A 56,137-nucleotide genomic window follows, 5' to 3' on the forward strand; every position below is an offset into this window, starting at 1 on the left:
AATCCTTGTGGGGAAACACACATAAGACGTAAGGGTAACGCACTGGGGGGCAAGGAGGCCAGCCTGTACAAAAAACCGGCAAAGGTATAAAGCTTTTTGTATCGAGGCCGATACAAGGACGTGTTTTTACGAGCAGGAGCTCAGCCCATGATTGTTTTCGCGGTCAATAACCCCCAGCTCCGCGTGCCGACGGTGCCGGACGCGCAGCCGACCGCTGCGGTCGAGGATAAGGACACCGCCGCGTTGCCAGCGGCCGAAGGCGTCAAGGTGACGATTTCCTCGGATGCATTCAAGGCGGCTGCGGCAAAAAGCCCCGATTCGGACATCGACGACAGCGGCCTGGACGATAACGTCAAACAGATCCTGAAGATGATCCGCCAGATCAAGCAGCAGCTCGAGGAAAAGATGGCCGAGCTGCAAGCCATCGCCATGGACCAAAGCCTGACGGCAGAGGAACGGCAGATGAAGACCGCCAACCTGCAAACCGCCATCAGCTCCTTGCAGGCCGGGCTCGTCACCGCCCAGGTGTCCCTGGCCAAGGCGATGAAAGGCATGAGCTCGGAAGACGTCGGAAAAGTCCTCGCGTTGTCGAGTTGATCAGATCACCCGGGAGAACCGCTGCCGGTTCTGGTGCTCCAGGTACGCATCGAACACCATGCACACCGACCGCACCAACAACCGCCCGGCTGGCAACACCCGGATGCCCTGGGCGTCGAGTTCGATCAGGCCGTCTGCCGCCATGGCTTCGAGTTGCGGCCAGATCTCGTCGAAATAGCCGCGAAAATCGATATTGAAGGCCTGTTCGACCTTGTCGAATGCCAGGCTGAAATTGCAGATCAACTGCTGGATCACTTCCCGCCGCAAACGATCGTCCGTGGTGCACACCAAGCCACGGCTGGTGGCCAGTTGCGCGCCGGCCAGGGTGTTCTGGTAGGCGTTGAGGTCGCTGCTGTTCTGGCAATACAGGTCGCCGATCTGGCTGATGGCCGACACGCCCAGGCCGATCAGGTCGCAATGGCCGTGGGTGGTGTAGCCCTGGAAGTTGCGTTGCAGGGTGCCTTCTTCCTGGGCGATGGCCAATTCGTCATCCGGCAGGGCGAAGTGGTCCATGCCGATGTAGCGATAGCCGGCCTGGGTCAGTTGCTCGATGGTGGTTTGCAGCATCAGCAGTTTTTCCGCCGGGGAGGGCAGGTCGTCGGTGTTGATCCGCCGCTGCGGCATGAAGCGTTCCGGCAAGTGGGCGTAGTTGAACACCGACAGGCGATCGGGTTGCAGCTTGATCACTTCTTCCACGGTACGCGCGAAGTTGATCGGCGTTTGCTTGGGCAGGCCGTAGATCAGGTCGATATTGATCGAGCGAAATTGCAGGGTGCGCGCGGCATCGATGACTGCGCGGGTTTCTTCCAGGCTTTGCAGGCGATTGACCGCGCGCTGCACCTCGGGGTCGAGGTCTTGCAGGCCGATGCTCACACGGTTGAAGCCCAGCTCACGAAGCAGGCCCATGGTGGCCCAGTCGGCTTCGCGTGGGTCGATCTCGATGCCGTAGTCGCCGGAATCGTCGTCGAGCAAATTGAAGTGGCGGCGCAGGCTGGCCATGACCTGGCGCAGTTCATCGTGGCTGAGAAACGTCGGGGTGCCGCCGCCGAAGTGCAGTTGCTCCACTGGCTGTTTCGGGTCGAGATGGCAGGCCATCAACTGGATCTCTTGCTCCAGACGCTGCAAGTAGCCTTGGGCGCGCCCGCGATCCTTGGTGATGACCTTGTTGCAGGCGCAGTAGTAGCAAATGTTCGCGCAGAATGGCACGTGCACGTACAGCGACAGCGGTCGCGCGGCCTTGCGGCTGTCGCGCAGGGCGTGGAGCAGGTCGAAGGTGCCGACCTGGCTGTCGAATTGTACGGCGGTGGGGTAGGACGTGTAGCGCGGCCCCGCCAAGTCGTAGCGATGAATCAGATCAGTGTCCCAACGAATGGCGTCGAGCATGCGGGCGTTCCCCCGGATAGGCTAATGGGCCGAGTCTAGGGGCGTTGCGGGGAGGGCACCTTGATTTGCATCAACAGGCAGCGGCGCTATGCCACAGAGCGATTCAGTGGCCCATCAACAGGTGCTGATGCGGGCCGGGCAGCGTCCAGATCCCGAAGAGCATGACCAGCACGCCACCCGCCATGCGCACGCTGCGCTTGCGCAATAACGCGGTCACCCGCTCCGCCGCGAGCCCGGTGGCCAGCAGCACCGGCCAGGTGCCCAGGCCAAACGCGAGCATCAGCACTGCGCTGTCGAGCGCATTGCCCTGGCTCGCCGCCCACAGCAAGGTGCTGTAGACCAACCCGCACGGCAACCAGCCCCACAGCGCGCCCAACAGCAACGCACGTGGCAGGCTGGACACCGGCAGCAAACGGTTGGCAATCGGCTGGATATGCCGCCACAGGCCGCGCCCGAGGCTCTCGATGCGGGTCAGGCCGCTCCACCAACCGGCCAGGTACAGACCCATGCAGATCAGCAGCAGCCCGGCGAGCACGCGCATGAACATTGCCGCCGGGCTGTTGGCCACGGCCCAGCCCGCCAGGCCAATCAACAAACCGGCGGTGGCATAGCTGAGGATGCGCCCCAGGTTGTACGCCAGCAGCAGGCGAAACCGGCGGCTGCGTTGTTCCTTGGGGATCGCCAGGGTCAACGCGCCCATCAGCCCGCCGCACATGCCCAGGCAATGGCCGCCGCCCAGCAGGCCGAGGATCAGCGCGGAGACCAGCAATGGCGCCAGTTCAAGCATGGGGCGGGTCTTTCGGTGGTTGTTCGGGGTGGTTGGCTTCGTCGACGGCGGCCAGGTGGTTGGGGTCCTGATCGTCGAACAGTACGCTGTGGGCCGGGCCGTCGAGGTCGTCGTACTGGCCGCTGTCCACCGCCCAGAAGAAGATGTAGATGGCCACGCCTACCAACAGCAGCGCCGCCGGAATCATCACGTAGAGAGCTGGCATGTGTACTCCATGTTCGCGCGGCTCACGCCGGCAGCGGACGGGTGACTAAAGGGGCGTTGGCGGCCGGCGCGCTCGGTTGACGAGTCAGGCGCAGGGCGTTGAGCACCACGGTCAATGAACTGAGGGACATGCCGACCGCTGCCCAAATCGGTGTGATCCAACCCAGAGCGGCAAACGGCAGCATAAGGCCATTGTACAAGCCCGCCCACAACAGGTTTTCAATGATGACCCGACGGGTGCGCCGCGCCAAGCTAAAGGCGTGCACCAGCGCGTCCAGGCGGTTGGACAGCAACACTGCATCGGCGCTGGTTTTCGCCAGGTCGGTGGCTGAACCCATGGCCACGCTGATGTCGGCGGCGGCGAGCACGGGTACATCGTTGACTCCGTCGCCGAGCATCAGCACCTTGCGGCCCTGCTGGTGCAACTGTTGCAGCATGTGCAGCTTGTCGTCGGGGCGCAGGCCGCCGTGGGCTTCGTCGATGCCCAGCTCGGCGGCGACGCTGGCGACCATCGGCGAGCTGTCCCCCGACAGCAGCAGCGTACGCCAGCCGCGGGCCTTGCACGCCGCCAAAAGCGCCGGGGCGTCGCTGCGCAAACGGTCATCGAGGACGAACCAGGCGAGGGCACCCTGGGTGTCGCCCAACAGCAGCCATTGGCCGGCTTCATCGGGGGGCGTCGGGATCGCACAGCCGCTCAGTGCACACACAAAAGCCGGCTGGCCGATGCGCAACTGGCGCTCGCCCACGTGGCCTTCCAGGCCAAGGCCGGGGGAGCTGAGCACTTCGTCGGCGGCCAGCGGTGCGCGGCCAAAGGCGCGGGCGATAGGGTGTTCGGAGCGGTTTTCGAGGGCGGCGGCGAGGCTCAGGCAGTCGTCGCTGTTCAGTGCGCTCAACGGGCGGATCGCGCGCAGTGCCAGGCGCCCTTCGGTGAGGGTGCCGGTCTTGTCGAAAATCACCGTGTCGATCTGGTTCAGGCCTTCCAACACATGGCCGCGGGTCAGCAGCAGCCCGAGTTTGTGCAGGGTGCCGGTGGCGGCGGTAAGGGCGGTCGGCGTGGCCAGCGACAAGGCGCACGGGCAGGTGGCGACCAGCATCGCCAGCACGATCCAGAACGCCCGCGACGAATCCAGTTGCCACCACACCAGGCCGATCACGCCAGCGGCAATCAGCGAGCACAGCAGGAACCACTGCGCGGCGCGGTCGGCGATTTCGGCCAGGCGCGGCTTCTCGGCCTGGGCCCGTTCCAGCAGACGCACGATGGCGGACAGGCGGGTGTCGTGGCCCAGGGCGCGCACTTCGACGCTCAGCGCGCCTTCGACATTCAGCGTACCGGCGGTGACCGCATCGCCGACCTGGCGTGGTTGTGGCAGGTATTCGCCGGTGAGCAGGGACTCGTCGATGCTCGATTGACCGTCGAGGATCACCCCATCCGCCGGCAACACCGCGCCGGGATGCACCAGCACGCGGTCACCCACGGCCAATTCACGCAGCAGGATGCGTTCGCTCTGGCCATCGGCCTTGAGGCGCAGGCACGAGGCGGGCAACAGGTTGACCAACTGCGCGGTGGCCGCCGCCGTGCGTTCCCGCGCGCGCCGCTCCAGGTAACGGCCGGCCAGCAGGAACAGGGCAAACATGCCCACGGCATCGAAGTAGAGCTCGCCGACGCCGGTGATCGCGGTCCAGATCCCCGCCAGATAGGCCCCGCCAATTGCCAGGGACACCGACACATCCATGGTCAGGTGGCGGGTGCGCAAGTCGCGCAGGGCGCCCTTGAAGAATGGCGCGCAGCTGTAGAACACGATGGGGGTTGTCAGAAACATCGCCACCCAGCGCAGGATAACGTGCAGCTCCGCGCTCAGGTCGATATTGAATTCCGGCCAGGTGGCCATGGTTGCCATCATCGCCTGGAACCACAGCAATCCGGCGACGCCGAGCTGACGCAGGGCCAGGCGGTTTTCGTTGGCCAGTTGCTCGGCGGCACGGTCGGCCTGATAGGGGTGGGCGGCGTAACCGATATGGCGCAACTCGCTGAGCAATTGGCTCAACGGCAATTGCCCATCGGCCCAGCGCACGTGCAGGCGATGGTTGGACAGGTTCAGGCGCGCCTCGGCCACGGCGGGCAGGTTGCGCAGGTGTTTTTCGATCAGCCAGCCGCAGGCGGCGCAGCTGATGCCTTCCATCAACAGGGTGGTTTCGGCGAGCTCGCCACTGTGGTGGACGAAGGGTTTTTGCACGTCGGCGCGGTCATACAGCGCCAGTTCGTCCACCAGTTGCACCGGCAGCGCCTCGGGGTTGGCCGAGGCTTCGCTGCGGTGCTGGTAGTAGCTTTCCAGGCCGCCGGCGACGATGGCTTCGGCCACCGCCTGGCAACCCGGGCAGCAGAGTTCGCGGCGTTCGCCGAGGATTTCGGCGGTGAACCGGCTGCCGGAGGGGACGGGCAGGGCGCAGTGGTAGCAAGGGGTGGTCATGGTTTGGAATCTGTAGTGGCTGGGAGGGCCGCATCGCGGGCAAGCCCGCTCCCACAGGTAGATCGCGGTCCCCTGTGGGAGCGGGCTTGCCCGCGATGCGCGAAGCGCCGGTTGTTACTTTTTCAGGTCTTCGGCACCTTGCAGCGGTTCATCCCCCAACAGCAAATCCTTGTCGTGGCTGACCTGCTCCTCTTCGAACATGCGCCAGGTGCGGTCGCCTTCCACCCCAAGCAGTTCGACGAAACGGCGGCCTTCGACCTTGTCGGTGACCTGGCCGATATAGCGGCCGGGTTCGCTGGCGCTGCGGGCCAGGTTGATCTTGCGGTCCTTCTCCGGTTGGGTCGGGGAAATCAGGTTGAGTTCCAGGTTGGCCGGGTTGCTGTTGCCGGTCAGGTGCACGTCGACTTCGCCGGTCAGCTCATCCAGGTGCACCTTGGCGCGCATTTGCAGGGTCTGGGCCAGCAGTTCGCGGTCGAGGGAACGGTTGATGCCTTTGCCTGCCTCGTAGTAGTTGTCGTTGACCAGGTTATCCGGGTTGTTCACCGCGATGGTTACCATGGACAAGGTCAAAGTCACCGAGCAGGCCAGGATGGCAATGATGATCCAGGGCCAGAGGTGCTTGTACCAAGGGCTTGTGGCAGTCGCTACGGGCATTGTTCTGCTCTCTATTTAACTTAACGGACTTGTGGGCCAATGAATCGGCTCTTGGCTTCAATACGCACGTCGGGGTCGTCGGCATCGGTGAGGATGAATTTGACCTCGTTGGTGCTGGACGGCAATTGCTCCGGCGCACTCGACAGCTCTACCGGCATGCTGATGATGTCGCCCGCAGCCACCTTGATCTCGCGGCGGCCTTGCAGCTTCAGGTCCGGCAGGCCGGCGGCGTCGAGCACGTAGGTGTGGTCGCGCTGGTCCTTGTTCATGATCTTCAGGCTGTAGACGTTTTCGATGCGGCCTTCGGCGTTTTCGCGGTACAGCACACGGTCCTTGCTCACGTCGAAACCGACCAGCGAACGCATGAAGAAGGCGGCGACCAGCAGGCCGATCATTGCCAGCAATACCAGCGCGTAGCCGATCAGGCGGGGGCGCAGTTTGTGGGTCTTCTGCCCGGACAGATTGTGCTCGGTGGTGTAGCTGATCAGGCCGCGCGGGTAGTCCATCTTGTCCATGATGTTGTCGCAGGCGTCGATGCACGCCGCGCAACCGATGCATTCGATCTGCAGGCCGTCGCGGATGTCGATCCCGGTCGGGCACACCTGCACGCACATCGTGCAATCGATGCAATCGCCCAGGCCCTGGGCTTTGTAGTCGCTGCCTTTTTTACGTGGGCCGCGTAGTTCGCCACGGCGCGGGTCGTAGGAAACGATCAGGGTGTCTTTATCGAACATCACGCTCTGGAAGCGCGCGTACGGACACATGTAGATGCACACCTGCTCGCGCAGCCAGCCGGCGTTGCCGTAGGTGGCGAGGGTGAAAAAGCCAACCCAGAAATACGACCAGCCATCGGCCTGGCCGGTGAAGAAGTCGATCACCAGCTCGCGGATCGGCGAGAAGTAGCCGACAAAGGTCATGCCGGTGACAAAGCCGATCAGCAGCCACAGCGTGTGCTTGCTGAATTTGCGCAGGAACTTGTTGGCGCCCATCGGTGCCTTGTCGAGCTTGATGCGCTGGTTGCGGTCGCCTTCGGTGACCTTTTCGCACCACATGAAAATCCACGTCCACACGCTTTGCGGGCAGGTATACCCGCACCACACGCGCCCGGCGTAGACGGTGATAAAGAACAGGCCAAAGGCCGCAACGATCAGAATGCCCGAAAGCAGGATGAAGTCCTGGGGCCAGAAGGTGGCGCCAAAAATAAAGAATTTACGTTCCGGCAGGTTCCACCACACAGCCTGGTGGCCACCCCAGTTCAGCCACACGGTGCCGAAGTAGAGCAGGAACAATCCGGCGCCGCCGAGCATGCGCAGATTGCGGAACAGGCCAGTGAAGGCGCGGGTGTAGATTTTCTCTCGCGAGGCGTAGAGATCGACGGTTTTGGCAGGGGGGGTAACGTCATGTACCGGTATCTGGTCGCTCATCATTGCATCCCACGGCGGTGGAGATTTGCCTCGGTCAGTACGTGCCGGCCGGGGTCAAATTAAGGGTGTTGCAGTGGCCTAATGATACGCCCCCGATGGTGCGCAAAGGGTGCGACCTTTGGTCGCGTTGGGGGAAATCAATTGATGGTGTACGTGATCTGGATCAATTGACTTGGCAAGTATGGTCGGTTTTGGCGGGCTCGGCCTTCAAAAACCAGCGATCTGATGTGATGAAGCTGATGTGGGAGCGGGCTTGCCCGCGAATGCGGTGTACCAGTCGACACCTCTGTGCCTGGACTATCGCATTCGCGGGCAAGCCCGCTCCCACACCGGTTTTTCAGGGTTTTCAAAGGTGGTGAGCGGCGTTACTGCTCCTCAGCCTTCTTGTCTCCATGGGACAGGCTGTAAACATACGCCGCCAGCAAGTGCACCTTGTCGTTGCCTTGCAGTTGTTCCTGCGCAGGCATCTGGCCCTGACGGCCGTAACGGATGGTCTGTTGCAGTTGGGCGAAGCTCGAACCGTAGATGAACGCGCCAGGGTGAGTCAGGTCCGGCGCGCCCATGGCTGGGGTGCCTTTACCGGCCGGGCCGTGGCAGGCGACGCAGTTGGTGGCGAAGAGTTTCTCGCCGTTGGCCACGTCGGCCTTGGCGCCTTCCGGCAGTTTGCGGCCATCGAGGTTGGTCAGTACAAAACCGGCCACGTCGGCCACGCCTTGCTCGCCAATCACTTCGGCCCAGGCCGGCATGATCGCGTGGCGGCCTTTCATGATGGTTTCCTTGATCGTTGCCGGCTCGCCGCCCCAGCGCCAGTCGGCGTCGGTCAGGTTGGGGAAGCCATAGGCGCCCTTGGCATCGGAACCGTGGCACACCGAGCAGTTGGAGGCGAACAAGCGGCCGCCCATCTTCAGGGCTTGCGGGTCCTTGGCCACTTCTTCAATCGGCATCGACGCGAATTTGGCGAAGATCGGCCCGAACTTGGCGTCCGACTTGGCCATTTCCTTTTCCCATTCGTGCACGCCGGTCCAGCCGGCCTGGCCGTTGGCGAAGGGGGTTTGCTTGTCGTTGTCGAGGTAGGCGTAGCCCGGCAGCAGGCCTTTCCAGTTGCCCAGGCCGGGGTACAGTGCCAGGTAACCGAGGGCGAAGATGATGGTGCCGACGAACAGCATGAACCACCATTTCGGCAGTGGGTTGTCGTATTCCTCGATGCCGTCGAACGAGTGGCCGACGGTCTCGTCGGTTTGTTCGGCGCGCTGCCCCCTGCGGGTCGACAGCAACAGCCAGGTCAGGGCGAAGATGGTTCCCAGGCTGAGGACTGTGACGTACAGACTCCAGAACGTAGTCATTCTTTGTTACTCCTAGAAGCTTGCTCGACGTGCTTGATGGCTTCGGGATCATCCGCAAAGGGCAGCATGGTCGCGTCGTCAAACTCCGACTTGCGGCGGGGGCTGAACACCCACAGCGCCAGGCCGATAAAGGCCACCATCACCACGACGGTGCCCAGGCCTCGAATCATCCCGATATCCATGAAGGTCACCGTTTGCTTTTGATGATGGTGCCAAGGCCTTGCAGGTAGGCCACCAATGCGTCCATTTCGGTCTTGCCCTTCACGGCTGCGGCTGCACCGGCGATGTCTTCGTCGGTGTAGGGCACGCCCAGGGTGCGCAAGACTTCCATTTTCTTCGCGGTGTCCTTGCCGTCGAGCTTGTTTTCCACGAGGAACGGGTACGCCGGCATTTTCGATTCAGGCACCACGTTGCGCGGGTTGTACAAGTGCGCACGCTGCCAGTCATCGGAGTAACGCCCGCCGACACGCGCCAGGTCCGGCCCGGTGCGCTTGGAGCCCCACAGGAACGGGTGGTCCCACACGCTTTCGCCGGCGACCGAGTAGTGGCCGTAGCGTTCGGTTTCGGCGCGGAACGGGCGGATCATCTGCGAGTGGCAGCCCACGCAACCGTTGGCGATATAGACGTCGCGGCCTTCCAGTTCAAGAGCGGTACGCGGCTTCATGCCTTCGACCGGCTTGTTGGTGACGTCCTGGAAAAACAGCGGAACGATCTGGGTCAGGCCGCCGATGCTCACGGCGATGACCATGAAGAAGGCCAGCAGGCCGATATTCTTCTCGACTACTTCGTGCTTCATCAGTGAGCTCCCACAACGGCGATCTTGGCGGCGGCTTCGGCTTGCGCCGGGTCGGAGGCACGCACGGTGCGCCAGACGTTGTAGGCCATGAGCAACATGCCGCAGGCAAAGAATGCACCGCCCAGGGCGCGCACGATGAACCCCGGATGGCTGGCTTGCAGCGCTTCGACGAAGGAGTAGGTGAGGGTGCCGTCATCGTTGATCGCACGCCACATCAGGCCTTGGGTGATGCCGTTGACCCACATCGAGGCGATGTAGAGCACGGTGCCGATGGTGGCAAGCCAGAAGTGCGCGTTGATCAGCCCGACGCTGTGCATCTGCGCACGGCCGAACAGTTTCGGGATCATGTGGTACAGCGCGCCGATGGAAATCATCGCCACCCAGCCGAGGGCACCGGCGTGCACGTGGCCGATGGTCCAGTCGGTGTAGTGGGACAGCGAGTTGACGGTCTTGATCGCCATCATCGGGCCTTCGAAGGTCGACATGCCGTAGAACGCCAGCGACACCACGAGGAAACGCAGGATCGGGTCGGTGCGCAATTTATGCCAGGCGCCCGACAGGGTCATCATGCCGTTGATCATGCCGCCCCAGCTGGGTGCCAGCAGGATGATCGACATCGCCATGCCCAGGGACTGCGCCCAATCCGGCAGCGCGGTGTAGTGCAAGTGGTGAGGACCGGCCCAGATGTACAGGGTGATCAGCGCCCAGAAGTGCACGATGGACAGGCGGTACGAGTAAATAGGACGTTCGGCCTGTTTCGGCACGAAGTAGTACATCATCCCCAGGAAACCGGTGGTCAGGAAAAAACCGACCGCGTTGTGCCCGTACCACCACTGGATCATCGCGTCCGTCGCCCCGGCGTAGGCCGAGTAGGACTTGAACAGGGTGACCGGCAAGGAGGCGTGGTTGACGATGTGCAGCATCGCCGTGACCAGGATGAAGGCGCCGTAGAACCAGTTGCCCACATAGATGTGCTTGGTCTTGCGCTTGACGATGGTGCCGAAGAACACCACGGCATACGTCACCCACACGATGGCGAGCAAGATCGCGATCGGCCATTCCAGCTCGGCGTATTCCTTGGTGGTGGTGTAGCCCAGTGGCAGGGTGACGATGGCGCCGAGGATCACGGCTTGCCAGCCCCAGAAGGTGAAGGCGGCGAGGCCATCGGAGATCAGTCGCGTCTGGCAGGTTCGCTGCACGACATAGTAGGAGGTGGCAAACAATGCACATCCACCGAAGGCGAAGATCACCAGGTTGGTGTGCAGCGGGCGCAGGCGACCGAAGGTCGTCCAGGGCAAGCCGAAGTTCAATTCCGGCCAGACCAGTTGCGAGGCGATGAAGACCCCGAGCCCCATGCCAAGGATCCCCCAGACCACCGTCATGATGGCGAACTGGCGGACTACCTTATAGTTATAAGCAGTCGGACTGATTGCTGTGCTCATTCTAAGGTTCCACGGTTTAGGTTTTTTTATAGGTAAAAATCGGCCGCAAGTATGTAGAAAGCGAGAGGCCAATGCAACGCAACGCTGACCTGGGTCAAGGCGTTCCACGCCAGATTCTGCGCCCTTTCCCTGTTTTGCGTAAGGACAAAATCGGAATTCAAAAGCTGATCAAGTGGACAGGAATTTTTTCGGCTCGCGACGGGAGTCGTCGCGTACGCCAGAACCGGTCCGCTGTGGGGAAGCGTAGACCCGAATGGCAGGAGGGGAAAGTTGTGCTTTGGAGGGGGTGTGACAAAAGGTCGCGAGGACGCGGCGAGTGAACGCCCGATTATTCGTCCCAGGGGTTGATCACCGTCACGCCACTGGATTTGAAGTCACTGACATTGCGCGTGACAACGGTGAGCCCATGTACCAGCGCGGTCGCCGCGATCAGTGCATCACTCTCGTTGACCTGGTCGGGTACGTGCAAGTGGGCACAACGCAGCGCGACGGCGGCGTCCACCGGCAGGATCCGCGCATCGAACGCCGGCATCACGTGGCGCTTGAGCCAGGTGCGCAACACCTTGCCCTGCGCCGGATCGCGCCGCTCCATGCGCAACACCCCGGTTTCCAGCTCCTTTAGCGTAATCGCAGAGATAAACATGCGGGGTGCGATGACGCTCCTGGCCCAGGCGACGACGTTCGCGTCAGCCTGGGGTTTACGCAGTTCGGAAATGACATTGGTGTCGAGTAGATACATCAAGAAAGGTCCACAGGGCGATGAGTGATCACGGCGCGTTCGGTTTCGAAGTCGATATCGGCGGCGTCCGGCATCACCAGCAAGTCAACGATGTCGGCATTCAGACCAGTCAATTTCTGGTAGTCCTCAATGCTTAGCAGCACATGGGCGGGTTTGCCGCGGTCGGTGATGAAAACCGGGCCTTGGCGCGTGGCTTTTTTGGCACCGCTTGTGTCTTGATTGAATTCGCGGCTGGAAATAGTGGTGATGGTCATGGGGTGACTTCCCTGGCTAGGGTGAATGTAGGTACGTTACTACTTTGCCAGTGCGAGCAGCAAGCCAGCCCCACAAAAAAGCCCCGTCCGGTTTACACCGGGCGGGGCTTCAAGGGTTTACGAAGTCTGCTTACTGCGCAGCCTTCTGCTCCCCATGGGACAAGCTGTAAACATACGCCGCCAACAAGTGCACCTTATCGTTGCCTTGCAGCACATCCTGCGCCGGCATCTGGCCTTGGCGGCCGTGACGGATGGTCTGCTGCAACTGTGCCAGGCTGGTGCCGTAGATGAAACCGGCAGGCTCGGTCAGGTTCGGCGCACCCATGGCTTCCATGCCGTGGCCTTGCGGGCCGTGGCAGGCCACGCAGGTGGTGTTGAACGCGGCTTGGCCGGCGGCCAGGTCGGCGGTGCTGTCGGCCGGCAATGGCAGTTTGGCCAGGTCGTGACGGACATAGGCGGCCACGTTTTTCACACCGTCTTCGCCGAGGATTTCACCCCAGGCCGGCATCGCCGCGTGGCGACCGTTGAGGATGGTGGTCTTGATCGCCTCGGCCGAACCGCCCCAGCGCCAGATGTTGTCCGCCAGGTTCGGGAAACCGTACGCGCCCTTGGCGTCCGAGCCGTGGCACACTGCGCAGTTGGAGGCAAACAGGCGGCCGCCCATTTTCAACGCTTGCGGGTCTTTGGCGACTTCTTCCACGGGCATGGCTGCGAATTTGGCGAAGATCGGCCCGAACTTGGCGTCGGCCTTGGCCATTTCCTTGTCCCATTCCTTGTTCTGGGTCCAGCCGTCCTCGTAGCCTGGCAATACGCCTTTCCAGTTGCCCAGGCCCGGGTAGAGGATCAGGTAGCCGACCGCAAACACCAGGGTGCCGGCGAACAACATGAACCACCACTGGGGCAGCGGGTTGTCGTATTCCTCGATCCCGTCGAAGGCGTGGCCCATGGTCTGGTCGACGCTGCCCTTGGTCTCGCCCTTGCGGGTGCCGATCAACAGCCAGGTCAGGCCGATCAGGCTACCCAGGGTCAGTACGCAGATCCATGTACTCCAAAATAGGGTCATGGCCGGGTGCTCCTTATTGCAGGCTCTTCTTGAGCGTCGGATGGAGAGGGTTCATCGGCGAACGGCAGCAGGCGCGCCTGCTCGAATTCCGCATTGCGCCGGTTGTTGAACACCCACAGCGACAGGCCGATAAAGGCGATGGCGACGACCAGCGTGCCAAGGCCGCGGATGGTGCCCGCATCGAATTCAAATCCCATGGCTCACCTCTTGCTCTTGATGGCAGTGCCGAGCACTTGCAGGTACGAAACCAGCGCGTCCATCTCGGTCTTGCCCTTGAGGCTGGCGACTGCGCCGCTGATGTCGTCGTCGGTGTACGGCACGCCGAGGGTGCGCATCACGCTCAACTTTTTCTCGGTGTGGCTGCTGTCGACCGGGGCTGTGACCAACCACGGGTAGGCCGGCATTTTCGACTCAGGCACCACGTTGCGCGGGTTGTACAAGTGCGCGCGATGCCAGTCGTCCGAGTAGCGCGCGCCGACACGTGCCAGGTCCGGCCCGGTACGTTTGGAGCCCCACAGGAACGGGTGGTCCCACACGCTTTCGCCAGCGACCGAGTAGTGGCCGTAGCGTTCGGTTTCGGCGCGGAACGGACGGATCATCTGCGAGTGGCACTGTACGCAGCCTTCACGGATGTAGATGTCACGGCCTTCCAGTTGCAGCGCGGTGTAGGGCTTCATACCCTCCACCGGCTTGTTGGTGACGTCCTGGAAGAACAGCGGGACGATCTGGGTCAGGCCGCCGATACTCACGGCCAGCACCATCAGCAGCATCAGGATGCCGACGTTCTTTTCAATCGTTTCGTGTTTCATCACAGACTCCTCAGGCCAGCTGCGCAGTGGTGGCGGCTTCGACAGGCTGTGGCGAACGCACGGTGCGCCACGTGTTGTAAGCCATCAGCAACATGCCGGTGAGGAATACTGCACCGCCCACCAACCGCACGATGAAGCCTGGGTGGCTGGCCACCAGGGTTTCGACGAAGGAGTAGGTCAAGGTGCCGTCTTCGTTGACCGCACGCCACATCAGGCCCTGGGCGATGCCGTTGACCCACATCGAGGCGATGTAGAGCACGGTGCCGATGGTGGCCAGCCAGAAGTGCGCGTTGATCAGGCCGAGGCTGTACATCTGCTCGCGGCCGAAGATTTTCGGGATCATGTGGTACAGCGCGCCGATGGAGATCATCGCTACCCAGCCGAGGGCACCCGCGTGTACGTGGCCGATGGTCCAGTCGGTGTAGTGGGAGAGGGCGTTCACGGTCTTGATCGCCATCATCGGGCCTTCAAACGTCGACATGCCGTAGAACGCCAGCGATACCACCAGGAAGCGCAGGATCGGGTCGCTGCGCAACTTATGCCAGGCGCCCGACAAGGTCATCATGCCGTTGATCATGCCGCCCCAGCTCGGAGCCAGCAGCACCAGCGACATCACCATGCCCAGGGACTGTGCCCAGTCCGGCAGCGCGGTGTAGTGCAAGTGGTGAGGACCGGCCCAGATGTACAGGGTGATCAGTGCCCAGAAGTGCACGATGGACAAGCGATAGGAATACACCGGACGCTCGGCCTGTTTCGGCACGAAGTAGTACATCATCCCCAGGAAACCGGCGGTGAGGAAGAAGCCTACCGCGTTGTGCCCGTACCACCACTGCACCATGGCATCCGTCGCACCACCGTAGAGGGAGTAGGACTTGGTCAGGCTGACCGGGATTTCCAGGTTGTTGACGATATGCAGGATCGCCACGGTGATGATGAACGCACCGAAGAACCAGTTACCGACATAGATATGCTTGGTGTTGCGCTTCATCACCGTGCCGAAGAACACGATGGCGTAGGCCACCCAGACGATGGTGATGAGAATGTCGATCGGCCATTCCAGCTCGGCGTATTCCTTGGAGCTGGTGTAGCCCAGCGGCAAGGTGATTGCGGCCAGCAGGATGACCAACTGCCAGCCCCAGAAGCAGAACGCGGCGATTTTCGGCGCGAACAGCTGGGTCTGGCAGGTGCGTTGCACCGAGTAGAAGGAGCTGGCGAACAGCGCGCAGCCACCGAACGCGAAGATCACCGCGTTGGTGTGCAGCGGGCGCAGGCGGCCGAAGCTGGTCCACGGCAGATCGAAGTTCAGAGCAGGCCAGACCAATTGGGCGGCGAGAAAAACCCCGAGCCCCATGCCGACGATGCCCCACACCACCGTCATAATGGCGAATTGGCGGACCACCTTGTAGTTATAGGCGGTACTTAAAGTAGTGTTCATGGTTCCCCATCCACGGTTCAACCCAAGCAAATGCAGCACTTGGGCTGGAGTTATAGGCAGACTAAATAGCGAGGCAAGCATGGGCAAAGAGCACAAGGCCAGTATTGACGGGGATCAATGGGCGCAGTGTGTGCGGGAACGCGGATGGCTGTGGGATGTCGCGTCGAACGTTGCAGGACATACGCCTGTGACGTTGATCCTGGCCCACGGCGCCGGTGCGCCGATGGACTCATCCTTCATGGGTGACATGGCTGCACGCCTTGCTGGGCACGGTGTGAACGTGTTGCGCTTCGAGTTCCCCTACATGGCCCAGCGCCGTGTGGACGGCGGTAAACGCCCACCGAACCCGGCGCCGAAACTGCTGGACGCCTGGCGGGAGGTGTATGCCGAGGTGCGACGTCATGTCGCTGGGAAGCTGGCGGTGGGCGGCAAGTCCATGGGCGGGCGCATGGCCAGTCTGTTGGCGGATGAACTGGGCGCTGATGGGCTGGTGTGCCTGGGTTATCCGTTCTATGCGGTGGGCAAGCCGGAGAAACCTCGGGTCGAGCATCTGGCGGGGTTGAAGACGCCGACATTGATCGTGCAGGGCGAGCGCGATGCCCTGGGGAATCGGGCGGCGGTGGAAGGCTATGTGCTGTCGCCGAACATCGAGGTGATGTGGCTGGTGGCGGGGGATCATGACTTGAAGCCGTTGAAGGCTTCGGGGTTCAGTCATGAGCAGCATCTGGCCGCTGCGGCGCTGAAAGTGGCTGGGTTTCTCGGCGGCTGTTAGGGCCTCTTCGCGAGCAAGCCCGCTCCCACATTCGACCGCATTCCAAGGGATGTACACGGTTAAATGTGGGAGCGGGCTTGCTCGCGAAAGCGATTTACCGGTTGAAACGCTCCACCAGCGAATACTGGGTATTCGCCGTATGCGTCAGCTCTTCACTCAATTGCGCAGAATTCAACGCCTGCTCCGACGTCTGATCCGCCAACAGCGCGATCGTGCTGATATTGCGGCTGATCTCTTCCGCCACCGAGCTTTGCTCCTCGGTCGCCGCCGCGATCTGGGTGGTCATATCGGTGATATGCGCCACCGCCTCACTGATGCCCACCAACGCCTGATCCGCTTCCATTACCCGTGCCACGCCTTCTTCGGCCTGGCGATGCCCGGCGTCCATGGTCTGGACGGCGGCGGCGGCAGTCTGCTGCAACTTGGCGATCAAGGTATGGATCTGCCCGGTGGACTCGGCCGTACGCTGGGCCAGTTGGCGCACCTCGTCGGCGACCACCGCAAAACCACGGCCCATCTCACCGGCACGTGCCGCTTCGATGGCGGCGTTGAGCGCCAGCAGGTTGGTCTGGTCGGCGATGCCTTTGATCACGTCGACCACGCCGCCGATTTCATCGCTGTCCTTGGCCAGTTGGGTGACGGTCACGCCGGTCTCGCCAACGGCCACCGACAGGCGCTGAATCGCCTCGCGGGTTTCCCCGGCGATGTCGCGGCCACGACCGGTCAGGCGATTGGCCTCCTGGGTCGCATCGGCGGTGCGCTGCACGTGGCTGGCGACTTCCTGGGTGGTTGCCGCCATCTGGTTGACCGCGGTGGCCACCTGTTCGGTCTCCACGCGCTGGCGCTCCAGGCCGCTGGAGCTGTTGTGCGCCAGGGTGTTGGACTGCGCTGCCTGGTCGTTGAGGTGCTCGGCGGTGTCCTGCAAGCGTGTCAGGCACGTCTTCAGACGGGCTTCCTGGCTGAGGATCGACATCTCCAATCGCGCCTGTGCGCCACGGCTGTCGGTGTACATCTGCGCGATCAACGGGTCGGAGGTGGTCTGTTCGGCCAAGCGCAGCAAACGCTTGAGGCCGCGCTGCTGCCAGCTCAAGCCCAGCAGGCCGAGCGGCACCGACAAGCCCGCCGCCAGGGCAAAGCCCCAGTGGGAGTTGAGCGACGCACCGATCATGAAGCTCAGTTGGCTGACCAGGATAAACGGCACCCAGTCCTGCAACACCGGCAGCCACTTGTCCCGCTGGGGAACGGCCGACTTGCCCTGGTTGATGCGTTGATAGAGCGCTTCGGCCCGGCGGATCTGCTCGGCGGTGGGCTTGATGCGCACCGATTCGTAGCCGACCACCTGGTTGCCGTCGAAGACTGGCGTCACGTAGGCGTTAACCCAGTAGTGATCCCCGGTCTTGCAGCGGTTCTTGACAATGCCCATCCATGGCAAGCCTTGTTTGAGCGTGGACCACATATGCGCGAACACAGCCGCCGGTACATCCGGGTGACGCACCAGGTTGTGCGGTGCGCGCAGCAGTTCGTCCCGGGTGAACCCACTGATTTCGACAAATGCGTCGTTGCAGTAGGTGATCACACCCTTGGCGTCTGTGGTGGAGATCAACCGTTGCTGAGCGGGGAAGGTACGTTCGCGCTGGGTAACGGGTTGGTTATTACGCATGATTGTTCAATCCGCAAGGCTTTCAATGGGTATCGGCACGGGCAGGGGTTTATTTAACTTATTTTTGCAACAATCAACCGGCCAGCATCGGGTACGTAAACAAACCGAAGTGAAGCAGGTTCAAGCCAAAGTGCGTCGCTACCGCTGCGCCCAACCCGCCAAAGCGATACGCCAGGCCATAACCGGCCCCGGCAATGCTGGCCAGCAGCACCCATTGCCAGCCCGCGCCCAGGTGCACCAGGCCGAACAACAGCGAGGCCAGCAGCAGTGCGAGGTTGTCGCCGTAGGGCAGCTGTTTGAAGCGCTGGCTCAAGCCGCCCTGGATGTAGCCACGGAACAGCGCTTCTTCGACCAGCGTGACCAGCAGCAGGTTGTTCAACACCCACAGCCACGCCTGCTCCGGCCATTTTGGCGCCCAGCTGATCATGCCCAGCAACGCCGCGCCACCCAGCGCGGCAACGGCCGTGAGGGTCAGGGCCAGTGCTGTGACGCAGATCGACAGGCGCAACGAACGACGCGCCACGATCCACGGGCAGGCCAGCAGCAGCCAGAAGCCGATCAGCGGTTTGTCCTGGTTCAGGTACATCGAGAAGGGCACTGCATCCGGGGTCAACCGCTGCGGGTCAATGCCGCGGCCGTTGTAGAAGCCCGGCAACCAGTGCAGCGCCAGGCTCAAGGCCAGCACGATAAACAAGCCGTGGCCCAGGTAGCGTGCCCATGGCGTGCGTTGCTGGCGTACCGCGTAGCCGGCCAGCAACAACAGGGCCACCGACACCCCGGCCAGCACGCCCAATTGCCCGTAGATCAGGGCCAGGCCATAGCCAATGGAAAGAAGTGCCAGGTACAGCCAGGGCAATGTGAGCATGGGGAATCCTTGGAAAAATCTGGGCGGCATTATAGCGGCCGTCCTACAGGTCCCAGATGAAAACTCCTCCACGCCCCGGCCTTCCCCGACAACCTGTAGTGAGCGGGCTTGCCCGCGCTGGGGGGCGCAGCCGCCCTAAACCCAGGCACCTCGGTGTATCTGTAAGACGCAGGCGGTTGGATTTGGGGCGGCTGCGCCCCCCAGCGCGGGGCAAGCCCGCTCACTACAGGTTTGGTCGGCGTAGGACGAGCCATAGCGCTCCGGCAATCAACACTGCGCCATACACATGGGCCATCGACAACGGCTCGCCCAACAACAGCGCGCCCCACAACACCCCAAATGGCGGGATCAGAAAGGTCGTGGTCATCGACTTCACCGGCCCGATGGCCGTCAGCAAGCGGAAGTACAGGACGTAGGCCAGCGCCGTACACACCAGCCCCAACCCCAGCAACGACCCCCACACCGGCCAGCCACCCCAGCTCGCGGGCGGATGGTTGATGGCGCTGTAGGCAAACAGCGGCAGCAGAAACAGGGTGGCGCCGAGCATACTGCCCAGGGCCGACAGGCGACTGTCCAGCCCGCCGCGTTGATCCAGCCAGCGCCGTGCGAGGAACCCGGCAAAGCCATAACAGGTGGTGGCCACCAGGCAGGCCAGCGCGCCCATCAACAATTCCAGGTCAAACGCCACCGGCCCCGCGCGGGTCAGTACGCCGACGCCCAGCAGGCCCAGGCTGACCCCGGCGAGTTTCGACGGCGTCAGGCGTTCACTGAAAAACAACCCGCCGATCAACACGCCCATCAACGGCGTGGTGGCGTTGAAGATTGCCGAGTAACCCGCCGGCAGCACCTGGGCCGCCACAGAATACATGGTCGCCGGGATGCCCGAGTTGATGACCCCCAGCAGCAGGACGGTCTTGAACTTGCCCTGGAAATCCCACTTCACGCGCATTACCGCGAGCATCGCCAGCAGGCCGGCGGCGGCAATCGACACACGGAAAAACGCGGTCGGCACTGCCCCAAGTTCCGGTGCGATGATGCGCATAAACAGGAAACTCGCGCCCCAAATGGCAGCGAGCCCCAGCAGGTACACGGTGTCGACAGGTCTCACAGAACACTCCTACATCAATCAGGCGGCGAGTGTTGCACGAGCCCTGCGCGGATCACAGGACAAACCGCGTGACCAACCCATTGAGGTCCACCGCCAGGCGCGACAGTTCCTGGCTGGCGGCCGAAGTCTGGGTCGCTCCGGCAGCGGTCTGGGTGGACAGGTCGCGAATGTTCACCAGGCTGCGGTCGACTTCGCGGGCCACCAGTGCCTGCTGTTCGGCGGCGCTGGCGATCACCAGGTTGCGCTGGCTGATCTGCGAAATGGCCGCGGTGATCTTTTCCAGGGCGCTCCCGGCGCTGTTGGCCCGCTGCAAGGTCTGGCCGGCGTGCTCCGCGCTGCTGTTCAGCGCGCCGACGGTGTCCTGGGTGCCTTGCTGGATACCGTTGATCATCTGCTCGATTTCTTCGGTGGAGTCCTGGGTGCGTTGCGCCAGCGAGCGCACCTCGTCGGCGACCACTGCAAAACCACGGCCGGCCTCGCCCGCGCGGGCGGCTTCAATCGCCGCGTTGAGGGCCAGCAGGTTGGTTTGCCCGGCGATGCCACGGATCACTTCCAGCACCTTGCTGATGTCCTGGGCCTGCACCGCCAGGCCTTCGGCCTTGTTCGAGGCGCCGAGCACTTCGTCCACCAGGTTCTGGATCGAACTGATGGTTTCGCTGATCTGGTAGTGGCCGTGCTTGCTGTCTTCGTCGGACGCCTTCGACGCCTCGGCGCTGGACACCGCATTGCCCGCCACTTCGTCCACCGCCGCGCTCATCTGGGTGACGGCGGTGGCGGCCTGTTCGATTTCATCGTTCTGCGCTTGCAGGCCACGGGTGCTCTGTTCCATCACCGAGCTCATCTCTTCCGCGGCGGAGGCCAGTTGTTGCGCCGATTCGCTGATGCCCCGGATGGTGGCCTGCAACTCGGCCTGCATGCCGGCCAGGGCGCCGAGCAATTGCGCCGGTTCGTCATGGCCTTGCACAGTGATCGGCTGGCTCAAGTCTCCGGCGGCGATGGTGCGCGCCACCGTCAGTGCCTGGCTGATGGGGGCGGTGATGCTGCGTGTCAGCAGCCAGGCCAGCGCCAAGGTCGCGATCAACGCAAACACGATGATCAGGCCGACCACCCACAGCGCGCTCGAGTACGTGCGCGCGGCCGCATCCACCGCCGACTCGACGCCGCTCTGGTTAAAGGTAATCAGGCTTTCCAGGCTTTTGCCGAGGACCACGCCCTGGGGCGCCAGGCGCGTGTTGAGCAGGTCGATGGCGTCTTGTTGCTGGTCGCCGTCCACCAGCGTGATGATCTGCCCGACCAGGTTGAGGTAGTTGTTCACATTGACCTTGAGCTGCTTGAGTAACTCGCGCTCTTGATCGTTGCTGAGCAAGGTCTCGTGATGTTCCAGCAAGGTTTGCAGTTCGCTGCGCTGGCGGGTGATCAGGCTTTTGCTGTTGTCGCGAATCCGCGACTCATCAGTGGTCGCCAGGCGCAAGGTTTCCAGGCGGATGCTGGCGACGTAGGCGGCGCTGTCGTGGATATTCTCGATGCTCGGCATCCACGATTGCTCGATGATCAGCGCGCTTTCGCGCAGTTTGGCCATCTGCCCCAGGCCAAACAGGCCGACAATCACCAGCAGGCTGGCCAGAACCCCAAAACTCAGACTGGCACGCACGCCGATCCGCATATTCCTCAATGACATCTCAATGCTCCTTAGGCGATTAGAACCTGTCCCCGGGTCGGTCTTTTGACCTTGTTAGGGTGGGGAGGGGCGCGCTGTATATCAAAGTGCCACTAATGAGGTAATCAGGGTTTCCCTTACGTTGCATCGATGCGGTTACACATCACTGCGCTTGAGTGACATGCGCTGTTTTTCACGGTCAACCCGCCAAGCCCCGGCGTTTCAGGCGTGCGGAAAAATCCACTGCGACGTTTTGGTGCATTTATTGACCGGCTGGTCGACTTATGAAAATTGAAAGTAAATGTACGAAGTGCAGCAAGTTGTACAACCGTGCGCGAAAAAACGTCCTTCTCCTGCCTTCCTACACTGGCTAAGCTCAGGGCTTCCAGATTCCCGTAGAGGTTTCCCGCATGTCGCAACCGACGCCCGCCCTTGCCATCGCCCGCATGATCCTCGATGGCTTTGACGATTACCGCGAGCACTTCCGCCAGATCACCGATGGCGCCCGCGAGCGTTTCGAAAAGGCCCAGTGGCAGCAGGGGCAGGCGGCGTCGGCGGCGCGGATCAACCTGTATGAAGAAAAGGTCAGTGAAGTGACCACGCACCTGCGCGCCAGCTTCAGCGAAGACGAGCTGTTGGACGTAGGCCTGTGGCCGTTGGTGAAAAACGCTTACATCGGCCTGATCGACCTGCGTTTCGACGATGAGCTGTCCGAGACCTGGTACAACTCGATTTTCTGCGGCCTGTTCAGCCACGACTTGATCAGTGACGGCTGCATGTTCATCCACACCACCCGGCCCAGCCTGCGCCGGGCGCGTGCGGCGCAAACCCGCAACTACCTGCCGGCGGGCAACATCGCCGGGATGCTTGGACAGATCTTTGCCGACTACCGCTTCAGCGAGCCTTACGCCGACCTGCCCGCCGACCTGCGCCGCCTCGAAGCGCAATTGCGCGAGAACCTGCCGGACTGGGTGTGCAAGGACCCGGACCTCAAGGTCGAGCTGTTTTCCTCGGTGCTCTACCGTAATAAAGGCGCGTACCTCGTAGGACGCATCTATACCCGCGACGAACAATGGCCGTTGGTGATCCCGCTGCTGCACCGTGAAGGGCAGGGCATCCAGATCGACGCGTTGATCACCGACGAAGCCGACGTGTCGATCATCTTTTCGTTTACCCGTTCCTACTTCATGGTCGATGTGCCGGTGCCGGCGGAATTTATCGGTTTTCTACGGCGCATCCTGCCGGGCAAGCACATCGCCGAGCTGTACACTTCCATCGGCTTCTACAAACATGGCAAGTCGGAGTTCTACCGCGCGCTGATCAACCACCTGGCGACCACCGACGACCAGTTCATCATGGCCCCCGGCGTGCGCGGCATGGTCATGAGCGTGTTCACGCTGCCGGGCTTCAACACCGTGTTCAAGATCATCAAGGACCGCTTTTCGCCGTCGAAAAACGTCAACCGCGCCACCGTGATCGAGAAGTACCGGCTGGTCAAAAGCGTCGACCGCGTCGGGCGCATGGCCGACACCCAGGAATTCGCCGACTTTCGCTTCCCCCTGAGCAAATTCGAGCCCGAGTGCCTGGCCGAATTGCTCGAAGTCGCCGCCGGCACCGTCGAGGTCGAAGGTGACACGGTGCTGATCCGCCACTGCTGGACCGAACGGCGCATGACCCCGCTCAATCTCTACCTCGACCACGCCAACCCCGCCCAAGTGCGCGAGGCCCTGGAAGACTATGGACTGGCCATCAAGCAATTGGCGGCGGCGAATATTTTTCCGGGTGACATGTTGCTCAAGAATTTCGGCGTCACCCGCCACGGCCGCGTGGTGTTCTATGACTACGACGAAATCTGCTTTCTGACCGAGGCCAACTTCCGCCACATCCCCGCGCCGCGCACCCCCGAGGATGAAATGGCCTCCGAGCCCTGGTACTCCATTGGCCCGCTGGATGTGTTTCCCGAAGAATTCCCGCCGTTTCTGTTTGCCGATGCGGGCCAGCGCAAGTTGTTCAATGAATTGCACGGCGAGTTGTACAACGCCGATTATTGGAAGGGGCTGCAACAGGCGATTCGCGCCGGTAAGGTTATTGATGTTTTCCCTTACCGACGCACCGGTCGAACGGCCGACTAAAGCCTGTCATACGCCAGGCAATGTGAAGGTGTCGATCAGGCCGGGCCTGATCGACAAGGCATTAGACGCCTTCCGATTTTCTGTTTTCCTTGCGCACATCTTTCAGCCAGGGCTGGCCGTTGCCTAGCGCCAACAGTGAGTCCGAGTGGTTGGACGCGCGGTTTTTGTCGGTCTGGTTGGTGCCGTTTGTCTGAACATCTCTAGCTTGTTTGTAGAGATTTTTCATCTCGTTCCCCAGCTCTTTGTCTGTTTTCTTGACCTCCTGGCGGTGTTTGTACTGGGTCACTGGGTTCCTGCTGGCAGGAGCGCTCTGTTCCTGGGTGATGCGTTTTTCCGTCAGGCTCAGGGCCTTGTTATAGCTTTCTTTAGGGATTGCAGGCGTCGGAAACTGTTCAGGAAGCTTCGACAGGACGCTGTGCTGATGGGTGAGTGACTGGACATTGGATTTTTGGGTGGCACTCAATGATGAACTGGGTGTTTGGTTGAGCAGTGGTTGCGATGAGCTGGCGCTTGAATAGGTACTGGATGAGCGCTCGCGGGGTTCCGGGTTATGCCAGGAACTGTGCGGGGCAGAGGTCTCAGGCGCGATGGACTGATATTTGGTGGCGTAACTGTGGTTGTTACCACTATTGCTGTAGGCATAGCTATTGGAGTCAATGGGCATAACGATTTCATGTCCTGTACGTGGTGAGAGGGCGCGTGTACGTGGCCAGTCAGCGGGAGAGTCCACTCAGTGTGTTCATCCCGCGCATGGCTTGCGCGCTGGGTTGACTGCTGATTCGGTTCGCTGCCAGGTTGGTGGTTGGCCTAGATGAGGCCTGGCGGTTCGCAGGCTGCTCACTGGCGTTTTTTGTATAACTGGGCGCGAATTCATAGGCTGGCGGTGGCAGCGAGTCAGCCGATCGAGGCTGCGCACGCATCGCGTCTGCATAAGAAGGTAGATAGGGGGTGGAAGTGGATGAGTCGATTGGCATAGGAGCTCCGTTCTGAGTCGGCGTTAATGAACAGCCAGTCAGGACTGGCTAGCTCATTGGAACGCTTGCGTCACTCGTCACAAATCGGACTTTCGCTAGAAACGTGTGGGGGAGAGTGTTGATCCGCTGTAGTAAATTTCGCCACGGTATGAGCGAAAGTCCCGTTGCTTTTGACGGGCCGTCTTCAGAAGCGTCGAAATCTGCGACAATCGCCACCTCGTCTTATCCGTCCACCGCTGTGCAGGTCATGCCTGCCCCATCCCGAAGACCTTTACCACCCAGATGACTGACCAAGCGCCCACTATCGACCAACTGCTCAAAACCCTCGACCACGCCATGCTTGCCGACCGCCACCGTTTGCGTCGGCAGTTGCTTGAGTTGCGCAAAAAGCCCGACGAGGACAAGTTGGCGCAGTGGGTCGTGCGCATGCAGGCGTCCTGTGCCCAGGTCACGGCGCGGCGCGCCAGCCTGCCGGTGATTCGTTATGACGACAGCCTGCCGATTGCGGCCAAGCGCGATGAAATCAAAGAAGCGCTGAACCAGCATCAGGTGCTGATCATTGCCGGCGAAACCGGCTCGGGCAAGACCACCCAGTTGCCGAAGATCTGCCTGGAAATCGGTCGTGGCCAGTTCGGTCTCATTGGTCACACCCAGCCCCGCCGGATCGCCGCACGCAGCGTGGCCAGCCGGGTCGCCGAAGAGTTGGCCACGCCATTGGGCGCGCTGGTCGGTTATCAGGTGCGCTTTGAAGACCAGAGCGATTCCAACACCCTGATCAAGCTGATGACCGACGGTATCCTGCTGGCAGAAACCCAGAACGACCGCTACCTCGAGCGCTACGACACGATCATCGTCGACGAAGCCCACGAACGCAGCCTTAACATCGACTTCCTGCTGGGCTACCTGAAAACCCTGCTGCCGCGCCGCCCGGACCTGAAGGTCATCATCACCTCGGCGACCATTGACCTGGAGCGTTTCTCCAAGCACTTCGACGATGCCCCGATCGTCGAAGTCTCGGGTCGCACTTTCCCGGTGGACACCTGGTATCGCCCGCTGACCCTGGAGCAGGACGAGGAGGGCAACCGCGTCGAGGATGACCTCACCGTCGACCAGGCGATCCTGGCCACCCTGGATGAAATCGCCGCCTACGAGCGCAGCGAACGGCGCAGCCCGGGCGATGTGCTGGTGTTCCTGCCGGGTGAGCGTGAGATCCGCGATGCCGCCGAAATGCTGCGCAAGGCCCAGCTCAAGCACACCGAAATCCTGCCGCTGTATGCGCGCCTGTCACCGGCCGAGCAGCAGCGGATTTTCCAGTCCCATCCAGGCCGTCGTGTGGTGCTGGCAACCAACGTCGCGGAAACCTCGCTGACCGTACCGGGCATCCGTTATGTGATCGACAGCGGCACCGCGCGCATCAGCCGCTACAGCTACCGTGCCAAGGTGCAACGCCTGCCGATCGAGGCGATTTCCCAGGCCAGTGCCAACCAGCGTAAAGGTCGTTGCGGCCGGGTCGAGCCGGGCATCTGCATCCGCTTGTACAGTGAAGAGGATTTTATCGGGCGTCCGGAATTTACCGACCCGGAAATCCTGCGTACCAACCTTGCCGCCGTGATCCTGCAGATGCTGCACCTGCGCCTCGGCGAAATCACCGACTTCCCGTTTATCGAGCCGCCGGACGGCAAGGCCATCAGCGACGGTTTCAACCTGCTGCAAGAGCTCTCGGCGGTGGACCGCAACAGCCAGCTCACGCCGTTGGGCCGCCAACTGGCGCGCCTGCCGGTGGACCCGCGCATGGGCCGCATGCTGCTGGAAGCGGCCAAGCTCGGCAGTTTGCAGGAAGTGCTGATCGTCGCCAGCGCCATGTCGATCCAGGACCCGCGCGAGCGCCCGCCGGAGCGTCAACAGGCCGCCGACCAGGCCCACGCCCAGTGGAAAGATGCGGACTCGGACTTCGCCGGGTTGGTCAATCTGTGGCGCGGTTTTGAAGAGCAGCGCCAGGCACTCACCGCCAGCCCTTTGCGTAACTGGTGCCGCAAGAACTTCCTCAACTACCTGCGCCTGCGCGAATGGCGCGATTCCCACCGCCAGCTCAGCCTGATCTGTCGCGACATGCAGCTGACGATCAATAAAGAGCCGGCGGATTTCCCCAAACTGCACAAGGCGGTGCTGTCCGGCCTGCTCAGCCAGATCGGCCAGAAAACCGAAGACGGCGATTACCTCGGTGCGCGCCAGCGGCGGTTCTGGATTCACCCGTCGTCGGGCATCGGCAAGAAGCGCCCGCAATGGCTGATGACCGCTGAATTGGTGGAAACCACCAAGCTGTATGCGCGCATGGTTGCCAAGATTGATGCCGACTGGATCGAGCCGCTGGCCGGGCACCTGATCAAGAAGAACCACTTCGAACCGCATTGGGAGAAAAAGCGCGGCCAGGTAGTGGCGTTCGAGCAGATCACCCTGTTCGGGCTGATCGTGGTCGGGCGCCGGCCAGTGCATTACGGGCCGATTGACCCGGTGGTGTCCCGTGAGTTGTTTATCCGCGAAGGCTTGGTGCGTGGCGAGATCCAGTCGCGGGCCAAGTGCCTGACCGCCAACCAGCAACTGCTGGAACAGCTCGACGAGCTGGAAGCCAAGGCGCGCCGCCGTGACATCCTCGCCGACGAGGAAACGCTGTATGCCTTCTACGATGCGCGCTTGCCGGCAGAGATCCACCAGACTGCGACGTTTGACAGCTGGTACAAGATCCACAGCCAGAAAGACCCGCAACTGTTGATCATGCGCGAAGAAGACGTGCTGGCCCGCGAGGCCAGCGAGGTCACCGCCGCGCATTACCCGGACACCCTGCACCTGGGCGACCTGGCCCTGGCCTTGAGTTACCACTTCGAACCCAACCACCCCCGCGACGGCGTGACCCTGCGCGTGCCCGCGCCGCTGTTGCCGGCGTTGCCGCCGGAACGCCTGGAATGGCTGGTGCCGGGGCTGATCGAGGCCAAATGCATCGCCCTGGTGCGCAACCTGCCAAAGGCGCTGCGCAAGAACTTCGTGCCGGTGCCGGACTTCGTCAAGGCGGCGCTGCAACGCATCGAATTCGGCCAGGGCTCGCTGCCCCAGGCGCTCGGCCGTGAGTTGCTGCGCATGACCGGTGCCCGCGTCAGCGATGAAGCCTGGGCCGAGGCGGCGCAGCAGGTGGACAACCATCTGAAGATGAACCTGGAAGTGGTCGATGGCCAAGGCAAGTTCCTCGGCGAAGGCCGCGACCTGGCCGAGTTGACCGCACGCTTCGCCGAAGCCAGCCAGGCTGCGTTGGCGGTGCCGCAAACCGCGAAAAGCCAACAGCCAGTAGAGGCCAAGGTGTTCGCGGCGGTGGCGCAGAAGACCCAGCAAAAGATCGCCGGCCTGTCGATGACGGTTTATCCGGCGTTGGTGGAGGAAAACGGTACGGTCAAGGAAGGGCGTTTTTCCACGGCCGCCGAAGCTGAATTCCAACACCGCCGCGCCTTGCAGCGTTTGCTGATGCAGCAGCTGGCGGAACCGGCCAAATTCCTGCGCGGCAAATTGCCCGGTCTGACGGAGTTGGGGTTGATGTACCGCGAACTGGGGCGCATCGACGCCCTGGTGGAAGATATCCTGCTGGCCAGCCTCGACACCTGCGTATTGGAAGGCGAAGCCAGCCTGCCCCGCGATGGCGCAGGCCTGGCCGCCTTGGCCGAGCGCAAGCGTGGCAGCTGGACCGAGCATGCCGAACGCCTGGCACGCTTGACCCTGGAGGTTCTGAAGCTCTGGCACGCACTGCAAAAACGTTTCAAAGGCAAGATCGACCTGGCTCAGGCCGTAGCCCTGAATGACATCAAGCAGCAACTGGGCAACCTGGTGTATCCCGGTTTTGTACGGGAAACCCCGGCGCAGTGGTTCAAGGAACTGCCACGCTATCTCAAGGCCATCGAGCTGCGTCTGGAGAAACTGCCGAGCCAGGTACAGAAGGACCGGGTCTGGAGCGGCGAGTTGGCCGGTTTGTGGGCGCAGTACGAGAATCGCCTGAAAAAACACGCCCAGGAAGGCAAGCGCGATCCTCAGCTAGAGCTCTACCGCTGGTGGTTGGAAGAGTACCGGGTGTCGTTGTTTGGCCAGCAGTTGGGCACCAAGGTGCCGATTTCCGACAAGCGCCTGAGCAAGCAATGGAGCCAGGTAGAGCCCTGAAACCCAACACAACCCCCCTGTGGGAGCATTCCAAGGGAAACCGGTGTTTGTGCGCAGATAGCGCCAAACTCCGAGGGTTGTGGCAAACTTCGCGCCTATAAATGCCGGGATCGTCGTTACAGGCTGGCGGTTGCAGCCACGGCGCGATGGAATAAAGCGATGCCAGTTTGATGTCCGCTGGGCGGATTCGGACTACTTACAGTTTGGTACGAAGGTACCAACATTCCCTGCCTGACAGATTTAGAGGAACGACCGTGCATAACGTCGTCATCAGCGGCACTGGCCTGTACACCCCGGCCAACAGCATCTCCAACGAAGAGCTGGTGCAGTCTTTCAATACCTACGTCCAGCACTTCAACACCGACAACGCCGCCGCCATCGAGCGCGGTGAAGTTCAGGCGCTGACCGAGTCCAGTGCAGCCTTCATCGAAAAAGCCTCGGGCATCAAGAGCCGTTTCGTGATGGACAAGGAAGGCATTCTCGACCCGCAGCGCATGACCCCGCGCCTGCCCGAGCGCAGTAACGACGAATGGTCGGTGCTCTGCCAGATGGCCATCGGCGCCGCCGAACAAGCCCTGCAGCGTGCCGGCAAGACTGCCGCTGACATCGACGGCGTGATCGTCGCCTGTTCCAACCTGCAACGCGCCTATCCGGCCATTGCCATTGAAGTCCAGGAAGCCCTGGGTATCGAGGGTTTCGGCTTTGACATGAACGTGGCGTGCTCCTCGGCCACGTTCGGCATCCAGAACGCTGCCAACAGCATCCAACTGGGCCAGGCCCGGGCGATCCTGATGGTCAACCCGGAAGTCTGCACCGGCCACTTGAATTTCCGTGACCGCGACAGCCACTTCATCTTTGGTGATGCGGCCACCGCCGTCGTCCTCGAACGTGCCGACCTGGCGACCTCCGAGCACCAGTTCGACGTGGTCAGCACCAAGCTGCTGACCAAGTTCTCCAATAACATCCGCAACAACTTCGGCTTCCTCAACCGCGCGGCGGAAGAGGGCATCGGCGCGCCCGACAAACTGTTCGTGCAGGAAGGCCGCAAGGTCTTCCGCGATGTGTGCCCGATGGTGGCCGAGCTGATTGGTGTGCACCTGGCGGAAAACCAGTTGAACGTCGCCGATGTGAAGCGTTTCTGGCTGCACCAGGCCAACCTGAGCATGAACCACCTGATCGTGAAGAAACTGCTGGGCCGCGAAGCCACGGTGGAAGAAGCGCCGGTGATCCTCGACACCTACGCCAATACCAGTTCGGCGGGTTCGGTGATTGCGTTCCATACTTACCAGGACGATTTGCCCAAGGGCTCCGTGGCGGTGCTCAGCTCGTTCGGCGCAGGCTACTCGATCGGCAGCGTGATCCTGCGTAAACGCTGATCGGTGGGGAGGGCGCGGTCAATGGGTGGGAGCTGGCTCCCACAGTGATCGCATGTTCAAAGTGAAATTGAGGTAGCCCATGGCAGCAGCCGACGACGCGGATCTGCTTGAACGCCTGCTCAAGGGGGAGCAGCGGGCCTACAAGGAATTGGTCAGCACCTACCAGAGCGCCATGCGCGCGGTGGCCTATGCGATCGTCGGCCAGCGCCATGCCGATGAAATCGTGCAGGACGCTTGGCTCTCGGTGGTCCGCAACCTGTCCAGGTTCGAAGGGCGCTCCAGTCTCAAGACCTGGCTATTGACCATTACCGCCAACGCCGCCAAGGGACGCTACAAGCAGAACCGCCGTGAAGTGCTGCTCGACGACCTGCCATCACCCCATGGCACCATCGGCGATGACCGCTTCACCCCGGACGATGGCCACTGGGCCGTCGCCCCCTATGCCTGGCACCAGGACACCCCGGAAGCCTTGCTCACCGAAGGCGAACTGCGCGACTGCCTGGAGCACACCTTGTCGAGCCTGTCGCAGTTGCAGAGCAGCGTGCTGGTGCTGCGTGAGCGCCAGGGCCTGGAGTTGGAAGAGATCTGTAATCTTCTGACGCTCTCACTCTCCAATGTCCGTGTGCTGCTGCATCGGGCACGGCTTAAAGTCTTCGCCACGGTGGAGCATTTTGAGGAAACGGGCGAATGCTGACCTGTAAAGAACAAGTGGCGCGGTCCAGTGACTATCTTGATGGGCAATTGACCTTTCGCGAGCGTCTGCTGGTGCGTCATCACTTGATGTTCTGCCCGAACTGCCGACGGTTTATCCGCCAGATGCGTTTGATGCAGGCTACGCTGAAGCTGCTGCCGCAAGAGCCGGTAGGGGATGTGGATGCCTTGGCGCAGCAATTGGCTGCCGAGCGGCTCAAGGATCAGAAAGGCGGGGAATAGGCAGGCTCGCGTGGCGGGAGCGGACGGATGATGGGGACCGATCCGACCACGAGAGACTGTTGCAGCCACCTTGGGCCGTCCTGGCCCAAGGCTCGTAACACTGACTCTTAGAACTTGGCTTCTGCGTCCAGCTGCAGGGTGTTGGTGTTGGCGTCACGCTGGGTTCGGCTGGCGTAGTCGGCCTTGGTCAGGAAGTACGTGGCACCGAGTGCGAAGTTCTTGTCGATGTCATAGCTGACCTTCATTTTGTGACCGCGCGAACCCGTGGTGCCGTTGGCGAAGTCCGAGTCGGTGAAGGCACCCACTACAGCGTTACGTTGAGTGTCGCGGTAGTTGTAGTCCAGGTTGAAACCGAACACCTTGGACTTGGCGCCGATCAGCCAGGCGGTGTCCTGGTCGGTCACGGCGTCGTTGTTTTTCACGTACTGGCCGTAGAACGCCAGAGGCACTGCCAGGCCGCCGATGTCGGCTTGGGCGAAACCTTCATACAGGCGGAACTGGTTGTCGGCCGAGTTACCGTTGACCGCCAGTGCGCAAGGCGTGGTGGTGGTTGTGCAACGGCTGTCCTTGTCATTCTGGTAGGCGTAGACGCTGCCGCCCAGGGTCATTTTCAGGTTGTCGGTGACCGAGAAGCGCGTCCCCAGCTGGCCGGAGGTCAGGCGCAGGTCGTGGCGGAATTGCACGCCGTCGCCGTCGACGTTGTCCTTGAGGTTGTAGTTGCCGAGGCTGCCGAACAGCTCGGCGCTGCTGCCCAGTGGGTATTTGTAGGTGACTGCCAGGCCTTCTGGGTTGATGTCGCTATCCCAGATCACGTCGCCCATGTTGACCCACGGTTGCAGCATCTTGCCGCCGATCACGTGCAGGTTCTTGATCTGGTCCGGGTGGTAGTCAATGTAGCCGAGGTCCAGCCAGATCGACTTCTTGTCGAAGTAGTTGTCCTGATCCTGGTTGGTGGAGCGCGCATCGTCGCTGCTACCTGTGGCAATGCGGATACCGGTGTCGACTTGCGAGTTGATCTCGGTGTAGGCGCCGAGGCGGGCACGGATGCGCTGGCGATCCTTGTCACGGCCGCCGTTGTTGGATTCACCCTGGATTTTCACGGTTTCCTGACGGAAACGTACGTCACCCTTGAACTGAGTCTTGGCCGCCCAGGCCAGCTTCTGGTCGAAGCTGCTCAGTTCGTTGGTTTTTTTCGCGGTGGCCGCGATCTGTTCGTTGGTCTCTTGTTGAGCTTGCCGTGCGATCTGCTGTTCTTTCTGATCCCGTGCCAGCTCAGCTTGCAGTTCGCTGTATTGGGCGTTGGTGATCTGGCCGTTGGCCTTGAGCATGTCGAGCAATTTAGCGTCGACTGCAGCGCTGGCCGGTACGCTCAGGGCCAGCAACAGGCCACCGCACAGGATCGCCGCAGTTTTAGTGGAAGCAAGACGCATATCAATCTCCGAAAGTGAGGAGGGATGGCAAACCATCCAGGACACAACCGACCAATGACGGACGGAAAAAATGCCGCCTGGTAGCACCAGGCGCTCTAAAAACAGGCGTCAGTATCGCGATCGTTTATGACGGCGCAGTGGCGAAGTGATGTCATCTAGATGACAAATTATTCATGCTGGGAACTATTGGTTTAGAGCCTTGTCCGGCGATTCGAGGGTGTGCGAAAGCCGCCGATAAGCGATACTCGCGAGGCTTTCACACCCCCAAGAAATGAGGATGCCGATGCCGCTGCAACGTCTGATCAGCCTGTCCGAAATCGCCCCACAGACCTGGGATGCACTCGTGGCGGACGCCCAGCCGTTTGTGCGGCACGCGTTCCTGAGTGCGCTGGAGGACAGTGGCAGTGTCGGCCCGCAGTCGGGGTGGCAACCGGAGCATCTGCTGCACTGGGAAGGCGAGCGGCTGGTGGCGGCGCTGCCCTGCTATCGCAAGTGGCACTCCTATGGCGAGTACGTGTTTGACCATGGCTGGGCGGACGCCTGTGAACGGGCCGGTATCGAGTACTACCCCAAGTTGCTGACGGCCGTGCCGTTCAGCCCGGTCAGCGGGCCACGTTTGCTGGCGGCGAGTGCCGAGGACGGTTTCGAGCTGCTCAAGAGCCTGCCGGGCTATCTGGAAATCGAAGGGCTCTCCAGCGCCCACGTCAACTTCACCGACGATCTGGCCGACGCAGCGTTGGCGCAGCAACCGGGCTGGCTGCAGCGCCTGGGCTGTCAATTCCACTGGCAGAACCGTGGCTACCGCGACTTCCAGGACTTCCTCGACGCCCTCAGCTCGCGCAAGCGTAAACAGATGCGCAAGGAGCGTGAGCAAGTGGCCGGGCAGGGCATCGACTTCGAATGGCTGCAAGGCCATGAGCTGAGCGAGGCGCAGTGGGATTTTGTCTACGCCTGCTACGCCAACACCTACGCGGTGCGCCGCCAATCACCGTACCTGACCCGCGAGTTTTTCAGCCTGCTTGCCGAGCGCATGCCCGCAGCGATTCGCGTGGTGCTGGCCAAGCAAGGCACACGGCCGGTGGCCATGGCGTTCAGCCTGATCGGTGGCGACAGTTTCTACGGCCGTTACTGGGGCTGCCTGGCGGAATTCGACCGCCTGCATTTCGAAACCTGTTTCTACCAGGGCATGGACTACGCCATCGCCCACGGCGTGCAACGTTTCGATGCTGGCGCGCAGGGCGAGCACAAGTTGATTCGCGGGTTTGAGCCGGTGATCACGCGGTCGTGGCATTACTTGCGGCACGCAGGGTTGAAGACGGCCGTAGAGGATTTCCTGGAGCGTGAACGGGTAGGGATCGTGGCCTATGCCGAAGAGGCGCGAACCGCATTGCCATACCGCCAGCTATAACCATGTAGTGAGCGGGCTTGCCCCGCGCTGGGGGGCGAAGCCGCCCCAAATCCAGACGCCGCAGTCTTCCTGATACACCGCGGCGTACCGTTTGGGGCGGCTTCGCCCCCCAGCGCGGGGCAAGCCCGCTCACTACTAGGCAGGCTCTTCCTTGCCGAGCCATCGGTAGGTAAAACCGCCCACCACCGCCCCGAGGATCGGCGCGAGCCAGAACATCCACAATTGCTGGATCGCCCACCCGCCAACGATCAAGGCTGGCCCCGTACTGCGAGCGGGGTTGACCGAGGTGTTGGTCACGGGAATGGAGATCAGGTGGATCAGCGTCAAGGCCAGGCCGATGGCGATTGGCGCGAGGCCCTTCGGGGCGCGGTGGTCGGTGGCGCCGAGGATGATCAGCACGAACATCGCGGTCATCACCACCTCGGTGACAAATCCCGCCGCCATCGAATAACCGCCGGGCGAATGCTCGCCATAACCGTTCGACGCCAGGCCCGAGGCCAGTTCGAAGCCGGGTTTGCCACTGGCAATGAAGTACAACAATGCGGCGGCAACCGTGCCGCCGACGACCTGGGCGACGATGTACGCCGGCAACTCCCTGGCCGGAAACCTCCCGCCCACGACCAGCCCCACCGACACCGCTGGGTTGAGGTGACAACCGCTGATATGTCCGATGGCAAACGCCATGGTCAGCACCGTCAACCCGAACGCCAGGGACACCCCCAGCAAACCAATCCCGACTGCCGGGAACGCTGCGGCCAATACCGCACTCCCGCAACCGCCCAACACCAGCCAAAACGTACCCAACCCCTCTGTGATTGAACGTTTGAACAAAGACATGCAGCACGTCCTTGATAGATCGCTCTACCGAATCAGTAAAACAGTGATGCTCCCTGCATTGACTACAGCGCCCGTCTGGGCACTGCGTTGATTACAGCAGGGTTGTGGCACAAATCCAGTGCCCAAATGGGGAAAGGCCCCATGAAACATGGCGCCTGGCACTGATCAAATGTGGGAGCGGGCTTGCTCGCGAATGCGGTGTGTCAGTCACAGTTGTTTTGACTGACACACCGCATTCGCGAGCAAGCCCGCTCCCACACAAGCCCGCTTCCACAGGTTGAACTGTGTTTGAGCGGTAGATTATTAGTCGATGCCGACAAAGCCGCCGGTCTGGTGCTGCCACAGCCGCGCATACAGCCCGCCATGGGCCAGCAACTCGGCATGGCTGCCCGTCTCGGCGATCTGGCCTTTCTCCAGCACCACCAGGCGGTCCATCCGCGCAATGGTGGACAGGCGGTGGGCAATCGCGATCACGGTCTTGCCCTGCATCAGGGTTTCCAGGCTTTCCTGGATCGCCGCTTCCACTTCCGAGTCCAGTGCCGAGGTCGCTTCGTCCATGATCAGGATCGGCGCGTCCTTGAGCAGCACGCGGGCAATCGCGATGCGCTGGCGCTGCCCACCGGAGAGTTTCACCCCGCGTTCGCCCACATGGGCATCCAGCCCGGTGCGGCCTTCGGAGTCCGACAGCAACGGGATGAACTCATCGGCACGCGCCTTGTGCACCGCCGCCCAGAGTTCTTCGTCGGTGGCGTCCGGCTTGCCGTACAGCAAGTTGTCGCGGATCGAACGGTGCAGCAACGAGGTGTCCTGGGTGATCATGCCGATCTGCGCACGCAGGGATTCCTGGGCCACGTCGGCGATGTTCTGTCCGTCGATCAGGATGCGCCCGCCTTGCAGGTCATACAGGCGCAGCAGCAGGTTGACCAGGGTCGACTTGCCCGCGCCGGACGGGCCGATCAGGCCGATTTTCTCGCCGGCCTTGATCTCCAGGTTCAGCCCGCCAATGATCCCGCTCTTCTTGCCGTAGTGGAAATCCACGTGCTCGAAGCGCACTTCGCCGTGGGGCACCGTCAGGCGCGGGGCGTGCTCGCGGTCGATCACCGCCAGCGGCTGGGCGATGGTTTTCAAACCGTCCTGCACCATGCCGATGTTTTCGAAAATGCCGTTGACCACCCACATGATCCAACCGGACATGTTGACGATACGGATCACCAGGCCGGTGGCCAGCGCGATGGCGCCCACCGAGATCAGCGACTGCGTCCACAACCACAAGGCCAGGCCGGTGGTGGTGACGATCAGCAGGCCGTTCATGGTGGTGATCACGATATCCATGCTGGTGACGACACGGCTGGCCAGTTGGGTCTTTTCGGTCTGCTCGATGATCGCTTCCTTGGCGTACTGCTGCTCGTATTGGGTATGGGCGAACAGTTTCAAGGTGGTGATGTTGGTGTAGCCGTCGACGATGCGGCCCATCAACTTGGAGCGCGCCTCGGAGGAAATCACCGAGCGTTCCTTCACCCGTGGCACGAAGTAACGCAGCGCCAGGCTGTAGCAGATGATCCAGGTCACCAGTGGGATCATCAGGCGCCAGTCGGCCTCGGCAAACAGCACCAGGGAACTGATGGCGTAGATCGCCACGTGCCAGATCGCGTCCACGGCGGCCACGGCGGAGTCGCGCAGGGAGTTGCCGGTTTGCATGATGCGCTGGGCGATGCGCCCGGCGAAGTCGTTCTGGAAGAAATTCAGGCTCTGCTTGAGCACGTAGCTGTGGTTCTGCCAGCGGATCAGGCTGGTCATGCCGGGGCTGATGGTCTGGTGCACCAGCAGGTCATGCAGGGCGCCGAAGATCGGGCGCAGCAGCAGGGCGACCACGGCCATCCAGATCAGCTCGGTGCTGTGCACCTGGAAGAAATTCGCGGGCGGTGTGCCCTGGGCCAGGTCGATGATGCGGCTCAGGTAGCTGAACAGCGCGACTTCGATCAGCGCACCGATCAGGCCCACCACCAGCAAGGCGGCGAAATGCGGCCAGACCTGGCGCAGGTAATAGAGGTAGAAGGGCAGGACTTTATCGGGTGGGGCGTCGCTGGGTGCGTCGCGGAAAATATCGATCAGTTGTTCAAAACGACGATAGAGCATTAGGTATGACGCCCGCAGGGCGGGCTCTCCTTTCAAATGCGCGCGCGGCCTTGTGGGCCACGCGCGGAACCTCCTGCGGACCTCAGTCGATGCGCTTGGCCGACTTGATCAGGACAGGATCGATTGGCACGTTCTGCATGCCCTGCTTGGTGGTGGTCTGGGAGTTGACGATGACATCGACCACGTCCATGCCCTTGACCACCTTGGCGAACACCGCGTAACCGGCGTCACGGCCCGGGTCGAGGAACGCATTGTCGGCAACGTTGATGAAGAACTGGCTGGTGGCCGAGTTCGGGTCGTTGGTGCGGGCCATGGACAAGGTGCCGCGCACGTTATGCAGGCCGTTGCTGGCTTCGTTGCGGATCGGCGCTTCGGTCGGCTTTTGCGACATCTGCGGGGTGAACCCGCCGCCCTGGATCATGAAACCCGGGATCACGCGGTGGAAAATCGTGTTGGTGTAGAAACCCTTGTCCACGTAGGCCAGGAAGTTCTTGGTACTGATCGGCGCCTTGACCGGGTCCAGTTCGATTTCGATGTTGCCGTTGGTGGTGATGATTTCGACGCGGGGCGCCTTGGCAGCCTCGGCCGCCATCAGGTTGGCAGCGAATAGAACGGAACCGGCAAAGAAGGCGATTTTTTTCAGCATGGGTCAGTGATCCTGGGTAGTGGTTTCGACTGTCTTTAGAAAATCGAGCAAGGTAGCGTTAAAGACTTCGGGTTGATCCAGTGGCGTGGCATGGCGGGAATCTTCGATCACCACCAGTCGCGCATCGGGCAGCAGTTTTACATAGTTTTGTTTCTGCGCCACGGGGGTGTAGTCGTGGTCGGCGCTGATGACCAGCGTAGGACAGGTAATTCGGGAAAGATGTTCCTGCACCCCCCAGCCCACAATTGCGTCGAAGCTGGCGAGATAAGCACGTTTGTCGTTTTTTGCCCAGCGTTCGGCCATCTTGCGACGCAGGCCGGCCTGCGCCGGTTTGGGGAACAGCCGCTCGCCCAACGCCTTGCCGATCGTGGCCAGGCTCAGCAACCGCGCCAGGCTCCAGCGCTTGGCCCATTGCCAGTAATCGTCGGCGCTGCGAACTTTCACTTCGGGCGCGCTGTTGACGATGCACAGGCTCTTGAGCAGGGCCGGTTCGTCCACCGCCAGTTGGAAGGCGATCATGCCGCCCATGGACAAGCCCACCACGTGGGCCGGCGGTAGGCTCAGGTGCTCGAACAAGGCAATCAGGTCGTCAGTGAAACCCCGGATGCTGTAGCGCTCACGGGGTTTATCCGAGCGGCCATGACCTCGCACGTCTACCACGATCAGGCGGTAATGCCTGGCCAGCACTGGAATCTGCAATTCCCAATCCTGGCTGCTGGAGCCCAGGCCGTGGATCAGGATCAGTGGGGTGCCGTGGCCGTATTCCTCGTAGTGCAGGCTGCATCCCTCGTGGTCGAACCAGGCCATGGGTGAACTCCGTTTCAGGCTTGCTGGGGGGCGGCGAAAGGTGCGTCCAACGGGGCGGTGTCAAAGGTCCGCAGCAGTTCCACGAGGATCTGCGTCGCGGGCCCCAGGGGTTTGTCCTTGTTCGAGTAGAGGTAGAACGTGGGGTGACGGCTGCCGCCCTGTTCCAAGGGTAGCTGCTTGAGCACGCCTTCGGTGAGTTCGCGTTCGATCATGTGCCGGGGCAACCAGGCAAAGCCCAGGCCGCTGCCCACGAATGATGCGGCGGTGGCCAGGCTGCCGACGGTCCAGCGCTGCTCGGCGCCGAGCCAGCCTACATCGCGCGGTTGCTGGCGGCCGGAGTCGCGGATCACCACCTGCATCTGGCTTTCCAGGTCCTGGAAGCTCAGTTCGCGGTTCATGCGGTGCAGGGCGTGTTCGGGGTGGGCCACGGCGACAAATTCCACGTCGCTCATTTCCGTGCCCAGGTAACCGGGGATACTGAACCCGCAGATCGCCAGGTCAGCCACGCCTTCGATCAACAACTCTTCCACGCCGGACAGCACCTCCTCGCGCAGGCGCACGCGGCAGCCACGGCTCTGCGGCATAAAGGCCGAGAGGGCGCGCACCAGGCGTGCATTCGGGTAGGCGGCGTCTACCACCAGGCGCACTTCGGCTTCCCAGCCCTGTTCCATATGGTGGGCGAGGTCTTCCAGCTGGCTGGCATTCTTCACCAGTTGCCGCGAGCGGCGTAACAGCACTTCGCCGGCGTCGGTGAGCACGGCCTTGCGCCCGTCGATGCGCAACAGCGGCACGCCAAGCTGGTCTTGCATGCGGGCCACGGTGTAGCTCACCGAGGACTGCGAACGGTGCAGCGCTTCAGCCGCCTGGGCGAAGCCGCCGTGGTCGACCACGGCCTGCAGCGTGCGCCATTGATCGAGGGTAACGCGGGGCGCTTTCAAGATGGGTTCCTCTTGTCCTAAGCTGGCGGTCCTTATTGGAGACCACCGAATGAGAAAATTCTGTTGTGTGTTGCTGGCGCTGCTGCCGCTGAGCGCGTTTGCCTATTCCATCGACGTGACGAAAAAGATCGACGGCGTGAGCATTGATTACACCGCCTCCGATGTGGACGGTGACATCAGTTCGATCCGCCTGAATAACTACGGCACCAACGATGCAGTGTGTTCGGTAACCTTCACCAACGGCCCGGAAGCGCCACGCAATCGCAAGGTCACGGTGCCGGCAGGTAAAAGCACCAACACCACCGTCAAGTTCAACCGCGCCATCATCAAGATGCGCATTGCCCTGGCTTGCAGCCCGAAATAACCCGACAGCGGAGCATCTCCAGAGGAATACTCCGCTTATAAACAAATTTATAGATGGGTTATAGCAGTTTTTTGCGCTTTTTTATCGAATTGGCTCTGTTTAATCTCCACTCCATCGACTTACAGCATTTACAGATGGAGCCTACGCAGCCATGTCCAACGTTCTGATCATCGAAAGCAGCGCCCGCCAGCAAGGCTCGATCTCCCGCCAGCTGACCCAGCAGTTCATCAGCCAATGGCAGGCCGCCCACCCGGCGGACCGGATCACCGTCCGTGACGTGGCCCTCAACCCGTTGCCACACCTGGATGCCGACCTGCTGGGCGGTTGGATGAAACCTGCAGATCAGCGTAGCGCCAGCGAACAGGCCAGCCTCGACCGCTCCAACGCATTGACCGACGAATTACTCGCCGCCGACGTGCTGGTGATGGCCGCGCCGATGTACAACTTCGCCATCCCCAGCACCCTCAAGGCCTGGCTGGACCACGTGCTGCGCGCCGGTGTGACGTTCAAATACACCGCCACCGGCCCGCAGGGCTTGCTCACTGGCAAGCGCGCCATCGTGTTGACCGCCCGCGGCGGCATCCACATCGGCGCCACGTCGGATCACCAGGAACCGTACCTGCGCCAGGTCATGGGCTTTATCGGCATCCACGACGTGACTTTCATTCATGCCGAAGGCGTGAACCTGAGCGGTGACTTCCAGGAAAAGGGCATCAACCACGCCAGGGCGCTGTTGGCACAGGTCGCCTGATCCTTTAATCGTCAGATAATCGCGCGGTGTTTATCTAGTGCCACGCAAACCCTTCAAGTACGCGTAATGAACCTCCCTTTGCACTTTTTGCTCCTGAGTGCTCCTGCCCGACTGCCGCTTTAGCGAGGTCGGGTTTTTTTTGCCCTGAGTTTCTTCAAGCGCCGAAAACCTTTAATGTCCCGCCCATTCGAAGCGAGGCGCGCATGGGCTATCTACTGGTTGTCACCCTGATTCAGGCATTTTCCTTTAGCTTGATCGGCGAGTACCTCGCCGGTCACGTCGACAGCTACTTCGCCGTGCTGGTGCGCGTGTTGCTGGCCGGCCTGGTGTTTATCCCGCTGACCCGCTGGCGTTCGGTGGAACCGGGGTTCATGCGCGGCATGCTGGTGATTGGCGCGCTGCAATTTGGCGTGACCTACGTGTGCCTGTACCTGAGCTTTCGCGTGCTCACGGTGCCGGAGGTGCTGCTGTTCACCATTCTCACGCCGTTGCACGTGACCCTGATCGAAGACGCCCTCAACCGCCGCTTCAACCCCTGGGCGCTGGTCGCCGCACTGGTGGCGGTGGCGGGCGCGGCGGTGATTCGCTTCGACCAGATCACCCCGCACTTCCTGGGTGGCTTCCTGCTGCTGCAACTGGCCAACTTCACCTATGCCGCCGGGCAGGTGATGTACAAGCATCTGGTCCAGCGCTACCCGAGCGACCTGCCGCATTACCGGCGTTTCGGTTTCTTCTATGTGGGCGCATTGCTGGTGGTGTTGCCGGCGTTCCTGTTGTTCGGCAAGGCCAACTTCCTGCCCGATGCACCGTTGCAATGGGGCGTGCTGGTATTCCTGGGGTTGGTCAGCACGGCACTGGGCATGTACTGGTGGAACAAGGGCGCCTGCCTGGTACAGGGTGGCACGTTGGCGGTGATGAACAACCTGCATGTGCCGGTGGGGTTGCTGCTGAATTTGCTGATCTGGAACCAGCATGAACCGCTGGGGCGCTTGGCGTTGGGCGGGTTGGTGATTTTGGGGGCGGTGTGGATCAGTCGGTTGGGGGCTGTGAAGTAATGTTCCAAGATTGCACATCTACCGTTCGGTAATCGAACCAGTTCGGACTTCTGTTACTTAAGCTCCTGAAACAACGCCGATATTAATGTCACTGTTAATTAGTCTGGCTTGTGAGGAGTGCTGCAATGTTTGCCCATCTGAAAATACGTACCGGCATGATTGGGGTGCTACTGCTATTCATTGTTGCATTGCTGTTTTCGACGCTGAACAGTTGGTGGTCGGCGGTGCGCAGTCACAATCAGATTGACGAGTTGAGTCGTACTTCACGACAAATCGACGGCATCAACAACGCGTTACTGCTGGCCATCCGCACCAGCGCCAATGTGTCCTCGGCGTTTATTGAGACAACCGGCGGGCGTTTCGACGAAGCAGAGGCACGCTTGGTGCGCAGCGAGGCTATCTGGAATGAAGCAATCGCCAAGCTGGACGTTTCTACCAAAGACTTGCGTGATACGCAGTTGAACGCCTTGGCCGAAGATCTCAAAGGGGCGTTTACCGAGTACGGCCAGGCCATCGTCGGTCAGCGCGCTGCCACGCGCGCGCGTTCCCCAGAACAGTATTTTCAAGTCAACATCGCTGCTGGCAACGGCATGACCAAGCTTCAGGAGATTCGCGTGAAGCTGGTCGGCGCATTGGATGCCCGTGCACAGGAGATCAACTTGGAGGCGGCTGCGCGGCTGCAAACTGCGCAAACCCTGGCCGTCGCCTTGATCCTGCTGACCCTGGCCCTCGCCGTTGTCTGCTGGGTATTTATCTCGGGCACGGTCCTGCGTCCATTGCGCGCGGCGGGTGAGCACTTCAAGCGCATCGCCGGGGGCGACCTGACTCGCGAGGTTGTCTCGCCTGGGCGCAACGAAATTGGCGAGTTGTTCGTTGAACTCCAACGCATGCAGGCCAGCCAGCGCGAAACACTGATCCAGATCGCTGATTCAGCCATGCAGTTGGCCTCAGCCGCGGAAGAACTCAATGCCGTGACCGAAGAAAGCAACCGCGGCCTCCAGCAGCAGGACATGCAATTGGAGCAGGCCGCTACTGCCGTTAACCAGATGACCAGTGCGGTCGAAGAAGTGGCGCGCAACGCAGTGTCCACATCACAAGCGGCGACGGCGTCCAATACGCTGTCGGAAAAAAGCCGCCAGCAAGTACGCGAGAACATCAGCGGTACGCAATCGATGACCGCCGAGATTCAGGGCAGCGCCGAGCAGATCCGCGAGCTGGCTGACAAAGTGCGCAACATCGGCAAGGTGCTGGACGTGATACGCGCCGTCTCGGAGCAGACCAACCTGCTGGCCCTCAACGCAGCGATCGAGGCAGCCCGAGCGGGTGAAGCCGGTCGCGGATTTGCGGTCGTGGCCGACGAGGTACGCACCCTTGCCTACCGCACTCAGGAGTCGACCCGCGAGATCGAACAGATGATTGCCAGCGTGCAGAGCACGGCCGAACAGGCGGTGGACTCGATGCGCAGCAGCACCGCGCGTGCCCTGGGCACACTGGAGATCACCCAGGCGTCAGGGGCGGTGCTGGAGGACATTTTTGCGGCCATCGGCCAGATCAACGAGCGCAATCTGGTGATTGCCAGTGCAGCCGAAGAGCAGGCCCAGGTCGCCCGTGAAGTGGACAGCAACCTGGTGGCAATCCGCGACCTGTCTGCGCAATCGGCAGCGGGCGCCTTGCAGACCAGCGCGGCAAGCAATGAGCTGTCGCAGTTGGCCGCGCAACTGAGCGGGCTTGTGGGACGCTTTCGTACCTGATCGATCGCGCTGATGTCCCACGTATGACCCTGAGTGTGACGGACAAAGTGCTTTGTCGTGCGGCGTTAAAAGGGCAGATGATTGTCTGCTCTTTTACTCGCACGGTGGTTTAGAGAGTGAAGGAAACAAATAAAAATGAACCACTATGGCAGGCCAGTTCCTGTGCCGAAGGTTGATGTCAATGATGATGTTTTACATGTCATCAGGGCGCTTGTCATTTTAGCGCTGGACGGCACTTCTGATGCAGAACCCGTTGCCGCTTTTCTGATGGCTTGGTACGACTCTGATACTTATGGCGGGTTTAACTTTGATTGCCTTTGGCAGATGGACAAGAAAAATCGACAACAGGTCGCCTACTTATTTGACTGGATCAGCAATAACAAAGTAACGCCGCAAGACTTCGAGCTGGACTTGCTGTTTGAAGTGATCGGTGCCCGCTGGGCTGCCTAGATAAGTTTAAGTTGCCGGGGGGCAAGCCGAATTGTCGCACCGCCCCCTCACATTGGCGGCGCTTTACACCGCCGGCAGGTGACTGGCCCCCAGCACCGCCGGCAACACACCCGCCCGCAAGTCATTGCCACTCGGCTGCTGATACAGGCTCAGACCAAACTCCGGCAACACCGCCAGCAGATAGTCAAAAATGTCCCCCCGGATCCGCTCGTAATCCGCCCACGCCGTGGTGCGCGTGAAGCAGTAGATCTCTAGCGGCACACCCTGGGCGGTGGTTTGCATCTGGCGCACCATGCAGGTCATGTTCGGCTGGATGTCCGGGTGGCTTTTCAGATAGGCCAGGGCGTAGGCGCGAAAGGTGCCGAGGTTGGTCATGCGCCGCCGGTTGGCCGACAGTTGCGCACTGTGGCCCTGGGCTTCGTTCCACGCCTTGAGCTCGGCCTGCTTGCGCCCGATGTAGTCGGTGAGCAGGTGCACCTGGGTCATGCGTACCTCTTCATCGTCGCGCAGGAAGCGCACGCCGCTGGCGTCGATAAACAGGCTGCGCTTGATCCGTCGCCCGCCCGAGGCCTGCATGCCGCGCCAGTTCTTGAACGACTCGGACATCAGGCGCCAGGTGGGGATGGAGACGATGGTCTTGTCGAAGTTCTGCACCTTGACCGTGTGCAGGGTGATGTCCACCACATCGCCATCGGCGCCGACCTGGGGCATTTCGATCCAGTCGCCGACCCGCAGCATGTCGTTGCTGGTCAGTTGCACGCTGGCGACGAACGACAGCAGGGTGTCCTTGTACACCAACAGGATCACGGCCGACATGGCGCCAAGCCCCGACAGCAGCAATAGCGGCGAACGGTCGATCAGGGTGGCGACGATGATGATCGCGCCAAATACATACAGGACCATTTTCGCCAGCTGCACGTAGCCCTTGATCGAGCGAGTGCGCGCATGTTCGGTGCGCGCGTAGATGTCCAGCAGGGCGTTGAGCAGGGCGCTCATGGCCAGTGTCAGGAACAGGATGCTGATCGCCAGGGCCACGTTACCGATGAACAGGATCGCTGTCTTGCTCAGGTCGGGCACCAGGTACAGGCCGAACTGGATCACCAGTGATGGCGTCATTTGCGCCAGGCGGTGGAAGACTTTGTTGTGCCGCAGGTCATTGAGCCAGTGCAGGGCCGGTTGCCGGCCGAGCAACTTGATGGTGTGCAGGATCAGGTAGCGCGCCATCCGTCCGAGCAACAGCGCCACCACCAGCAACACCAGGAGGCCGAGGCTGGCGTGCAGCAACGGGTGCTCATCGAGGGCGCCCCAAAGGTCTTGGACGTTGAGCCAGAGCTGTTTTATATCCATGGGTGAAACCGATTCTTCTGTGGGACAAGACGGGGCGATTAGAGCATTGAAGTGCTACAAAGTTGGCCTCTTGGACAAAAGTCCTGACAAAAAAGCGGCTGATTAGCACCGTTCGCGTAAAGAAACTCGGTTTGGACGCCCGAAACCGTTACCCTATGCAGCTGATATTTTGTATTTCTTCGAGGTAGCACCCGTGTTTTCCCAATTCGCCCTGCACGAACGCCTGCTCAAAGCCGTGGCCGAGCTTAAATTTGTCGAGCCAACGCCTGTGCAAGCAGCGGCCATCCCGCTCGCGCTCGAAGGGCGTGACCTGCGGGTGACAGCTCAAACCGGCAGCGGCAAGACCGCGGCTTTTGTCCTGCCGGTGTTGAACCGCTTGATCGGCCCGGCCAAGGTCCGCGTGAGCATCAAGACCCTGATCCTGCTGCCGACCCGTGAGCTGGCCCAGCAGACCCTGAAGGAAGTGGAGCGCTTCTCGCAGTTCACCTTCATCAAGTCCGGCATCATTACCGGCGGCGAAGACTTCAAGGTGCAGGCCGCCATGCTGCGCAAGGTGCCGGACATCCTGATCGGCACACCGGGCCGCATGATCGAGCAACTCAACGCCGGCAACCTTGACCTCAAGGAAGTCGAAGTACTGGTGCTGGACGAAGCCGACCGCATGCTCGACATGGGCTTTGCCGACGACGTGCAGCGTCTGGTGGGCGAGTGCGTCAACCGCCAGCAGACCATGCTGTTCTCCGCCACCACCGGCGGTTCGACCCTGCGCGACATGGTCGCCAAGGTGCTGAACAACCCTGAGCACTTGCAGGTCAACAACGTCAGCGACCTGAACGCGACCACGCGCCAGCAGATCGTCACCGCCGACCACAACGTGCACAAAGAGCAGATCCTCAACTGGCTGTTGGCCAACGAGACCTATCAGAAGGCCATCGTGTTCACCAACACCCGCGCTGCCGCCGACCGCATCTACGGTCGCCTGGTTGCCCAGGATTACAAGGCGTTCGTGCTGCACGGCGAGAAAGACCAGAAGGACCGCAAGCTGGCCATCGACCGCCTCAAGGCCGGCGGCGTGAAGATCCTCGTGGCCACCGACGTTGCCGCACGCGGCCTGGACGTGGACGGCCTGGACCTGGTGATCAACTTCGACATGCCCCGCAGCGGCGACGAATACGTGCACCGTATCGGTCGTACCGGGCGTGCCGGCAACGATGGCCTGGCCATCTCGCTGATCTGCCACGGCGACTGGAACCTGATGTCGAGCATCGAGCGCTACCTCAAGCAGTCGTTCGAGCGCCGTACCATCAAGGAAGTCAAAGGCACCTACACCGGGCCGAAGAAGGTCAAGGCGTCGGGCAAGGCCGTTGGCGTGAAGAAGAAAAAGACCGACGCCAAGGGTGACAAAAAGAAAACCGGTGCCAAGTCGCCGACCAAGCGCAAGATCGCCAACCGGCCGAAGACCGACAACCTGTCGCTCGTCAGCAAGGACGGCATGGCCCCGCTCAAGCGCCGCAAGCCAGAAGCACCGGCTGCCGAGTAAGGCAGGGGGGATGTGAAAGAACCGGACGATTGTCCGGTTTTTTTATGTCCGCCGGTTATGCAGCTTCGTCGGCTGGACTGAACGGCGCTTAGCGAGGCCTGTCCACCGCGTATCGGGCCACTTTTCCGTCGGCCTGCAGGAGGAATAGGGATGACGACTTACAACTGGGATCTGATCGAACGCCTGTTGCATGAAGTACAGAACGGCGAAGGCAGCTTCGCGCCGCGCAAATACGCTGAACAAGAGGCCGCCGAGAAGGCTACGGCAGGCGAGTCCACCGGCAATCTGGATGCGTTGAAAAAGACTGCTGCGGATTATGAAGCGCTGTTGTTCAAGCGCGGCTTTATTGAATCGCGGCCTGAGGAGGAGGGCGGCAACGGCGAGAACTTCATTCTCACCCCGCTGGGTGCCCAATTGCTGGCGCTGATCGACAGCTCGATTCCGGGCAACGACCACCCGCGCCAGGTGTTGGATGAGCAGGTCGACGCGCTGGACCCGGCGACATTTGCCGAGGTGGCCGCAAAAGCCCAGATCGCCTGAGGCCCTCCACGTCCCGGTGTCCGCTGTGGCGCCGGGCGAACCTGTCAGATCAGTAATCTGGCGCTAAGGTGGCTGACAGCCATCCCTGCCTAATCTGCGGCCATTCAACTGACGGACTTGAATCGGCATGCACTTCACCCCCTCACGACGCACCTTTGTCAAAGGCCTCGCCGCCGGCGGCCTGCTTGGCGGGCTCGGGCTCTGGCGCAGCCCGGTCTGGGCCCTCACCAGTCCCGGCCAGCCTACTGTGCTGGCGGGCACCGAGTTTGAGTTGTTCATCGACCAGACCCCGGTCAACCTCACCGGCCGCAACCGCACCGCGCTGACCATCAATGGCAGCCTGCCCGGCCCGTTGCTGCGCTGGCGCGAAGGCGACACCGTGACCCTGCGCGTGAAAAACCGCCTGGCTGAGCCGACCTCGATCCACTGGCACGGCATCCTGCTGCCCTCGACCATGGACGGCGTGCCTGGCCTGAGCTTCAAGGGCATCGAGCCGGGCGGGGTGTTTGTCTACCAGTTCACCCTCAAGCAGCACGGCACCTACTGGTATCACAGCCATTCCGGGTTCCAGGAACAGCAGGGCGTGTATGGCCCGCTGGTGATCGATCCCCGTGAACCCGAGCCGTTCACGGTGCAGCGTGACTATGTGGTGATGCTCTCGGATTGGACCGACGAAGATCCCGTCGCCCTGATGAAAACCCTCAAGAAGCAGTCCGATTACTACAACCTGCACAAACCCACCGTCGGCGATTTTGTCCGCGATGTGGGGGCGCAGGGCTGGAAGGCCACGGCTGCCGACCGCCTGATGTGGGCGCAGATGAAGATGAACCCCACGGACCTGGCCGACGTCAGCGGCGAGACCTACACCTACCTGCTCAACGGCCAGCCGCCCGAGCGCAACTGGACCGGGTTGTTCGAGGCGGGCGAGACGGTTCGCCTGCGCTTTATTAACGGCTCGGCCATGAGCTACTTCGATGTGCGCATCCCGGGGCTGAAAATGACCGTGATTGCCGCCGATGGCCAATCGGTAACGCCGGTCAGGGTTGATGAGTTTCGCATTGCCGTCGCCGAGACGTTCGACGTGCTGGTCGAGCCTACGGCGCAGGCTTACACGGTGTTTGCGCAGTCGATGGACCGCAGCGGTTTCGCCCGCGGCACGCTGGCCCGCCAGGCTGGCGCCACGGCGCCAGTGCCGACGCTGGAGCCGCGCCCCTGGATCACCATGGACGACATGGGCATGGGTGGCATGGACCACGGCGCCATGGCCGATATGCCGCAGATGGCCGGCATGGACCACAGTGCCATGGCGATGCAGAGCCACCCGGCCAGCGAAGGCAATAACCCGCTGGTGGACATGCAGGCCATGAACCCGCTGCCCAAGCTCGACGACCCCGGCATCGGCCTGCGCAACAACGGCCGGCGCGTGCTGACCTACGCCGACCTGCGCAGCACCTTCGAAGACCCCGACGGCCGCGATCCCAGCCGCACGATCGAGTTGCATCTGACCGGGCACATGGAGAAGTTCGCCTGGTCGTTCAATGGCGTGAAATTTTCCGATGCCGAGCCTCTGGCATTGACCTACGGCGAGCGGGTGCGGCTGGTGTTGGTCAACGACACCATGATGAGCCATCCGATCCACCTGCACGGCCTGTGGAGCGACCTGGAGGACGAGAACGGCCAGTTCCAGGTGCGCAAACACACCATCGACATGCCGCCGGGGTCGCGGCGCAGCTACCGCGTGACGGCAGATGCGCTGGGCCGATGGGCTTATCACTGCCACCTGCTGTACCACATGGAGATGGGCATGTTTCGTGAGGTGCGCGTGCATGAATAAGCATGTGAATAGAAGTGCCTGGATGGCCTCTGGGTTCATCGCACTGACGTTTGGCCCGCTGGCGTTGGCGGACGAGTTTCAGGGCATGAGCCCTGCCTCCCCGGCTCTCACCGAGAGCCGCACGCCGATCCCGCCGTTGACCGACGCAGACCGCGCGGCGGTGTACAACGCGCCGGGTGGGCACATGGTGCACGACAGCGCCGTGCATTCGATGTTGCTGGTCAACCAGTTGGAATGGCAGGGCGGCGAGGGTGACGGTGCGCTGAGCTGGGACATCAAGGGTTGGGTCGGCGGTGACATCGACCGCCTGTGGTTGCGTAGCGAGGGTGAGCGCAGTGCCGGGCGCACGGAAAGTGCCGAGGCCCAGGCCCTGTGGGGGCATGCCATCAGCCCGTGGTGGGACTTGGTCGGCGGCGTACGCCAGGATTTCAAACCCGGCGACGGCCAAACCTGGGCCGCCTTTGGCGTGCAGGGCATGGCGCTGTACGGCTTCGAGGCCGAAGCGACGCTGTTTGTCGGTGAATCCGGCCACACCGCCGCACGCCTGGAAGGTGACTACGACATTCTGCTGAGCAACCGGCTGATCCTGCAGCCCACCGCCGAACTCAATATGTATGGACGCAACGATCCGCAGCGCGGCGTCGGCTCGGGGCTGTCGGACAGCGAGCTGGGCCTGAGGCTGCGCTACGAAGTGCGACGTGAATTCGCGCCCTACGTGGGCGTCACCTGGAACCGCCGCTATGGCCAGACCGCGCAATACACCCGGGAAGACGGTGAGGACGTCAGCCAACTGCGCTGGGTCGTCGGCGTGCGCCTGTGGTTCTGACGTTTCACTATTCTTATAACTCGCCGCCATGAGCGGCTTGGAGCCTTGCATGTCGATGTTGAAAACGCTGTTGGTGGGCGCTGTGCTGTCGGTCGGATGGGGCGCCAGTTTTACGCTCTCGGCGCACCCTAAACTGTTGTCCTCCATCCCCGCGGACGGTGCCCAGGGCGTTGCGCCGGTGGTGATAGAGCTGCACTTCTCGGAAAACCTGCTGACGCAGTTTTCCGGGGCCAAGCTGAGCATGACTGCAATGCCCGGCATGGCCCATGCGCCGATGCCGGTCAAAGCCAGTGTCGCGGCCAGTAGCGACCCGAAGGTGATGTTGATCAAGCCCGCTTCGCTGTTGGCGCCCGGCAGCTACCGGGTGGACTGGCGTGCAGTGTCGTCGGATACGCATCCGATCCTCGGCAACGTGGCGTTCAGCGTCCAGCCATGAGTGAAATGATCCCGGTGTTGTTGCGGTTTGTGCTGTACCTGGACTTGATGCTGGTGTTTGGCCTGGGTTTGTTTGGCCTCTACGCAAGGCACTGCCGGTTGGATGTGAGGCGGCTGCTGCGGTGGATGGCGAGCCTGGGAGTGCTGCTGTCGGTGCTGTCGATGGTGTCCATGACCCAAGCCATGAGTGGTGCCGAGGACTGGCAAACGCTGTGGCCGCATGTGCAGATGATGCTGGCGCACACCGAACTGGGATGGACGTGGTGCCTGCGTCTTGTGGCGCTGGTCGTGGTGCTGCTCAACCCCCGGCTGGCCACGTTGTGCGGCGGCGTCGCACTGGTGACGCTGGCATGGGCCGGGCATGGGGTGATGCACGAGGGCGCGCTGGGGGTGTGGCATTTGATCAGCGACATTGCGCATTTGCTGGCGGCGGCGGGTTGGGTCGGCGCGTTGGCTGCGTTCGGGCTGTTGTTGATGAGCCCGTCGTTACCCGGCGCGCCGCATGTCGAGGCGTTGGCGCAGGCGTTGGTGGGCTTCGAGCGGGTCGGCATGGGGTTTGTCGCGGTGCTGATCGTGACGGGCGTGACCAATTACCTGCTGGTGGTCGGGCTGAATCCGGACGGGCTCAGCGAGGGGCTTTATGCACTGTTGTTGGGCCTCAAGTTGGCGGTGTTCGGCTTGATGCTGGGGTTGGCGGCGCTCAATCGCTTTCATCTGACGCCATGGTTGCAGCGGTCCCTGACCTCAGGCGACAACGCGACGGCGACCCGGGCGTTGCGCCGCAGCATCGCGGTGGAGTTTGGCGCCGTGGTGTTGATCCTCGGGTTGGTCGCCTGGCTGGGCACCTTGGCGCCGGATTAACCTTTTGCGCTTTGCAGGCATTTGAGTGCCTGCAAGTCGCTGCGCACCTTGGCGATTTTCTGGGTGAGTTTCTGGCGTTGTTGCACCGTGGTCTCGGCCATCACGTCGACAATCAGGCTGCGGGCCTCGGCCTCCGTTTGTGCGTAAGCGGCACTGTATTGCGGGGTCCACAGGCTTTCGCGGTCCACCAGCAGTTGCTCGATCTTCGGCGCGAAGCCGGCGCTGTGGCGTTGCCTCACGGCGGCGCTGAACTGCGCCTGCCACTGGGCGCGGTTGCCGATCCAGGCCTGGTTCTGTTCGCCCAGCGCGCTGGACCAGGCGCTGACGCGCGCCTGCTGGCTGGCACTGAGCGGGCCGATCCAGGCATCCAGGCGTTTGTTCATGCGCTCGGCACGGTCCTTGATTTGCTCGGCCAGTGGCGGTTTGAGGTACTCGTCCTGGCGTTTGCGCAGGTCCTTGGCCAGGGCCGCGTTCATGTCCCGCACCTGCTGGTCGTCCAGGCCTTGCAGCAACTCGATGGCCGACGGGGTGATCTGCCGCGCGATTTGAGTGATGGCCTGCTTGGCTTCGGCGGTTCGCGCTTGCAGCGCGGCATCGCTGACCTGATGGTTGTCGGCCATCTGTTGCAGGCGGTCGAGCCAGTCGAGGTAGCCCGGCAGTTGTGTGCTGCAGTGCCAGGCCAGGTGCTCCTTGAGGGTGTCGTTGAACCAGCTCTTCTGCCCGGCATTCATGTCCAGGTAGTCGTTGAGGGTCCAGGGGATGATCACATCGAGGTTGCGGTAGGCCAGGCCGACGCGATTGCAGCCGGCCAGCACCAGGCTTAGGGTCAGCAGCACCGTCAGGAGTTTGAGCCGTTGCAGCATGGGCGGGTCCTTTCGCGCGAGGGATTGAGGTATGTGAACCCGCATGGGATGCAACAGTTCAGCCCATCAATAAAACGACCGCACCGCCTTCAACGTCAACAGGCCATCGCATTGCGAGTTGTGTCCGGAGTAGGCCGAGCAATTGCTGCCGCTGAGGCTGGAGTCGCTGTAGATCAGGTTCAGGTCAACGCCCATCCACTGTCGGGAGAATTGCACCGACCAATCACTGAAGCTGCTGATGGAGCCACCGTCGACGGTGGCCGGGGTGCCCAACTGATGAGTGGTGTATTTCAGGCTGACGCCGATGCCGAACGGTTGGGTGCCACTGAGGTCGGCGAACAGGGTGCTGTCCTGGCGGTTCGGGTCGTTGCTGAAGGAGGCGCCGAAGCGATTGCCCAGCAGGTTCAGGCCGCCGTAGAACTCCTGGCTGTCGAGGGGGCTTAGCTTGGGATAGCTGTAGTGGATCAGGCCGACTTCGTAGCCCAGGGTCTGGTCGAACGGGTGCTTGAAGCCCATGTAGGAGTCGACTTCGAGGGTGCTGTCTGGCGACAGGCCCATGCTGGGGGAGAATTGGCCGAAGTACAGGCCGCTGTCGTGGCTCAGGTCGAGGCCGCCGTGGAATGAGTCGCTGCCCGGAGACGTCGGCTTGACCAGACCCTGGGCCATGCTGCGGCTGGGTGTGGTGCCCAATTTCAGGTCGAAGTCGCCCAATTCGCGCTGAAAGATCTGCGCTTGGGCGAGGGGGCTGGCTGCCAGGGCAGTGAGCAGGAAAATGCACGCTTTGAACATGCTTCACTCCATGAAAAGCGAGGAGCAGTAACCGGGGAAAAATCGGGCAGATGCCCGTGCTAGACGTGTGCAAGCATACCGGCGAATGCGCGGGGTTGAGCCCCGTTCGTCGATTGACGCAATGTTGGATGTGTCGGGAGGGTGCTTCGGGCTCTAGTCCTAGCGCCTTGATGGCAAGGCGCTTAGGGACCAGGTGTGTTGCGCGGTATTACTTTTTACCCAGGCTGATCTGCTTGGACGGGCCGAAAGTCTGGCCGCTCACGCCCTTGGCAATTTGCTGGATTTCGCCACCGGACTTGAGGAATGCAGCAATCTGGCTGTTGATCGATTCGCTGGTTTCAACGGCGGGAGCTGGCTTTGCTTTGCTGTTGGATGCTTTTACGCGCATGGCGGCCACTAACCTGTAGAAAATTAACTTGGCCAGGCATCGTACAGGAAATACTTGACAATTGCTTGGTAAATATCCTCCGGGAATAAGTGCTGCGCCAGGAAATAAGCAAAGTTTATCCTTGAAATAAGCCCCTAACTTACTGTTTTAACTCGAAACCACTGGGTGGTGAGTGGCATGTACGCCAGTGAAATTCAGCGCAATGATCAGACGAGCGGGGCGCTGCCACCACCGCGCCACGCCACCCCTCGATTTTTCAGGCGCGCGCGCGTGGCGGGCACAACTCGGGTAGAATGCCGCCCACGTAACGAGGGTATTGGAAATGGCTTTAGTCGGGCGCTACAACAGCTTGCAAGTGGTTAAACACACTAACTTTGGTTTGTACCTGGATGGTGCGCAAGACGGTGAAATCCTCTTGCCTAATCGGTATATCCCCAAAGATATTCCCAGTGAAGATGAAGATTGGCTGAACGTTTTCATTTATCTGGACAGCGATGACAAACTTATCGCCACCACTGAAAAACCGAAAGTTCAAGTGGGCGAATTTGCCAGTTTGAAAGTCGTCGAAGTCAACAGTATCGGCGTCTTCCTCGATTGGGGTTTGCCCAAGGATCTGTTGCTGCCGTATTCGGAAGAAAAGCGCCAGATGACCGCCGGTGAATATTGCGTGGTGCACGTCTACCTCGACAAACACACCAAGCGCATCACCGCCACTGCACGCCTGGATCGCTACCTGGACAAGACGCCGGCCAACTACGAGGTGGGCCAGGAAGTCAATCTGCTGGTGGCCGAAGCCACCGACATGGGCTTCAAGGCGATCATCAACAACAAGCATTGGGGCCTGATCCACAAGAACGAAGTCTTCAAGTTCCTGCGTCCGGGCAAGGAAGAGAAAGGCTTTATCAAAGAGATCCGCGCCGATGGCAACATCAGCCTGAGCCTGCAGCCGGTGGGCCAGGAAGCGGCCTCCAGCCTGAACTCCAAGATCCTCGCCAAGTTGCGTGAAAACAACGGCACCTTGCCGGTCAGCGACAAAAGCGACCCGGCGGTGATCAGCAACTTGTTCGGCGTGAGCAAGGGCAATTTCAAGAAGGCTATCGGTGCCCTCTACAAGCAGGGCCAGATCGTGATTCATGCGGATCGCATTGAACTAAGCTGATCGACGTTCCTCTTTGTATGAAAGGGCTTGTGGTGGCGAGGGAGGTGGTGCCCTCGCCACGACAGGCTGTCTTCTGCCAGAGGTGTGTCATGTCCAAAAAATCAGTATTCGCCTACCTCGGCACCTTGCTCGCGTTCCTGGTGCTTGACGGCCTCTGGCTCGGCGTCCTCATGGGCCCGACCTACAAATCCCTGCTGGGCCCGCTGATGCTTGATCAGCCACGGTTAGTGCCCGCAGTACTCTTCTATCTCCTGTATGTCCTCGGCTGCGTGGTGTTTGTCGTCTTGCCCAGCGCGAGTTGGCAGCGTGCGGCGCGTCTGGGGGCCTTGTTGGGCCTGGTCGCCTACGGCACTTATGACCTGAGCAACTGGGCCACGCTGCACGGCTGGTCTGGCGGGTTGGCGCTGATGGACATGGCCTGGGGCACCTGCCTGACGGCGGCATGCTGCACGCTTGGGTATTTGTGTGCAGATCGGGTGCGCCAGTGATTGTGTACAGGATTTTTGTGCACCGTTGCTGAGCGAAGTCCCCGCATCCCATCATTGGTCAAGCTGTTTGGGGCGTGATTCGGTAGGGATTGTGTGCCATTGGCACGCATTCTGCTGACTGCTTCGTATACAAACCATGCCGCCTACCGTATGCACAGTGCTACGGCAGCGCAGGCCGGTATTACGAGGAGCCCAGCGATGACCGAACAATTGCCCAAAGGCTACAGCCCGCGCCTGTACAACCAGGACCTGGGCCCACTGCCGCAGAAGTGGACCTGGTACAACATTTTCGCGTTCTGGATGAGCGACGTGCACAGCGTCGGCGGCTATGTGTTCGCCGCCAGCCTGTTCGCCCTGGGGCTGGCCAGTTGGCAGGTATTGATCGCCTTGCTCACCGGTATCTGCATCGTGCAGTTGATCGCCAACCTGGTGGCCAAGCCGAGCCAGCAAGCCGCCGTACCGTACCCGGTAATTTGCCGACTGGCCTTTGGGGTGTTTGGCGCGAATATTCCTGCGGTGATTCGTGGCTTGATTGCCGTGGCCTGGTACGGGATTCAGACCTATCTGGCTTCCAGCGCCCTGATCATCGTGGTGCTGCGCTTTTTCCCACAAATGGCGGTGTATGCAGAGCCGCATTTTGCGGGCCTGTCCTACCTCGGCTGGTTTGGTTTCCTAAGCTTGTGGGTGCTGCAAGCGGCGGTGTTCTGGGCCGGCATGGAGTCCATCCGCCGCTTTATCGATTGGGCCGGGCCGGTGGTGTATGCGGTGATGTTTGCCCTGGCGGGGTGGATCGTGTGGAAGGCGGGCTGGGCGAATATCAGCTTCACCCTATCGGAAAAATCCCTGTCGGGCTGGCAGGCGTTTGGTCAGGTGATCGTGGCAACGGCGTTGGTGGTGTCGTACTTCTCCGGCCCGACGTTGAACTTCGGCGATTTCAGTCGCTACTGCCGCAGCATGCACGACGTGCGACGCGGCAATTTCTGGGGACTGCCGGTAAATTTCCTGGCGTTCTCGCTGGTCACCGTGGTGATCGTCTCGGGCACTTTGCCGGTGTTTGGTGAAATGCTCCACGACCCGATTGCCACCGTGTCGCGCATCGATAACAGCATGGCCGTGCTGCTCGGCGCCTTTGCTTTTGTGACCGCCACCATCGGCATCAATATTGTTGCCAATTTTGTTTCCCCGGCGTTCGATTTCGCCAACGTCGCGCCGAGCAAAATCAGCTGGCGCGCCGGTGGCATGATCGCCGCCGTGGCATCGATCTTCATTACCCCGTGGAACCTGTTCAACAACCCGCTGATGATCCACTACACCCTGGACATCCTCGCTGCGTTTATCGGGCCGTTGTTCGGCATCCTGCTGGTGGACTTCTACCTGATCAAAAAGCAGCAGATCGACGTGGATGCGCTGTTCGACGACAGCCCA

At 61.6% G+C, this 56,137-nt stretch carries 53 protein-coding genes (1 of these 53 only partly in view); 22 read left to right on the forward strand and 31 right to left on the reverse strand.

The annotated features are described in order from the left end of the window. Positions 1-147: 147 nt before the first annotated feature. Entirely contained in the window at positions 148-597 is a 450-nt protein-coding gene (locus LIY36_RS04425) for a hypothetical protein (protein ID WP_226454927.1), read from the forward strand. Here LIY36_RS04425 and hemN read toward each other — a convergent pair whose 3' ends face one another. From hemN to ccoN (LIY36_RS04505), 16 genes are all read right to left on the reverse strand, one after another. Beyond that, a complete protein-coding gene (gene hemN, locus LIY36_RS04430; protein ID WP_226454928.1) occupies positions 598-1,980 on the reverse strand; it encodes an oxygen-independent coproporphyrinogen III oxidase in 1,383 nt (460 codons plus the stop codon). It lies immediately after the preceding gene. Positions 1,981-2,083: 103 nt separating this feature from the next. After that, positions 2,084-2,767: a sulfite exporter TauE/SafE family protein gene (locus LIY36_RS04435; protein ID WP_226454929.1), complete on the reverse strand. Its 684-nt coding sequence runs from the start codon at positions 2,765-2,767 to the stop codon at positions 2,084-2,086. Further along, positions 2,760-2,972: a cbb3-type cytochrome oxidase assembly protein CcoS gene (gene ccoS, locus LIY36_RS04440; RefSeq protein ID WP_192297121.1), complete on the reverse strand. Its 213-nt coding sequence runs from the start codon at positions 2,970-2,972 to the stop codon at positions 2,760-2,762. The genes LIY36_RS04435 and ccoS overlap by 8 nt, the downstream gene beginning before the upstream one ends. A gap of 22 nt (positions 2,973-2,994) precedes the next feature. After that, entirely contained in the window at positions 2,995-5,439 is a 2,445-nt protein-coding gene (locus LIY36_RS04445; protein ID WP_192297120.1) for a heavy metal translocating P-type ATPase, read from the reverse strand. Between the two features lie 114 nt (positions 5,440-5,553). After that, complete coding sequence (locus LIY36_RS04450) at positions 5,554-6,093, reverse strand: FixH family protein (protein WP_226454930.1); 540 nt, start codon at positions 6,091-6,093, stop codon at positions 5,554-5,556. 20 nt (positions 6,094-6,113) lie between these two features. Beyond that, a complete protein-coding gene (gene ccoG, locus LIY36_RS04455) occupies positions 6,114-7,517 on the reverse strand; it encodes a cytochrome c oxidase accessory protein CcoG (RefSeq protein ID WP_192297118.1) in 1,404 nt (467 codons plus the stop codon). Positions 7,518-7,882: 365 nt separating this feature from the next. Beyond that, complete coding sequence (gene ccoP / locus LIY36_RS04460) at positions 7,883-8,860, reverse strand: cytochrome-c oxidase, cbb3-type subunit III (RefSeq protein WP_226454931.1); 978 nt, start codon at positions 8,858-8,860, stop codon at positions 7,883-7,885. After that, positions 8,857-9,042, reverse strand: a complete 186-nt coding sequence (locus tag LIY36_RS04465; protein WP_003193169.1) for a CcoQ/FixQ family Cbb3-type cytochrome c oxidase assembly chaperone — start codon at positions 9,040-9,042, stop codon at positions 8,857-8,859. The genes ccoP (LIY36_RS04460) and LIY36_RS04465 overlap by 4 nt, the downstream gene beginning before the upstream one ends. Before the next feature lie 5 nt (positions 9,043-9,047). Next, positions 9,048-9,656, reverse strand: coding sequence for a cytochrome-c oxidase, cbb3-type subunit II (gene ccoO, locus LIY36_RS04470; RefSeq protein ID WP_003193167.1), 609 nt, complete (start codon positions 9,654-9,656; stop codon positions 9,048-9,050). Next, positions 9,656-11,098, reverse strand: coding sequence for a cytochrome-c oxidase, cbb3-type subunit I (ccoN, locus tag LIY36_RS04475; RefSeq protein ID WP_226454932.1), 1,443 nt, complete (start codon positions 11,096-11,098; stop codon positions 9,656-9,658). The genes ccoO (LIY36_RS04470) and ccoN (LIY36_RS04475) overlap by 1 nt, the downstream gene beginning before the upstream one ends. Positions 11,099-11,426: 328 nt before the next feature. Further along, the gene (locus tag LIY36_RS04480; RefSeq protein WP_226454933.1) at positions 11,427-11,837 is read right to left on the reverse strand and encodes a type II toxin-antitoxin system VapC family toxin; all 411 of its coding nucleotides are present in this window, start codon (positions 11,835-11,837) and stop codon (positions 11,427-11,429) included. Then, positions 11,837-12,091, reverse strand: coding sequence for a type II toxin-antitoxin system Phd/YefM family antitoxin (locus tag LIY36_RS04485; protein WP_124526607.1), 255 nt, complete (start codon positions 12,089-12,091; stop codon positions 11,837-11,839). Before LIY36_RS04485 ends, LIY36_RS04480 begins: the two co-directional genes overlap by 1 nt. 130 nt (positions 12,092-12,221) lie before the next feature. Beyond that, positions 12,222-13,154, reverse strand: a complete 933-nt coding sequence (gene ccoP, locus LIY36_RS04490) for a cytochrome-c oxidase, cbb3-type subunit III (protein ID WP_192297115.1) — start codon at positions 13,152-13,154, stop codon at positions 12,222-12,224. Then, positions 13,151-13,351, reverse strand: a complete 201-nt coding sequence (locus LIY36_RS04495) for a cbb3-type cytochrome oxidase subunit 3 (protein WP_010208563.1) — start codon at positions 13,349-13,351, stop codon at positions 13,151-13,153. Before LIY36_RS04495 ends, ccoP (LIY36_RS04490) begins: the two co-directional genes overlap by 4 nt. A 3-nt stretch (positions 13,352-13,354) precedes the next feature. After that, positions 13,355-13,963, reverse strand: coding sequence for a cytochrome-c oxidase, cbb3-type subunit II (gene ccoO / locus LIY36_RS04500; protein ID WP_192297114.1), 609 nt, complete (start codon positions 13,961-13,963; stop codon positions 13,355-13,357). A gap of 10 nt (positions 13,964-13,973) precedes the next feature. After that, the gene (gene ccoN, locus LIY36_RS04505; protein WP_192297113.1) at positions 13,974-15,398 is read right to left on the reverse strand and encodes a cytochrome-c oxidase, cbb3-type subunit I; all 1,425 of its coding nucleotides are present in this window, start codon (positions 15,396-15,398) and stop codon (positions 13,974-13,976) included. Positions 15,399-15,477: 79 nt separating this feature from the next. On the opposite strand from ccoN (LIY36_RS04505), the gene LIY36_RS04510 reads away from it, so the two are divergent. Beyond that, positions 15,478-16,170, forward strand: coding sequence for an alpha/beta family hydrolase (locus tag LIY36_RS04510; RefSeq protein ID WP_192297112.1), 693 nt, complete (start codon positions 15,478-15,480; stop codon positions 16,168-16,170). Positions 16,171-16,264: 94 nt separating this feature from the next. On the opposite strand, the gene LIY36_RS04515 is transcribed toward LIY36_RS04510, so the two are convergent. The 4 genes from LIY36_RS04515 to LIY36_RS04530 all read right to left on the reverse strand — a co-directional run bounded on the left by LIY36_RS04515 (position 16,265) and on the right by LIY36_RS04530 (position 21,481). Further along, a complete protein-coding gene (locus tag LIY36_RS04515; RefSeq protein WP_192297111.1) occupies positions 16,265-17,830 on the reverse strand; it encodes a methyl-accepting chemotaxis protein in 1,566 nt (521 codons plus the stop codon). 73 nt (positions 17,831-17,903) lie between these two features. Next, positions 17,904-18,695: a CPBP family intramembrane glutamic endopeptidase gene (locus LIY36_RS04520; RefSeq protein ID WP_226454934.1), complete on the reverse strand. Its 792-nt coding sequence runs from the start codon at positions 18,693-18,695 to the stop codon at positions 17,904-17,906. 223 nt (positions 18,696-18,918) lie between these two features. Then, entirely contained in the window at positions 18,919-19,803 is an 885-nt protein-coding gene (locus LIY36_RS04525; RefSeq protein WP_226454935.1) for a DMT family transporter, read from the reverse strand. A gap of 52 nt (positions 19,804-19,855) precedes the next feature. Next, positions 19,856-21,481 (reverse strand): methyl-accepting chemotaxis protein, encoded by a 1,626-nt coding sequence (locus LIY36_RS04530; protein ID WP_226454936.1) that lies wholly within the window; start codon positions 21,479-21,481, stop codon positions 19,856-19,858. 389 nt (positions 21,482-21,870) lie between these two features. Between LIY36_RS04530 and aceK the strand changes: the two genes are divergently transcribed. Further along, a complete protein-coding gene (gene aceK, locus LIY36_RS04535) occupies positions 21,871-23,592 on the forward strand; it encodes a bifunctional isocitrate dehydrogenase kinase/phosphatase (RefSeq protein WP_226454937.1) in 1,722 nt (573 codons plus the stop codon). Positions 23,593-23,653: 61 nt separating this feature from the next. Here aceK and LIY36_RS04540 read toward each other — a convergent pair whose 3' ends face one another. Continuing rightward, the gene (locus LIY36_RS04540) at positions 23,654-24,256 is read right to left on the reverse strand and encodes a hypothetical protein (protein WP_226454938.1); all 603 of its coding nucleotides are present in this window, start codon (positions 24,254-24,256) and stop codon (positions 23,654-23,656) included. A 592-nt stretch (positions 24,257-24,848) separates the two neighbouring features. Here LIY36_RS04540 and hrpA point away from each other — a divergent pair. The 4 genes from hrpA (at position 24,849) to LIY36_RS04560 (ending at position 31,069) form a co-directional block, all read left to right on the forward strand. Further along, positions 24,849-28,760, forward strand: coding sequence for an ATP-dependent RNA helicase HrpA (hrpA, locus tag LIY36_RS04545; RefSeq protein WP_226454939.1), 3,912 nt, complete (start codon positions 24,849-24,851; stop codon positions 28,758-28,760). 254 nt (positions 28,761-29,014) lie between these two features. Continuing rightward, positions 29,015-30,136, forward strand: coding sequence for a beta-ketoacyl-ACP synthase III (locus tag LIY36_RS04550; protein ID WP_192297104.1), 1,122 nt, complete (start codon positions 29,015-29,017; stop codon positions 30,134-30,136). 79 nt (positions 30,137-30,215) lie between these two features. Then, positions 30,216-30,830, forward strand: coding sequence for an RNA polymerase sigma factor (locus LIY36_RS04555; protein WP_226454940.1), 615 nt, complete (start codon positions 30,216-30,218; stop codon positions 30,828-30,830). Then, on the forward strand, positions 30,824-31,069 hold the full coding sequence (locus LIY36_RS04560) for an anti-sigma factor family protein (protein WP_192297102.1): 246 nt from the start codon (positions 30,824-30,826) through the stop codon (positions 31,067-31,069). Before LIY36_RS04555 ends, LIY36_RS04560 begins: the two co-directional genes overlap by 7 nt. A gap of 107 nt (positions 31,070-31,176) precedes the next feature. Here the strand turns inward: LIY36_RS04560 and LIY36_RS04565 are convergent, their stop codons facing one another. Next, the gene (locus LIY36_RS04565; protein WP_192297101.1) at positions 31,177-32,499 is read right to left on the reverse strand and encodes a putative porin; all 1,323 of its coding nucleotides are present in this window, start codon (positions 32,497-32,499) and stop codon (positions 31,177-31,179) included. Between the two features lie 283 nt (positions 32,500-32,782). Here LIY36_RS04565 and LIY36_RS04570 point away from each other — a divergent pair, with 283 nt between their 5' ends. Further along, complete coding sequence (locus LIY36_RS04570; RefSeq protein WP_226454941.1) at positions 32,783-33,907, forward strand: GNAT family N-acetyltransferase; 1,125 nt, start codon at positions 32,783-32,785, stop codon at positions 33,905-33,907. A 135-nt stretch (positions 33,908-34,042) separates the two neighbouring features. Here the strand turns inward: LIY36_RS04570 and aqpZ are convergent, their stop codons facing one another. The 5 genes from aqpZ to LIY36_RS04595 form a co-directional block, all read right to left on the reverse strand. Continuing rightward, positions 34,043-34,744 carry an aquaporin Z gene (gene aqpZ / locus LIY36_RS04575; RefSeq protein WP_226454942.1) on the reverse strand — a complete coding sequence of 234 codons (702 nt, stop codon included), beginning with the start codon at positions 34,742-34,744 and terminating at the stop codon, positions 34,043-34,045. 303 nt (positions 34,745-35,047) lie between these two features. Beyond that, the gene (locus tag LIY36_RS04580) at positions 35,048-36,880 is read right to left on the reverse strand and encodes an ABC transporter ATP-binding protein (RefSeq protein WP_226454943.1); all 1,833 of its coding nucleotides are present in this window, start codon (positions 36,878-36,880) and stop codon (positions 35,048-35,050) included. A gap of 82 nt (positions 36,881-36,962) precedes the next feature. Continuing rightward, positions 36,963-37,526 (reverse strand): peptidylprolyl isomerase, encoded by a 564-nt coding sequence (locus LIY36_RS04585; protein ID WP_226454944.1) that lies wholly within the window; start codon positions 37,524-37,526, stop codon positions 36,963-36,965. Positions 37,527-37,529: 3 nt separating this feature from the next. Then, positions 37,530-38,333, reverse strand: coding sequence for an alpha/beta fold hydrolase (locus LIY36_RS04590; protein WP_226454945.1), 804 nt, complete (start codon positions 38,331-38,333; stop codon positions 37,530-37,532). A 14-nt stretch (positions 38,334-38,347) separates the two neighbouring features. Beyond that, positions 38,348-39,271, reverse strand: a complete 924-nt coding sequence (locus tag LIY36_RS04595) for a LysR family transcriptional regulator (RefSeq protein WP_192297095.1) — start codon at positions 39,269-39,271, stop codon at positions 38,348-38,350. Positions 39,272-39,320: 49 nt separating this feature from the next. Here LIY36_RS04595 and LIY36_RS04600 point away from each other — a divergent pair, with 49 nt between their 5' ends. The 5 genes from LIY36_RS04600 (at position 39,321) to LIY36_RS04620 (ending at position 43,642) form a co-directional block, all read left to right on the forward strand. Next, positions 39,321-39,635 carry a 3-phosphoglycerate kinase gene (locus LIY36_RS04600; protein ID WP_192297094.1) on the forward strand — a complete coding sequence of 105 codons (315 nt, stop codon included), beginning with the start codon at positions 39,321-39,323 and terminating at the stop codon, positions 39,633-39,635. Between the two features lie 151 nt (positions 39,636-39,786). Beyond that, positions 39,787-40,386 (forward strand): FMN-dependent NADH-azoreductase, encoded by a 600-nt coding sequence (locus tag LIY36_RS04605; protein WP_226454946.1) that lies wholly within the window; start codon positions 39,787-39,789, stop codon positions 40,384-40,386. A 203-nt stretch (positions 40,387-40,589) separates the two neighbouring features. After that, positions 40,590-41,441, forward strand: coding sequence for a carboxylate/amino acid/amine transporter (locus LIY36_RS04610; protein ID WP_226454947.1), 852 nt, complete (start codon positions 40,590-40,592; stop codon positions 41,439-41,441). Positions 41,442-41,566: 125 nt separating this feature from the next. Continuing rightward, the gene (locus LIY36_RS04615; RefSeq protein ID WP_226454948.1) at positions 41,567-43,192 is read left to right on the forward strand and encodes a methyl-accepting chemotaxis protein; all 1,626 of its coding nucleotides are present in this window, start codon (positions 41,567-41,569) and stop codon (positions 43,190-43,192) included. 135 nt (positions 43,193-43,327) lie between these two features. Further along, positions 43,328-43,642 carry a DUF7673 family protein gene (locus LIY36_RS04620; RefSeq protein ID WP_226454949.1) on the forward strand — a complete coding sequence of 105 codons (315 nt, stop codon included), beginning with the start codon at positions 43,328-43,330 and terminating at the stop codon, positions 43,640-43,642. Between the two features lie 63 nt (positions 43,643-43,705). Here LIY36_RS04620 and LIY36_RS04625 read toward each other — a convergent pair whose 3' ends face one another. Further along, the gene (locus tag LIY36_RS04625) at positions 43,706-44,989 is read right to left on the reverse strand and encodes a mechanosensitive ion channel family protein (RefSeq protein WP_226454950.1); all 1,284 of its coding nucleotides are present in this window, start codon (positions 44,987-44,989) and stop codon (positions 43,706-43,708) included. Positions 44,990-45,182: 193 nt separating this feature from the next. On the opposite strand from LIY36_RS04625, the gene LIY36_RS04630 reads away from it, so the two are divergent. The 6 genes from LIY36_RS04630 to copD all read left to right on the forward strand — a co-directional run bounded on the left by LIY36_RS04630 (position 45,183) and on the right by copD (position 51,025). Continuing rightward, complete coding sequence (locus tag LIY36_RS04630; protein WP_135288619.1) at positions 45,183-46,529, forward strand: DEAD/DEAH box helicase; 1,347 nt, start codon at positions 45,183-45,185, stop codon at positions 46,527-46,529. Between the two features lie 150 nt (positions 46,530-46,679). Further along, the gene (locus LIY36_RS04635; protein ID WP_226454951.1) at positions 46,680-47,069 is read left to right on the forward strand and encodes a transcriptional regulator; all 390 of its coding nucleotides are present in this window, start codon (positions 46,680-46,682) and stop codon (positions 47,067-47,069) included. A gap of 127 nt (positions 47,070-47,196) precedes the next feature. Beyond that, positions 47,197-48,903, forward strand: a complete 1,707-nt coding sequence (locus LIY36_RS04640; protein WP_226454952.1) for a copper resistance system multicopper oxidase — start codon at positions 47,197-47,199, stop codon at positions 48,901-48,903. A 22-nt stretch (positions 48,904-48,925) separates the two neighbouring features. After that, on the forward strand, positions 48,926-49,729 hold the full coding sequence (locus tag LIY36_RS04645) for a copper resistance protein B (protein ID WP_226455218.1): 804 nt from the start codon (positions 48,926-48,928) through the stop codon (positions 49,727-49,729). A 49-nt stretch (positions 49,730-49,778) separates the two neighbouring features. Further along, positions 49,779-50,165: a copper homeostasis periplasmic binding protein CopC gene (gene copC, locus LIY36_RS04650; RefSeq protein WP_226454953.1), complete on the forward strand. Its 387-nt coding sequence runs from the start codon at positions 49,779-49,781 to the stop codon at positions 50,163-50,165. Then, complete coding sequence (gene copD / locus LIY36_RS04655) at positions 50,162-51,025, forward strand: copper homeostasis membrane protein CopD (RefSeq protein ID WP_226454954.1); 864 nt, start codon at positions 50,162-50,164, stop codon at positions 51,023-51,025. The genes copC and copD overlap by 4 nt, the downstream gene beginning before the upstream one ends. Here the strand turns inward: copD and LIY36_RS04660 are convergent. The 3 genes from LIY36_RS04660 to LIY36_RS04670 form a co-directional block, all read right to left on the reverse strand. Next, a complete protein-coding gene (locus LIY36_RS04660) occupies positions 51,022-51,888 on the reverse strand; it encodes a DUF6279 family lipoprotein (RefSeq protein ID WP_226454955.1) in 867 nt (288 codons plus the stop codon). The genes copD and LIY36_RS04660 overlap by 4 nt on opposite strands. A 66-nt stretch (positions 51,889-51,954) precedes the next feature. After that, complete coding sequence (locus tag LIY36_RS04665) at positions 51,955-52,677, reverse strand: TorF family putative porin (RefSeq protein WP_226454956.1); 723 nt, start codon at positions 52,675-52,677, stop codon at positions 51,955-51,957. Between the two features lie 208 nt (positions 52,678-52,885). Further along, positions 52,886-53,065, reverse strand: coding sequence for a hypothetical protein (locus tag LIY36_RS04670; protein WP_003193095.1), 180 nt, complete (start codon positions 53,063-53,065; stop codon positions 52,886-52,888). Between the two features lie 322 nt (positions 53,066-53,387). On the opposite strand from LIY36_RS04670, the gene LIY36_RS04675 reads away from it, so the two are divergent. The 3 genes from LIY36_RS04675 to LIY36_RS04685 form a co-directional block, all read left to right on the forward strand. Continuing rightward, positions 53,388-54,224: a CvfB family protein gene (locus LIY36_RS04675; RefSeq protein ID WP_192297081.1), complete on the forward strand. Its 837-nt coding sequence runs from the start codon at positions 53,388-53,390 to the stop codon at positions 54,222-54,224. 89 nt (positions 54,225-54,313) lie between these two features. Then, positions 54,314-54,712 carry a DUF2177 family protein gene (locus LIY36_RS04680; RefSeq protein WP_192297080.1) on the forward strand — a complete coding sequence of 133 codons (399 nt, stop codon included), beginning with the start codon at positions 54,314-54,316 and terminating at the stop codon, positions 54,710-54,712. A gap of 198 nt (positions 54,713-54,910) precedes the next feature. Then, positions 54,911-56,137 carry the 5' portion of an NCS1 family nucleobase:cation symporter-1 gene (locus LIY36_RS04685; RefSeq protein ID WP_226454957.1) on the forward strand. 216 nt of this gene lie beyond the right edge of the window, so 1,227 of the gene's 1,443 nt are visible here — the first part of the coding sequence; its start codon is at positions 54,911-54,913; the stop codon falls past the right edge of the window.

This window comes from Pseudomonas sp. AF03-9 (genome assembly GCF_020515815.1).
GTDB lineage: Bacteria > Pseudomonadota > Gammaproteobacteria > Pseudomonadales > Pseudomonadaceae > Aquipseudomonas.

Excerpts from the sequence above, each read along its gene's own strand:
- LIY36_RS04425 (WP_226454927.1), top strand. The coding sequence starts at position 148 with ATGATTGTTTTCGCGGTCAATAACCCCCAGCTCCGCGTGCCGACGGTG.
- hemN (WP_226454928.1), bottom strand. The coding sequence starts at position 1,980 with ATGCTCGACGCCATTCGTTGGGACACTGATCTGATTCATCGCTACGAC.
- LIY36_RS04435 (WP_226454929.1), bottom strand. The coding sequence starts at position 2,767 with ATGCTTGAACTGGCGCCATTGCTGGTCTCCGCGCTGATCCTCGGCCTG.
- ccoS (WP_192297121.1), bottom strand. The coding sequence starts at position 2,972 with ATGCCAGCTCTCTACGTGATGATTCCGGCGGCGCTGCTGTTGGTAGGC.
- LIY36_RS04445 (WP_192297120.1), bottom strand. The coding sequence starts at position 5,439 with ATGACCACCCCTTGCTACCACTGCGCCCTGCCCGTCCCCTCCGGCAGC.
- LIY36_RS04450 (WP_226454930.1), bottom strand. The coding sequence starts at position 6,093 with ATGCCCGTAGCGACTGCCACAAGCCCTTGGTACAAGCACCTCTGGCCC.
- ccoG (WP_192297118.1), bottom strand. The coding sequence starts at position 7,517 with ATGAGCGACCAGATACCGGTACATGACGTTACCCCCCCTGCCAAAACC.
- ccoP (WP_226454931.1), bottom strand. The coding sequence starts at position 8,860 with ATGACTACGTTCTGGAGTCTGTACGTCACAGTCCTCAGCCTGGGAACC.
- LIY36_RS04465 (WP_003193169.1), bottom strand. The coding sequence starts at position 9,042 with ATGGATATCGGGATGATTCGAGGCCTGGGCACCGTCGTGGTGATGGTG.
- ccoO (WP_003193167.1), bottom strand. The coding sequence starts at position 9,656 with ATGAAGCACGAAGTAGTCGAGAAGAATATCGGCCTGCTGGCCTTCTTC.
- ccoN (WP_226454932.1), bottom strand. The coding sequence starts at position 11,098 with ATGAGCACAGCAATCAGTCCGACTGCTTATAACTATAAGGTAGTCCGC.
- LIY36_RS04480 (WP_226454933.1), bottom strand. The coding sequence starts at position 11,837 with ATGTATCTACTCGACACCAATGTCATTTCCGAACTGCGTAAACCCCAG.
- LIY36_RS04485 (WP_124526607.1), bottom strand. The coding sequence starts at position 12,091 with ATGACCATCACCACTATTTCCAGCCGCGAATTCAATCAAGACACAAGC.
- ccoP (WP_192297115.1), bottom strand. The coding sequence starts at position 13,154 with ATGACCCTATTTTGGAGTACATGGATCTGCGTACTGACCCTGGGTAGC.
- LIY36_RS04495 (WP_010208563.1), bottom strand. The coding sequence starts at position 13,351 with ATGGGATTTGAATTCGATGCGGGCACCATCCGCGGCCTTGGCACGCTG.
- ccoO (WP_192297114.1), bottom strand. The coding sequence starts at position 13,963 with ATGAAACACGAAACGATTGAAAAGAACGTCGGCATCCTGATGCTGCTG.
- ccoN (WP_192297113.1), bottom strand. The coding sequence starts at position 15,398 with ATGAACACTACTTTAAGTACCGCCTATAACTACAAGGTGGTCCGCCAA.
- LIY36_RS04510 (WP_192297112.1), top strand. The coding sequence starts at position 15,478 with ATGGGCAAAGAGCACAAGGCCAGTATTGACGGGGATCAATGGGCGCAG.
- LIY36_RS04515 (WP_192297111.1), bottom strand. The coding sequence starts at position 17,830 with ATGCGTAATAACCAACCCGTTACCCAGCGCGAACGTACCTTCCCCGCT.
- LIY36_RS04520 (WP_226454934.1), bottom strand. The coding sequence starts at position 18,695 with ATGCTCACATTGCCCTGGCTGTACCTGGCACTTCTTTCCATTGGCTAT.
- LIY36_RS04530 (WP_226454936.1), bottom strand. The coding sequence starts at position 21,481 with ATGTCATTGAGGAATATGCGGATCGGCGTGCGTGCCAGTCTGAGTTTT.
- aceK (WP_226454937.1), top strand. The coding sequence starts at position 21,871 with ATGTCGCAACCGACGCCCGCCCTTGCCATCGCCCGCATGATCCTCGAT.
- LIY36_RS04540 (WP_226454938.1), bottom strand. The coding sequence starts at position 24,256 with ATGCCCATTGACTCCAATAGCTATGCCTACAGCAATAGTGGTAACAAC.
- hrpA (WP_226454939.1), top strand. The coding sequence starts at position 24,849 with ATGACTGACCAAGCGCCCACTATCGACCAACTGCTCAAAACCCTCGAC.
- LIY36_RS04555 (WP_226454940.1), top strand. The coding sequence starts at position 30,216 with ATGGCAGCAGCCGACGACGCGGATCTGCTTGAACGCCTGCTCAAGGGG.
- LIY36_RS04560 (WP_192297102.1), top strand. The coding sequence starts at position 30,824 with ATGCTGACCTGTAAAGAACAAGTGGCGCGGTCCAGTGACTATCTTGAT.
- LIY36_RS04565 (WP_192297101.1), bottom strand. The coding sequence starts at position 32,499 with ATGCGTCTTGCTTCCACTAAAACTGCGGCGATCCTGTGCGGTGGCCTG.
- LIY36_RS04570 (WP_226454941.1), top strand. The coding sequence starts at position 32,783 with ATGCCGCTGCAACGTCTGATCAGCCTGTCCGAAATCGCCCCACAGACC.
- aqpZ (WP_226454942.1), bottom strand. The coding sequence starts at position 34,744 with ATGTCTTTGTTCAAACGTTCAATCACAGAGGGGTTGGGTACGTTTTGG.
- LIY36_RS04580 (WP_226454943.1), bottom strand. The coding sequence starts at position 36,880 with ATGCTCTATCGTCGTTTTGAACAACTGATCGATATTTTCCGCGACGCA.
- LIY36_RS04585 (WP_226454944.1), bottom strand. The coding sequence starts at position 37,526 with ATGCTGAAAAAAATCGCCTTCTTTGCCGGTTCCGTTCTATTCGCTGCC.
- LIY36_RS04590 (WP_226454945.1), bottom strand. The coding sequence starts at position 38,333 with ATGGCCTGGTTCGACCACGAGGGATGCAGCCTGCACTACGAGGAATAC.
- LIY36_RS04600 (WP_192297094.1), top strand. The coding sequence starts at position 39,321 with ATGAGAAAATTCTGTTGTGTGTTGCTGGCGCTGCTGCCGCTGAGCGCG.
- LIY36_RS04605 (WP_226454946.1), top strand. The coding sequence starts at position 39,787 with ATGTCCAACGTTCTGATCATCGAAAGCAGCGCCCGCCAGCAAGGCTCG.
- LIY36_RS04610 (WP_226454947.1), top strand. The coding sequence starts at position 40,590 with ATGGGCTATCTACTGGTTGTCACCCTGATTCAGGCATTTTCCTTTAGC.
- LIY36_RS04615 (WP_226454948.1), top strand. The coding sequence starts at position 41,567 with ATGTTTGCCCATCTGAAAATACGTACCGGCATGATTGGGGTGCTACTG.
- LIY36_RS04620 (WP_226454949.1), top strand. The coding sequence starts at position 43,328 with ATGAACCACTATGGCAGGCCAGTTCCTGTGCCGAAGGTTGATGTCAAT.
- LIY36_RS04625 (WP_226454950.1), bottom strand. The coding sequence starts at position 44,989 with ATGGATATAAAACAGCTCTGGCTCAACGTCCAAGACCTTTGGGGCGCC.
- LIY36_RS04635 (WP_226454951.1), top strand. The coding sequence starts at position 46,680 with ATGACGACTTACAACTGGGATCTGATCGAACGCCTGTTGCATGAAGTA.
- LIY36_RS04640 (WP_226454952.1), top strand. The coding sequence starts at position 47,197 with ATGCACTTCACCCCCTCACGACGCACCTTTGTCAAAGGCCTCGCCGCC.
- LIY36_RS04645 (WP_226455218.1), top strand. The coding sequence starts at position 48,926 with ATGGCCTCTGGGTTCATCGCACTGACGTTTGGCCCGCTGGCGTTGGCG.
- copC (WP_226454953.1), top strand. The coding sequence starts at position 49,779 with ATGTCGATGTTGAAAACGCTGTTGGTGGGCGCTGTGCTGTCGGTCGGA.
- copD (WP_226454954.1), top strand. The coding sequence starts at position 50,162 with ATGAGTGAAATGATCCCGGTGTTGTTGCGGTTTGTGCTGTACCTGGAC.
- LIY36_RS04660 (WP_226454955.1), bottom strand. The coding sequence starts at position 51,888 with ATGCTGCAACGGCTCAAACTCCTGACGGTGCTGCTGACCCTAAGCCTG.
- LIY36_RS04665 (WP_226454956.1), bottom strand. The coding sequence starts at position 52,677 with ATGTTCAAAGCGTGCATTTTCCTGCTCACTGCCCTGGCAGCCAGCCCC.
- LIY36_RS04670 (WP_003193095.1), bottom strand. The coding sequence starts at position 53,065 with ATGCGCGTAAAAGCATCCAACAGCAAAGCAAAGCCAGCTCCCGCCGTT.
- LIY36_RS04675 (WP_192297081.1), top strand. The coding sequence starts at position 53,388 with ATGGCTTTAGTCGGGCGCTACAACAGCTTGCAAGTGGTTAAACACACT.
- LIY36_RS04680 (WP_192297080.1), top strand. The coding sequence starts at position 54,314 with ATGTCCAAAAAATCAGTATTCGCCTACCTCGGCACCTTGCTCGCGTTC.